General features: G+C 74.0%; 50 protein-coding genes (2 of these 50 running past the window's edge). 24 read left to right on the top strand and 26 right to left on the bottom strand.

The window, feature by feature from the left end:
- On the bottom strand, positions 1-395 hold the start of the coding sequence (locus ACFYYW_RS39500) for an erythromycin esterase family protein (protein ID WP_387657218.1). Its footprint begins 790 nt before the window's first position; the window shows 395 of its 1,185 coding nt (coding positions 1-395); its start codon is at positions 393-395; its stop codon lies off the left edge, out of view.
- Positions 396-472: 77 nt separating this feature from the next.
- Between ACFYYW_RS39500 and ACFYYW_RS39505 the strand changes: the two genes are divergently transcribed.
- Complete coding sequence (locus tag ACFYYW_RS39505) at positions 473-1,177, top strand: TioE family transcriptional regulator (RefSeq protein ID WP_387657221.1); 705 nt, start codon at positions 473-475, stop codon at positions 1,175-1,177.
- Positions 1,178-1,183: 6 nt separating this feature from the next.
- Complete coding sequence (locus ACFYYW_RS39510) at positions 1,184-4,720, top strand: WD40 repeat domain-containing serine/threonine protein kinase (protein ID WP_387657224.1); 3,537 nt, start codon at positions 1,184-1,186, stop codon at positions 4,718-4,720.
- Positions 4,721-4,733: 13 nt separating this feature from the next.
- On the opposite strand, the gene ACFYYW_RS39515 is transcribed toward ACFYYW_RS39510, so the two are convergent.
- From ACFYYW_RS39515 to ACFYYW_RS39530, 4 genes are all read right to left on the bottom strand, one after another.
- On the bottom strand, positions 4,734-6,500 hold the full coding sequence (locus tag ACFYYW_RS39515) for a SpoIIE family protein phosphatase (RefSeq protein ID WP_387657227.1): 1,767 nt from the start codon (positions 6,498-6,500) through the stop codon (positions 4,734-4,736).
- A gap of 99 nt (positions 6,501-6,599) precedes the next feature.
- Positions 6,600-7,694: a winged helix DNA-binding domain-containing protein gene (locus ACFYYW_RS39520; protein ID WP_387657230.1), complete on the bottom strand. Its 1,095-nt coding sequence runs from the start codon at positions 7,692-7,694 to the stop codon at positions 6,600-6,602.
- Positions 7,695-7,954: 260 nt separating this feature from the next.
- Entirely contained in the window at positions 7,955-8,920 is a 966-nt protein-coding gene (locus tag ACFYYW_RS39525; RefSeq protein WP_387657233.1) for an RNA polymerase sigma-70 factor, read from the bottom strand.
- Between the two features lie 110 nt (positions 8,921-9,030).
- On the bottom strand, positions 9,031-9,774 hold the full coding sequence (locus ACFYYW_RS39530; protein WP_387657236.1) for an SDR family NAD(P)-dependent oxidoreductase: 744 nt from the start codon (positions 9,772-9,774) through the stop codon (positions 9,031-9,033).
- Positions 9,775-10,137: 363 nt separating this feature from the next.
- Here ACFYYW_RS39530 and ACFYYW_RS39535 point away from each other — a divergent pair, with 363 nt between their 5' ends.
- On the top strand, positions 10,138-11,373 hold the full coding sequence (locus tag ACFYYW_RS39535; RefSeq protein ID WP_387657239.1) for a hypothetical protein: 1,236 nt from the start codon (positions 10,138-10,140) through the stop codon (positions 11,371-11,373).
- Between the two features lie 59 nt (positions 11,374-11,432).
- Here ACFYYW_RS39535 and ACFYYW_RS39540 read toward each other — a convergent pair whose 3' ends face one another.
- The gene (locus tag ACFYYW_RS39540) at positions 11,433-12,578 is read right to left on the bottom strand and encodes an epoxide hydrolase family protein (protein ID WP_387657241.1); all 1,146 of its coding nucleotides are present in this window, start codon (positions 12,576-12,578) and stop codon (positions 11,433-11,435) included.
- Positions 12,579-12,630: 52 nt separating this feature from the next.
- On the opposite strand from ACFYYW_RS39540, the gene ACFYYW_RS39545 reads away from it, so the two are divergent.
- The gene (locus ACFYYW_RS39545) at positions 12,631-13,596 is read left to right on the top strand and encodes a helix-turn-helix transcriptional regulator (protein ID WP_387657244.1); all 966 of its coding nucleotides are present in this window, start codon (positions 12,631-12,633) and stop codon (positions 13,594-13,596) included.
- A gap of 131 nt (positions 13,597-13,727) precedes the next feature.
- Here the strand turns inward: ACFYYW_RS39545 and ACFYYW_RS39550 are convergent, their stop codons facing one another.
- The gene (locus ACFYYW_RS39550) at positions 13,728-14,606 is read right to left on the bottom strand and encodes an alpha/beta hydrolase family protein (protein ID WP_387657246.1); all 879 of its coding nucleotides are present in this window, start codon (positions 14,604-14,606) and stop codon (positions 13,728-13,730) included.
- Between the two features lie 139 nt (positions 14,607-14,745).
- Between ACFYYW_RS39550 and trpB the strand changes: the two genes are divergently transcribed.
- From trpB to ACFYYW_RS39565, 3 genes are read left to right on the top strand one after another with little or no spacing between them, the layout of a single operon-like run.
- Positions 14,746-15,948 carry a tryptophan synthase subunit beta gene (gene trpB, locus ACFYYW_RS39555; RefSeq protein WP_352326011.1) on the top strand — a complete coding sequence of 401 codons (1,203 nt, stop codon included), beginning with the start codon at positions 14,746-14,748 and terminating at the stop codon, positions 15,946-15,948.
- A complete protein-coding gene (trpA, locus tag ACFYYW_RS39560) occupies positions 15,945-16,742 on the top strand; it encodes a tryptophan synthase subunit alpha (RefSeq protein WP_387657249.1) in 798 nt (265 codons plus the stop codon). The genes trpB and trpA overlap by 4 nt, the downstream gene beginning before the upstream one ends.
- Positions 16,743-16,751: 9 nt before the next feature.
- Positions 16,752-17,507: a GntR family transcriptional regulator gene (locus ACFYYW_RS39565; protein ID WP_352326013.1), complete on the top strand. Its 756-nt coding sequence runs from the start codon at positions 16,752-16,754 to the stop codon at positions 17,505-17,507.
- A 4-nt stretch (positions 17,508-17,511) separates the two neighbouring features.
- On the opposite strand, the gene ACFYYW_RS39570 is transcribed toward ACFYYW_RS39565, so the two are convergent.
- Both ACFYYW_RS39570 and ACFYYW_RS39575 read right to left on the bottom strand, forming a co-directional pair.
- A complete protein-coding gene (locus tag ACFYYW_RS39570) occupies positions 17,512-17,868 on the bottom strand; it encodes an STAS domain-containing protein (RefSeq protein ID WP_387657254.1) in 357 nt (118 codons plus the stop codon).
- Positions 17,847-19,082 carry a GAF domain-containing SpoIIE family protein phosphatase gene (locus tag ACFYYW_RS39575; protein WP_352326016.1) on the bottom strand — a complete coding sequence of 412 codons (1,236 nt, stop codon included), beginning with the start codon at positions 19,080-19,082 and terminating at the stop codon, positions 17,847-17,849. Before ACFYYW_RS39575 ends, ACFYYW_RS39570 begins: the two co-directional genes overlap by 22 nt.
- A gap of 246 nt (positions 19,083-19,328) precedes the next feature.
- Here ACFYYW_RS39575 and ACFYYW_RS39580 point away from each other — a divergent pair, with 246 nt between their 5' ends.
- A complete protein-coding gene (locus ACFYYW_RS39580; protein WP_387657256.1) occupies positions 19,329-23,501 on the top strand; it encodes a SpoIIE family protein phosphatase in 4,173 nt (1,390 codons plus the stop codon).
- Positions 23,498-23,824 (top strand): STAS domain-containing protein, encoded by a 327-nt coding sequence (locus ACFYYW_RS39585; RefSeq protein ID WP_387657259.1) that lies wholly within the window; start codon positions 23,498-23,500, stop codon positions 23,822-23,824. Before ACFYYW_RS39580 ends, ACFYYW_RS39585 begins: the two co-directional genes overlap by 4 nt.
- A 29-nt stretch (positions 23,825-23,853) precedes the next feature.
- On the opposite strand, the gene ACFYYW_RS39590 is transcribed toward ACFYYW_RS39585, so the two are convergent.
- From ACFYYW_RS39590 to ACFYYW_RS39645, 12 genes are all read right to left on the bottom strand, one after another.
- A complete protein-coding gene (locus tag ACFYYW_RS39590; protein ID WP_387657262.1) occupies positions 23,854-24,900 on the bottom strand; it encodes an ABC transporter ATP-binding protein in 1,047 nt (348 codons plus the stop codon).
- On the bottom strand, positions 24,882-25,643 hold the full coding sequence (locus ACFYYW_RS39595; RefSeq protein ID WP_352327750.1) for an ABC transporter permease: 762 nt from the start codon (positions 25,641-25,643) through the stop codon (positions 24,882-24,884). Before ACFYYW_RS39595 ends, ACFYYW_RS39590 begins: the two co-directional genes overlap by 19 nt.
- Positions 25,644-25,729: 86 nt before the next feature.
- A complete protein-coding gene (gene modA, locus ACFYYW_RS39600; protein WP_387657265.1) occupies positions 25,730-26,530 on the bottom strand; it encodes a molybdate ABC transporter substrate-binding protein in 801 nt (266 codons plus the stop codon).
- Positions 26,531-26,540: 10 nt separating this feature from the next.
- Positions 26,541-26,954 (bottom strand): molybdopterin-binding protein, encoded by a 414-nt coding sequence (locus tag ACFYYW_RS39605; RefSeq protein ID WP_387657268.1) that lies wholly within the window; start codon positions 26,952-26,954, stop codon positions 26,541-26,543.
- A gap of 151 nt (positions 26,955-27,105) precedes the next feature.
- A complete protein-coding gene (locus tag ACFYYW_RS39610; protein ID WP_387657270.1) occupies positions 27,106-28,263 on the bottom strand; it encodes a Cmx/CmrA family chloramphenicol efflux MFS transporter in 1,158 nt (385 codons plus the stop codon).
- Between the two features lie 309 nt (positions 28,264-28,572).
- Positions 28,573-30,363, bottom strand: a complete 1,791-nt coding sequence (locus ACFYYW_RS39615; protein WP_387657273.1) for an FtsX-like permease family protein — start codon at positions 30,361-30,363, stop codon at positions 28,573-28,575.
- Positions 30,364-30,368: 5 nt separating this feature from the next.
- A complete protein-coding gene (locus tag ACFYYW_RS39620; protein ID WP_387657276.1) occupies positions 30,369-31,097 on the bottom strand; it encodes an ABC transporter ATP-binding protein in 729 nt (242 codons plus the stop codon).
- Positions 31,094-31,627, bottom strand: coding sequence for a PadR family transcriptional regulator (locus tag ACFYYW_RS39625; RefSeq protein WP_352327744.1), 534 nt, complete (start codon positions 31,625-31,627; stop codon positions 31,094-31,096). Before ACFYYW_RS39625 ends, ACFYYW_RS39620 begins: the two co-directional genes overlap by 4 nt.
- A gap of 60 nt (positions 31,628-31,687) precedes the next feature.
- A complete protein-coding gene (locus ACFYYW_RS39630) occupies positions 31,688-33,445 on the bottom strand; it encodes a hypothetical protein (protein ID WP_387657279.1) in 1,758 nt (585 codons plus the stop codon).
- A complete protein-coding gene (locus ACFYYW_RS39635) occupies positions 33,430-34,185 on the bottom strand; it encodes an ABC transporter ATP-binding protein (RefSeq protein ID WP_387657282.1) in 756 nt (251 codons plus the stop codon). The genes ACFYYW_RS39630 and ACFYYW_RS39635 overlap by 16 nt, the downstream gene beginning before the upstream one ends.
- The gene (locus tag ACFYYW_RS39640) at positions 34,182-34,772 is read right to left on the bottom strand and encodes a TetR/AcrR family transcriptional regulator (RefSeq protein ID WP_387657285.1); all 591 of its coding nucleotides are present in this window, start codon (positions 34,770-34,772) and stop codon (positions 34,182-34,184) included. Before ACFYYW_RS39640 ends, ACFYYW_RS39635 begins: the two co-directional genes overlap by 4 nt.
- A gap of 120 nt (positions 34,773-34,892) precedes the next feature.
- Positions 34,893-35,480 (bottom strand): TetR/AcrR family transcriptional regulator, encoded by a 588-nt coding sequence (locus tag ACFYYW_RS39645; RefSeq protein WP_387657288.1) that lies wholly within the window; start codon positions 35,478-35,480, stop codon positions 34,893-34,895.
- Positions 35,481-35,579: 99 nt separating this feature from the next.
- Between ACFYYW_RS39645 and ACFYYW_RS39650 the strand changes: the two genes are divergently transcribed.
- Complete coding sequence (locus tag ACFYYW_RS39650) at positions 35,580-36,683, top strand: FAD-dependent monooxygenase (RefSeq protein WP_387657290.1); 1,104 nt, start codon at positions 35,580-35,582, stop codon at positions 36,681-36,683.
- 71 nt (positions 36,684-36,754) lie between these two features.
- On the opposite strand, the gene ACFYYW_RS39655 is transcribed toward ACFYYW_RS39650, so the two are convergent.
- Both ACFYYW_RS39655 and ACFYYW_RS39660 read right to left on the bottom strand, forming a co-directional pair.
- Complete coding sequence (locus tag ACFYYW_RS39655; protein ID WP_364415385.1) at positions 36,755-37,969, bottom strand: hypothetical protein; 1,215 nt, start codon at positions 37,967-37,969, stop codon at positions 36,755-36,757.
- A gap of 143 nt (positions 37,970-38,112) precedes the next feature.
- On the bottom strand, positions 38,113-39,753 hold the full coding sequence (locus tag ACFYYW_RS39660; RefSeq protein WP_387657293.1) for a bifunctional metallophosphatase/5'-nucleotidase: 1,641 nt from the start codon (positions 39,751-39,753) through the stop codon (positions 38,113-38,115).
- A 112-nt stretch (positions 39,754-39,865) separates the two neighbouring features.
- On the opposite strand from ACFYYW_RS39660, the gene ACFYYW_RS39665 reads away from it, so the two are divergent.
- From ACFYYW_RS39665 to ACFYYW_RS39705, 9 genes are read left to right on the top strand one after another with little or no spacing between them, the layout of a single operon-like run.
- Complete coding sequence (locus ACFYYW_RS39665) at positions 39,866-40,729, top strand: MurR/RpiR family transcriptional regulator (RefSeq protein WP_364390288.1); 864 nt, start codon at positions 39,866-39,868, stop codon at positions 40,727-40,729.
- A gap of 8 nt (positions 40,730-40,737) precedes the next feature.
- Positions 40,738-41,973, top strand: coding sequence for an ABC transporter substrate-binding protein (locus ACFYYW_RS39670; protein ID WP_387657297.1), 1,236 nt, complete (start codon positions 40,738-40,740; stop codon positions 41,971-41,973).
- Complete coding sequence (locus tag ACFYYW_RS39675) at positions 41,964-42,848, top strand: sugar ABC transporter permease (RefSeq protein ID WP_352325784.1); 885 nt, start codon at positions 41,964-41,966, stop codon at positions 42,846-42,848. Before ACFYYW_RS39670 ends, ACFYYW_RS39675 begins: the two co-directional genes overlap by 10 nt.
- A complete protein-coding gene (locus tag ACFYYW_RS39680; RefSeq protein WP_387657300.1) occupies positions 42,845-43,648 on the top strand; it encodes a carbohydrate ABC transporter permease in 804 nt (267 codons plus the stop codon). The genes ACFYYW_RS39675 and ACFYYW_RS39680 overlap by 4 nt, the downstream gene beginning before the upstream one ends.
- Positions 43,649-43,658: 10 nt before the next feature.
- Positions 43,659-44,405, top strand: coding sequence for a sugar isomerase domain-containing protein (locus tag ACFYYW_RS39685; RefSeq protein WP_387657303.1), 747 nt, complete (start codon positions 43,659-43,661; stop codon positions 44,403-44,405).
- Positions 44,402-45,424 carry a hypothetical protein gene (locus ACFYYW_RS39690; protein ID WP_387657306.1) on the top strand — a complete coding sequence of 341 codons (1,023 nt, stop codon included), beginning with the start codon at positions 44,402-44,404 and terminating at the stop codon, positions 45,422-45,424. The genes ACFYYW_RS39685 and ACFYYW_RS39690 overlap by 4 nt, the downstream gene beginning before the upstream one ends.
- The gene (locus tag ACFYYW_RS39695) at positions 45,424-46,071 is read left to right on the top strand and encodes a BadF/BadG/BcrA/BcrD ATPase family protein (RefSeq protein ID WP_387657308.1); all 648 of its coding nucleotides are present in this window, start codon (positions 45,424-45,426) and stop codon (positions 46,069-46,071) included. The genes ACFYYW_RS39690 and ACFYYW_RS39695 overlap by 1 nt, the downstream gene beginning before the upstream one ends.
- A 9-nt stretch (positions 46,072-46,080) precedes the next feature.
- Positions 46,081-46,401: a hypothetical protein gene (locus tag ACFYYW_RS39700; protein ID WP_387657311.1), complete on the top strand. Its 321-nt coding sequence runs from the start codon at positions 46,081-46,083 to the stop codon at positions 46,399-46,401.
- A 59-nt stretch (positions 46,402-46,460) separates the two neighbouring features.
- On the top strand, positions 46,461-47,321 hold the full coding sequence (locus ACFYYW_RS39705; RefSeq protein WP_387657314.1) for a phosphotransferase family protein: 861 nt from the start codon (positions 46,461-46,463) through the stop codon (positions 47,319-47,321).
- 20 nt (positions 47,322-47,341) lie between these two features.
- On the opposite strand, the gene ACFYYW_RS39710 is transcribed toward ACFYYW_RS39705, so the two are convergent.
- The gene (locus ACFYYW_RS39710) at positions 47,342-47,878 is read right to left on the bottom strand and encodes a helix-turn-helix domain-containing protein (protein ID WP_352325777.1); all 537 of its coding nucleotides are present in this window, start codon (positions 47,876-47,878) and stop codon (positions 47,342-47,344) included.
- Between the two features lie 54 nt (positions 47,879-47,932).
- On the opposite strand from ACFYYW_RS39710, the gene ACFYYW_RS39715 reads away from it, so the two are divergent.
- A complete protein-coding gene (locus ACFYYW_RS39715; protein ID WP_387657317.1) occupies positions 47,933-48,826 on the top strand; it encodes an alpha/beta fold hydrolase in 894 nt (297 codons plus the stop codon).
- A gap of 16 nt (positions 48,827-48,842) precedes the next feature.
- Here the strand turns inward: ACFYYW_RS39715 and ACFYYW_RS39720 are convergent, their stop codons facing one another.
- Positions 48,843-49,442, bottom strand: coding sequence for a TetR/AcrR family transcriptional regulator (locus ACFYYW_RS39720; RefSeq protein ID WP_387657357.1), 600 nt, complete (start codon positions 49,440-49,442; stop codon positions 48,843-48,845).
- Positions 49,443-49,562: 120 nt separating this feature from the next.
- Between ACFYYW_RS39720 and ACFYYW_RS39725 the strand changes: the two genes are divergently transcribed.
- The 4 genes from ACFYYW_RS39725 (at position 49,563) to ACFYYW_RS39740 (ending at position 56,181) form a co-directional block, all read left to right on the top strand.
- A complete protein-coding gene (locus tag ACFYYW_RS39725; protein ID WP_352325774.1) occupies positions 49,563-50,375 on the top strand; it encodes an SDR family NAD(P)-dependent oxidoreductase in 813 nt (270 codons plus the stop codon).
- A 76-nt stretch (positions 50,376-50,451) separates the two neighbouring features.
- Positions 50,452-53,595 (top strand): BTAD domain-containing putative transcriptional regulator, encoded by a 3,144-nt coding sequence (locus tag ACFYYW_RS39730; protein ID WP_387657321.1) that lies wholly within the window; start codon positions 50,452-50,454, stop codon positions 53,593-53,595.
- Positions 53,596-53,638: 43 nt separating this feature from the next.
- Complete coding sequence (ligA, locus tag ACFYYW_RS39735; RefSeq protein ID WP_387657324.1) at positions 53,639-55,714, top strand: NAD-dependent DNA ligase LigA; 2,076 nt, start codon at positions 53,639-53,641, stop codon at positions 55,712-55,714.
- Positions 55,715-55,872: 158 nt separating this feature from the next.
- Entirely contained in the window at positions 55,873-56,181 is a 309-nt protein-coding gene (locus ACFYYW_RS39740; protein ID WP_387657327.1) for a hypothetical protein, read from the top strand.
- A gap of 171 nt (positions 56,182-56,352) precedes the next feature.
- On the opposite strand, the gene ACFYYW_RS39745 is transcribed toward ACFYYW_RS39740, so the two are convergent.
- Positions 56,353-56,640: the end of a ferritin-like protein gene (locus ACFYYW_RS39745; protein ID WP_387657330.1), read on the bottom strand. Its footprint extends 711 nt past the window's final position; 288 of the gene's 999 nt are visible here — the last part of the coding sequence; its start codon lies off the right edge, out of view — the gene reads right to left on this strand; the stop codon is at positions 56,353-56,355.

Here is a 56,640-nt window from a genome sequence, read left to right on the forward strand (position 1 = left end):
ATCTCCACCGGGGCGTCGAAGCCGTCGAAGCGCAGCCGGTCGCCTGGCGCGGACCGCTCGTTGCGGGCTCGCATCCAGCGCAGGAGCTCGCGGTTGGCGGGCGAGGCGCCGAACCCGTGGCTGAAGCCGCGGCTCATCGCCTCGTCGAGGGTGACGTCGCCGCCGGTGACGTACGCGTCGGCGGTCAGGCCGGCCAGGCAGTCGCTCTCGACGGCGATCGACCGGTAGCCCTCGTGCTCGACGAGGTGACGGAAGAGCTCGTTGCGCAGCTCCAGGAAGGCTTCGACGCCATGCGTGGGCTCGCCCAGGCCGAGCACGCGGACGCCGGGGCGCAGCAGCGCGGTGAGGGCGCCGCCGGTGAACGCCTGGACGGCGTCCCGGATCGAGGTCGTCATGCCTTCAACCGTATCGTTGAACTTCTTGTGTAAACTTCTGGCCGATCCACCGGCGGGCAGGGAGGCATACCTTCAACATGCGGCCCATCGATCTGGCGCGCGCGCACGGCCTGTCCACGCAGGCGGTGCGCAACTACGAGGACGCGGAGATCCTGCCGCCGTCCGAGCGTTCCGCGCACGGCTACCGCGTCTACACCCCGCGCCACGCGGCGGCGCTGCGCACGTTCCTGGCGCTGGTCCCCGCCCACGGGCACGCGACCGCGACCGCGATCATGCGGGCCGTGAACGGCGGCGGCCTCGCGGCGGCGCTGCGCCTGATCGACGAGGGCCACGCCCAGCTCGCCGAGGACCGCGGCACGCTGGAGGCCGTCGAACGCGCGCTGCGCGACCTGGCGCCGCCGCGCGAGGCGGAGCCCGGCGTGACGTTCATCGGCCCGCTGGCCCGCCGGCTGCGCATCAAACCGGCGACGTTGCGCAAGTGGGAGCGGGCCGGGCTGACCGTGCCCCGGCGCGACCCGCGTACCGGTTACCGCGTCTACACCGCCGCCGACGTCCGCGACGTGCTGCTGGCCCACCAGCTGCGGCGCGGCGGCTACGGGCTGGCGCAGATCCGGCAGGTGCTGGACCAGGTGCGCGCGGCGGGCGGCATGGAACCCCTGCAGGCGACGTTGCGCGACTGGCACGACCGGCTCACCGCCAAGGGCCTGGCCATGCTCACCGCGGCCGGCGCGCTGGACGCCTACCTGCGCGAGGGGAACTTTGCGACCGGGGAGGGCATCTAACACGCCGTGGAAGCGTCGAACGCCGGAGAACCGCAGCGCATAGGGCAGTACTGGCTGGCCGGACGGCTTGGGTCCGGGGGCCAGGGGGTGGTGTACGACGCCTACGACCCCGACGGCCGCCGGGTCGCGCTCAAGGTCCTGCACATGGCCGACAGCCCGGCCAGCCGCGAGCGGTTCGCCAAGGAGGCGGCCGCGGCCGGGCGCGTGGCGTCGTTCTGCACGGCGCGGGTGCTCGACTGCGACCTGTCGGGCAGCAGGCCGTACATCGTCAGCGAGTACGTGCCGGGCCCCAGCCTGCGCCGGGCGGTCGAGCAGGGGCGCCGGTTCGCCGGGGACGACCTGCACCGGCTGGCCACGGCGATCGCCACCGCCCTGACCGCCGTGCACGACGCGGGCGTCATCCACCGGGACCTGAAGCCGGACAACGTGCTGCTCGGCACCGACGGCCCGCGGGTGATCGACTTCGGGGTCGCGCGCACCCTGGACATGTCGCTGACCAGGACCGGCGAGGTGGCCGGCACGCCCACGTACATGGCGCCCGAGGTGTTCACCGGGCAGCGGGCGGGCGCGCCCGCCGACGTGTTCGCCTGGGGCGCGATCATCGTGTTCGCCGCCACGGGCGAGGACCCGTTCCGCGCCGACAACCTCGGCGGGGTCATGCACCGGGTGTTGTCGAGCCAGCCCGACCTGAGCGGGCTGCCGCCCCGGCTGGCCTCGCTGGTGTCGGCCGCGCTGGAGAAGGACCCGGCGGCCCGTCCCACCGCCCGCGACCTGCTGCTCGCCCTGGTCAGCGGCAACAGCGCCGACACCCGCGGGCTGCTGACGGCGGGCAGCCGCGCCGCCAGGGGCGTGCACGTGCCCGAGCAGGGCGACCCGGCGCTCGGCACGATCGCCGAGGACGCCTACGGCGCGCTCGCGCCCGAGGAGCGCGAGCTGGCCGCCGAGGTGTTCCTGCGCCTGGTGACGGTCACCGAGGACGGGCACGAGGCCGTGCGCTGGGCGTTGAAGGAGGACCTGCTCGCCGGGCGCTCCGAGGGGGAGACGCGCGCGATCGAGCACATCCTCCAGGTGTTCTCCTACCTGGTGACGCAGAAGAACGAGGCGGTGGCGCTGTCGCGTCCCGCGCTGCTGCGCGCCTGGCCGCGGCTGCGCGTCTGGGTGGACGGCGACCGCGACGGGCTCGCCGTGCTCGGCCAGCTCAGCGACGCCGCCCGCCAGTGGGCCGGCAACGGCCGCAAGGACGGCGACCTGCTCCAGGGCAGCCGCCTCGACCAGGCGCTGACCTGGGCCGCCACCGGCCGCAGGCACATCACGCTGACCCCGCTCGAACGTGACTTCCTGGCCGCGGGCACCGGCCTGGCCAGGCGGCGCGTGCGCCGCCGGCGGCTGACCACGGCCGCGCTGGCCGGGCTGCTGGTGGTGGCGCTGGCCGCGGGCGGCCTCGCCGTGCTGCGCGGCAGGCAGGTGACCGAGCAGAGCAGCCTGGCGGGCCGGCAGCGCGACCAGGCGGTCGGGCGGCAGGCCGCCGCCGAGGCCGACCGGCTGCGGACGAGCGACCCGGTCACGGCGATGCTGCTCAGCGTGGCGGGCTGGCGGCTGGCCCCCACTCCCGGCACCCGGCGGAGCCTGACGACCTCGCTGACGATGCCGGAGAGCGCCGTCTTCCGCGACCCCGGCGCCAAGGGCGTCTCGGCGTCGGCGTCGGCGGCCGGCGGGCGCGTGCGGGCCATCGCCGGCGAGGACGGCGTGCGGGTCTACGACGTGCCCTCCGGCCGGCAGACCGCGTTCTGGCGGTGGCCGCGCGGACTGGAGGCGCTGCCGTCAGCGGCGGCGCTCAGCCCCAGCGGGCGCACGCTGGTGGTGGTCAGCAGGGACACGGCCTACGCCTGGGACGCCAGGACGGGCGCCAAGCTGCGCGAGCACCGCATCGGCGAGGGCCCAGGCGTGCACGTCACCTTCGACGGCAACGAGAACCTGGCCGCGGTGATGCGCGAGACCACCCTGGAGTTCCTGTGGGACACCAGGACCGGCGCGTCCTACACCCCGGACCTGGAGTCGGGCGTGGCTCCGGCGATCGCGCCCTCCGGCGCCTACATCGCAGGCGTCGGGCCCAACCAGGGCGGACTCAAGGTGATCCGCCTGCCCGGCCTCACCGTGGACACCCGCCTGCCGAAGGCGTGCGGGCCGGTGGTGGCCTTCACGCCGGACAGCAGGCGGCTGCTGTGCGCGAACGGCGACATCACCGCCTTCGACCTGGCCACCGCCAGGAAGGTGCCCGACTCCGACCGGCCGTTCTGGCAGGAGTCGGCCCTGGACGACACGCTGAACGGCCGGCTGCGGACGAGCCCCGACGGCCGCCGCATGCTGGCCGTCGAGGGCCGGACCCTGCACCTGCTCGACGCGGACGACGGCGACGAGCTGGCCCTCTACCGGGCCGAGGGCGAGCCCGAGGACGTCTGGCTGGAGGCCGACGGCCACACCGTCCGCTACGTGCTCGACAACTCGACCATCACCGCCGACCTGACCTCCCGCCTGCCCTCCACCCGGCTGCCGCAGGGCTACGAGCTGGACGCCTTCAGCCGGGACGGCCGCCTGGCCGCCGCCACCAAGGACTCAGGGCCGGTCCGCGTGTGGGACGGCGTCCGGCTCGGCCTGCCGATGGCCGGCAGCGCGGGCGTCACCGGACAGCTGTTCGACCCGGCGGGCGCCCGGCTGGCCGCCGAGGGCGCGGACTCCTCGGCGGCCCTCTGGGACGTCGCCACCGGCCGCCGGTTGTGGCGCCACGCCGTGCCGCGCACGCAGTTCGTGTTGTCGAAGACGTTCACCCCCGACGGCCGCCGGCTGGTGCTGTCGCTCAAGGAGCAGAGCGAGCGGGACGCCCGCAACGAGCTGGTCGTCCTCGACGCCGGCACCGGCCGCACGCTCGCCCGGCACCATCTGGCCACGGTCACCGAGACCATCGTGGCCACCCGCGACGGCACGGCGGTGGTGACCGCCACCGGCAAGGTCTACGACCTGCGCACCGGCAAGGCCGTCGGCCCCGGCTTCAACCGGTCGGGCCTGGCGATCGCGCTCAGCCCTGCCGCGCAGGTGCTCGCTCTCGGCTCGGCCACGGTCGAGCTGTGGGACGTCGCCACCGGCCGCGAACTGCCGCCCGCGCTGCGCGTGGCCGCCCGGGGGCAGGTCGAGACCGTGCTGTTCAGCCACGACGGCTCGCTGCTCGCGCTGATCGGCAGGTCCATCGGGGAGACGTTCGACGACGTGTACACCGTCCAGGTCTGGGACGTCGGCTCGCGGGAGCGGATCGGCTCCTTCCCCATCGGCATCCTGGACCGGCTGGCCTTCAGCGCCGACGACCAGACCCTGTACGTCTCGGGCAACGCCTCAGGGACGATCATCCGGATCCCGGTGGGCGCCGAGTCCGTGGCCCGCCTGGTGTGCGAGCGCGCGGGCCGCACGATGAGCCCGCAGGAGTGGCAGCGGCACCTGAAGGACGTGCCCTACCGGGACGTCTGCCCCGGCGTGCGGCACGGACGGTCGTGACGGGGGCCGCTCGTCAGATCGCGGGCAGGCCCCGATCGCCGTCCAGCACGCTGCCGCGCAGGTCGTCCGGGGCCGTGACGCGCGGCGGCACGCGCAGCGTCAGCATGGCGACGTCGTCGTCGTTGTCCTCGGGCCGGACCCGCGCCAGCAGCATGTCGCCGAGCGCGTTCAACGGCCGGTGGGTGTGGGAGGCGGCGTACCGGCTCAGGCGGGCCAGGCCCTCGTCCAGGGAATGCCCGGGGGACTCGATCAGCCCGTCGGTGTAGAGCACGAGGGTGGACCCCGGCGGCAGCTCCACGACCGCGTCGGCGCGCTCACCGCGGATGCCGGTGCCCAGCAGCAGGCCCTGCCCCTCGTCCAGGAAGCGGGTGCGGCCGTCGCGCTCGATCAGCAGCGGCGGCGGATGGCCCGCGTTGCTCCAGCACAGCAGCCAGCGGCCGTCGTCGGTGTGCTCCAGCCGGGCCAGGACGACGGTAGCCATGGTGGCCTGCGCCATGCGCACCACCGCGCGGTCGAGCCGGTCGAGGATGGCGCTGGGCCGGTCCTGCTCGGCGCCGGCGTAGGCGCGCAGCATGTTGCAGACCTGGGCCATCCCGGCGGCGGCCTCCAGGTCGTGGCCGACCACGTCGCCGATCACCAGGGCGGTGGCGCCGTCGGGCATGGTGAAGGCGTCGTACCAGTCGCCGCCGACCTGCGAGGCGCGGGGAGCGGGCACGTAGAGGGCGCTCATCTCCAGGCCGGGCACCGACGGCAGGCGCGGCAGCAGGTGGCGCTGCATGGTCTCGGCGACCCGGCGCTGCCGCTCGTACAGGCGGGCGTTGTCCAGGGCGAGGCCGGCGCGCCGGGCGATGTCCTCCACCAGCAGCAGGTCGGCGGTGGTGAACGCGCCGGACCGCTCGGCGCGGCCGAGCGTCAGCGCCCCGACCACGTCGCGCACGCCGCGGATGGGCGCGATGCCCGCCGAGTGCATGCCGGTCCTGCGGAACAGCTCCTGCTGGAAGACCGCGATGCCGGAGTCGGGCGCGCCCTGGTAGGTCTCCGGCCCGGCCAGCGTCGCGGTGACCCCGCGCAACGCCCGCGACAGCGGCATCGGCGACTCCTCGGGGACCGCGGGCATCGGCCCCTCCAGGTCCTCGTGGTGCACCAGGACGCCGTCCTCGTGGTGGACGACGGCGGCGCGGTTCACGCCGCCGTGCTCGGTGAGCAGGTCCACCACCACCCAGTCCGCGAGCAGCGGCACCACCAGGCGGACGAGCTGGCGCAACGTCTCGTCCACGTCGAGGCTGGAGGTGAGCGTCGTGGTGGTCTCGGCCAGCAGGGCCAGCCGGTCGAGCTCGGACATCGACGTCCCGTGCTCCGGCTCCGGGACCTGCGCGCCGGGCTCGTCGGCGTCGTGGAAGAGCACCAGCGCCCCGGTCCTGCCGTCGGCCAGCAGGCAGGGCGTGACCAGCCAGGAGGCCGGCAGCAGGGAGCCGTCGCCGCGGGCCAGCCACTCCCGCTCGCCCTGGGAGGTGCCGCCGGTGATGAGCGGGCGTCGCATCGCGCACCGGCTGCGCGGCAGCGTCTCGCCGCGCGGGCCGCGGTGCAGCAGGTCGTGGGCGTCGGCGCCGAGCAGGTCGGCGGCGGGACGGCGGAGCAGCGCCTCGGTGCGCGGGGCGACCTCGACGATCCGGCCCCGGTCGTCCACGACGTACGCGCCCGCGTGGGTCAGGTCGCTCAGCCCGCGGGGACGTCCGTCCTGCGGCCGGTGCGGCCCGGCGTCGTGCTCGGGCACGTTCATGATGTCGGCTCCTCTCCTGACCACCTCCTACCCGCCGTCCTGTTCGTCACCAGGGACGCCCGCGGTCCTGACAGTATGGCCGAGCTTATGGGGATCTACTCAGTACCCGAGAATCCGGGTGCGGTCGCCGGCGCCGTCGGAGAGGAACGACGCCAGGGCACCCCCTTCCTCGGCGACGGCGGCCCGCTCGGCCGGGGAGAGGCCGCGCAGCGGCGTGACCAGCACGGTGTCGTCCTCGACGGTCCAGGTGGCCGAGACCCGGCCGTCCACCAGGACCATCCGGGCGCCGGCGACCGACAGGCCGCGGTGTTCGCGGTCGATGATCCGGCCGCGGTCGTCGTAGCCGAGGATCGCGTTGTCGAAGGCCGGCAGGAACCGTACGGGGGCGGGCGTGCCGGGGTCGGGGCGCGGCGCGCCGGGCAGGTCCAGCAGCTCGCGGCCGCGCTCGTCCCGGAAGGCGACCAGTTCCTCGCGGACCGCCGCCACGGCCCTGGGCAGGCCCGCCAGGCCGGACCAGGCGCGCAGGTCGGCCGTGGCGGCGGGGCCGTACGCCGCCAGGTAACGCCGTACGAGGGCCTGCCCCACGGGGTCGGCGCCGTCGGCGGACAGCGGGTCCACCTCCCGCCCCAGCCAGGACGACAGCGGCAGGTTGCGCACGCCCGCCCGCGTCCGCCACAACCCGCGCGGCGGGAGCTGCGCCATCGGGACCAGCGCGGCGACCAGCATCTCGCCCAGCGCCCGCGGCCCCGGACCGGGCCAGCGACCGGCCACCGCCCGCGCGAGCTGCGACATCGAGCGCGGCTCGCCGTCGGCCAGCACCGCCCGTCCGGCCGCCGCGAGCTCGTCGAGGTCCACCCCCGCCAGCTCACGGCGGTAGACGCCGAGCACCCGCTGGCGCAACATCGCGTCGTGCCGGGCCCGCCAGGCCAGGACGTCGGCGGCGGTGACCAGGTGGACGGTGCGCCGCATCAGGTGGGTGCGCACCACGTCCCGGCCGGTCAGCAGGCCCGACAGCGTGGCCGGGTCGAAGGCGCGCAGCCGTGACCAGAGCCCGGTGAAGGGCTCCTGCGGCTCCTGCGCCTGAAGGCCGCACAGGTGCGCGACGGCGTCGAGGACCGGCAGGCCGGCGCGGTCGAGCAGCAACTGGCGGGCGAGCGTGGCGCGGTTGAGCGCCCGGGTGCTCAGAACGGTCATCTCCTCTTCCCGTGTCTCAGGATGCTCCTTTTCGTGCGGTGCCCATGCTGGCGGAGGAAGCGGTCAGGTTGTGGCCTCTTCTTACGCCACCATGGGAAACAAGCAGGAGACCTCGGCACGCCTGCTCTCGCTGCCCCAGATGCGCCGCGACCGGCCGGGGGCGCAGGTTCGACGACGGCATCGAGGTCGTCGGCCCCGCCGGGCTCAAGGACGCCTTCGCCCAGCCGGCCCGCCGCTGCACCGCCGCCGCCTGGCACGGCTCACTTCTTCGGGAGGCGGGCGACGTCGGAGACCGGGCCCAGATGGGCGAGCTTGTCCGGGTTGACGACCGAGTGGATGGCCTGGATCACGCCGTCGGCGACGTCCAGCTCGACCACGCCCGCCACGCGTCCCTCGGCGTCGTACATGACCGCGCCGGGGCGGCCGTTGACCCAGGCCGTCCGTACCGTGACGCCGAGCGCGCGGACCCGGCGCAGCCCCGCGACCAGCATCTTGACGACCCGGGGCGCCCCGGCCGCCGGCCTGGCCATCGCCTGCGCCTTGCCGCCGCCGTCCCCGTGCAGGACGACGTCGGGCGCGAGCATGCCGAGCAGCGCGTCGAGGTCGCCGCCGTCGGCCGCGTCGAAGAACCTGCGGGCCAGCTCCTCGCCCGTCGCCCGCCGCGCCTGGGTCGGCACGGTGTCGCGGGACTGCCGCCCGGCGGCGACGCGCTGCCTGGCGCGGGTGAGGATCTGCCGGCAGTTCACCTCGGTCCTGCCGGTGATCCGCGCGACGTCCTGGTAGCCGTACCCGAACACCTCGCGCAGCATGAGCACCGCGCGCTCCACCGGCGACAGGGACTCCAGCAGCACGAGGAACGCCATCGACAACGAGTCGGCCAGCTCGGCGTGCTCGGCCGGACCCGGCTCGCCGGTGTGCGCCACGACCGGCTCGGGCAACCATTCGCCCACGTACGTCTCCCGTCGCACCCGCGCCGAGCGCAGGTGGTCGATGCCCAGCCGCGTCACCGCGGTCGTCAGGTACGCCTTCGGCTCGCTGATCACGGTGCCCGTGTTGCGCGCCCTGGTCAGGCCGAGGAACGCGTCCTGCACGATGTCCTCGGCGTCGCCCACGGAACCGGTCATCCCGTAGGCGATGGAGAACAGCAGCGGCCGGTAACCGGTCACGTCCGGCTCCTCCGCCAGGGGCAGGGGGTCGGTCCCGTCGGCTCCTGTCCCGCGGCTCATCTGCTCGGCCTTTCCGTCCTGGGGTTCTTCTTGCGTACGACGCCCAGCAGGGTAGCCGTGCGGCTGGACCTCGTCGTGACCAGGCGGGCGGGTCCGGTGGCGCACGGAGGTCACCACGCGATCGGGCCGAGGCGGTCGACGAAGACGCCGGTGGGGCCGTCGGGGCCCAGGGTCGCGAGCCGGACGATCGAATCCGTGCCCTCGGTGACCGTCAGCAGGCCGGTGTGACGGTTCATGTCGGTGGCGGCGAACTTGTGGTTGGCGGTCTCGCCGGGGGTGGCGACGTTGAACTTGATGTGCGGGAGCGCATGGGCGTACCGGACGGTGATCATGTTCAGGGCCGCCTTGGAGGAGCTGTAGGCCAGCTCGTGCATCTTCGAGACGGGCTGGTCCGGATCGGTGACGACGGCGAAGGAGCCGCCGCCGCTGGACACCATCACCACCCGCGGGTTCTCTGCGGCCTGGAGCAGGGGCAGAAAGGCGTGGGTGACCCGGACGGGGCCGTAGACGTTGGTGTCGTAGACGGCGTGGATCTCGTCGGCCGTGGCGTCCGCGGGAGGGACGGCGTTTCCCGGCGCGCCGGCGTTGTTGACCAGCACGTCCAGGTGGTCGGTGTGCTCGCGGACGAGCCGCGCGGCCTCGTTCACCGACGCGTCGGAGGTCACGTCCAGGGGGATCATGATCACGTCGATGCCGTCCTCGGCCAGCCGGGCGGCGGCGGCCTGCCCGCGGCCCTCGTCGCGGGAGCCGAGGAAGATCGTCCAGCCGAGTGTGCCGAGGCGGCGGGCGGCTTCGAGGCCGAGGCCCTTGTTAGCTCCGGTGATCAGTGCGGTGGTGCGTTCCGTGTTCGTCATGCGCTCTAAGACGGAACCCCCTTCGGGCGTGTGACAGTTTGTGATCGACGTCACAACGGGCTGGTCCAAGGCCGGGGACACGAACTGTCGGTGCGGCCCGGCATTCTGGCGAGCGGCGGAGACGTGGAGGATGCGACACGCCGGAGACGCTGCGTGTCCGTCTGGCGGGCCGGATGCGGCGCGGCCGGGGTGAGCGCACGATCGGGACGCCCGGTTGATCACGCGGGGAGGGCGCTGACCTGCGGCGACGAGGTCCCGTCCCTCTCGTTGTCGCCGCGATGGCGACTTCGTCCCGACCTTCCATGCTCATGGTCAATTTCTGGATTTGAATTTCCAGAAATTGGAAAATGTTAGGGTGTCGCCGTGACTGCGGAGGTCGGCGTGGTGACGCCTTGCAAGCATTGTGGAGCTCCCATCGAGCAGCGGCCGGGGCGCGGGCGGCCGAAGTCGTACTGTCCGGAGAAGGGGTGCCAGGCGGCGGCCAAACGGGAGCGCGAGCTGCGGCGGGCCACCCCCGGGCTGGAAGGCGCGCTGGCCAGGGCCGAGCAGCTGTACGACCGGATGGAGACCGGGCTGCTCGCGGCCATCGAGCCGCTGGCCAAGGCCCTGTCCGACGAGCTGAGCCCGGCCGGGGTCGAGGCGAAGCTGAGCGCCGTCCAGGCCGAGGCGCACACGCGCGTGGCGATCGCCCGCACCGAACGTGAGCAGGCCTTCGAGCAGGTACGCCTGGCCCGTGAGGCCACCGAGCACGCGCGCCGGCAGACCGCCGAGATGCGAGCCCGGCTGGAGGAGGCCGAGAACGAGCGCGAGACGGCGCTGCAGGACGCCGAACGCGCCCGCGAGCAGGCCCTGGCCGCGTTGCGCGAGGCGGCCAGCACCGAACGGCAGGCGTTGCAGACCGCCGAGAGGGCGGTCCGGCGGGCCGAGCAGGCCGAACGACGGGTGAAGGAGGCTTCGCGCCAGGCGGAGCTGACCGAGCAGACTCGGGATCAGGTCGTCCAGGAGCTGGCCGAGCAGGCGGAGGCGGCCGAGGAACGGGCCGAGGAGGCGCGGGCGCAGGCCGTACAGGCCGGGCTGGAGGCGGACCGGGCGCGGGAGGAGAGAGACCGCGCCCGGGAGGAGGCGGCGGCGGACGGGCGGGCGCGCGAGCTGGCCGAGCGGGCGATGATCGCAGCCACGGCCAGGGAGGAGGCGGCCGCGCAGGAGCGGGAGCGAGCCGTTGAGCGGGCAGAACGCGCCGAACGCGCGGCCGCCGAGGCCGAACGGGACCGGGCGGTCGCGCAACGGGAGGCCGCCCAGGCCGCGGCCGAGGCGGACGACCTGACCCGGAGGCTGGCGTCGGCCGAGGAGGAGGCCGCCGCGGCGCTGGCCAAAGAACGCAGGCAACACGCCCGTGAGAAGGCGCGGGCCGCGGCTGCGGTCGGTGAACGCGACCAGCTGCTGGGGGAGTTGCGGCTGGAGCGCATGCGTCTGGCCGACGTACGGGCCGAACTGGACGCGGCACGCGCCGAGGCCGCGCTGCTACGGGAACGAGCGGTCGCCGCCGAACTCGCACAACGAGCCCCCGCCCCCGAACCACAGGCGACACGGACCGACTGACCCCGGACCGACTGACCCCGGACCGACTGACTACGGGCGACACGGCGCGGGCCGAGGAGTCAGCGCAGGGGGCGGAAGAAGGTCCTGACGTCCTCGACGAGCAGGTCGGGGGCCTCCATGGCGGCGAAGTGGCCGCCGCGGTCGAACTCCGACCAGTGCACGACGTTGTGCTCGCGCTCGGCGATCCGGCGCACCCCGGCGTCCCCGGGGAAGACGGCGACGCCGTGCGGCAGCCCGGAGTACTCGGCCACCGCGCCCCACCCCTTCTGCCCCTCCTTGTAGAGACGGGCGGAGGAGGCGGCGGTCCCGGTGAACCAGTAGACGCTCACGTCGGTGAGCAACTGGTCGAGGTCCACCGCGTCCTCGGGCAGTTCGTGGGCGGGGTCGGTCCACTCCTTGAACTTCTCCACGATCCAGGCCAGCTGCCCGGCGGGGGAATCGTGCAGCCCGAACGCGAGGGTCTGCGGCCGGGTCGCCTGGATGATCGCGTAACCGGCCCGGTCCTGGTCCTGGTACTGGCCGAGGCGGGCGAGCTCGGCCGGGGCGAGCTCGCGGAGCTCGGCCGGGTCGCCGCTGGGGAACCCGAGCGCGCCGTTGACGTGCACGCCCACGACGTTCCTGGGCGCGGCGCGGCCGAGCATCGGCGAGATCACCGAGCCGCTGTCGCCGCCCTGCGCGCCGTACCGGTCGTAGCCGAGGCGGTCCATCAGCTCGGCCCACGCCCGTGCGACGCGCTCCAGGTCCCAGCCGGGCTCGGTGGTGGGGCCGGAGAAGCCGAAGCCGGGGATCGAGGGGGCGACGACGTGGAAGGCGTCGGCCGGGTCGCCGCCGTGGGCGGCCGGGTCGGTGAGCGGGCCGATGACGTTCATGAACTCGGCGACCGAGCCCGGCCAGCCGTGCGTGACGATCAGCGGCAGCGCGCCGGGCTCGGGGGAGCGGACGTGCAGGAAGTGCACGTTCTGCCCGTCGATGGGGGTGGTGAACTGCTCGAAGGCGTTGAGCCGCCGCTCGGCGGCCCGCCAGTCGAACGAGGTGCGCCAGTACTCGGCCAGCTTCTTCGCGTAGCTCACCGGGACGCCGTAGGACCAGCCGACGCCGGGCGCCTCGTCCGGCCAGCGGGTCGCCGCCAGCCGGGCGCGCAGGTCGTCCAGCTGGGCCTGCGGGATGTCGATGCGGTACGGGCGGATGCGCGGGTCGTCGTTCATGTCCATGACTGTAGGAAGGGGCTAGGACAGATTCAGTCCTAGGATGGACGGCATGCTGGAGACGTCGGCGCGATTGTTGCGTCTGTTGTCGTTGTTGCAGACGCCCAGGGAGTGGTCGGGCGCAGAGCTGGCCGAACGGCTCGGCGTCTCGCCCCGCACGGTCCGCCGCGACATCGACCGGCTGCGCGAGCTGGGCTACGTCGTGGACGCCACCCCGGGCACGGCCGGATACCGGCTCGGCGCCGGGGTCGGGGTACCGCCGCTGCTGCTCGACGACGAGGAGGCGGTCGCGGTCGCCATCGGGCTCGGCACGGCGGCGGTCTCCGGCGTGACCGGCATCCAGGAGACCTCGGTGCGGGCGCTGGCCAAGCTCGAACAGGTGCTGCCGGCCCGGCTCCGGCATCGCGTCGGCGACCTGCGTTCGGTGACGGTACCGCTGGCGGGGGCGGCGGAGGCGGTGGACCCGGCCGCGCTCACGGCGATCGCCGCGGCGGTCCGCCGGCGGGAGGGCCTGCGGTTCGACTACCGCTCCCACGACGGCGTCGCGGATCGCCGTGCCGCGGAGCCGTACCGGCTGGTCAACTCGGGTCGCCGCTGGTACCTGGTGGCCTGGGACACCGGCCGGGCGGACTGGCGCACGTTCCGCGTCGACCGGCTGCGGCTGCACAGCCCGAACGGCCCGCGTTTCACGCCCAGGGAGCCGCCCGCCGCCGACCTCGTGCGTTACGTCTCCGAGCGGATCTCCGTCGATCCCTACCGTTACCAGGGGCGGTTCACGGTGCGGGCTCCGGCGGACGTCGTCGCCGCCCGGATGCCGCCGACCATGGCGGTGGTCGAGCCGGTCAGCGACGGCTCCTGCGTCCTGTCCGCCGGGTCGCACTCGCTGGACGAGCTGGCGATGTGGGTCGCGCAGCTCGGCGTGCCGTTCGAGGTGCACGAGCCGCCCGAGCTGGTCCGGCACGTCCGCGCCCTCGCCGCCCGTCTCCTCGACGCCGCCCCCGACGCCGATCCGGCGTAAGGCCCCGATCCGGAGTAAGCGCCGATCCGGAGTAAGCGCCGATCCGGAGTAAGCGCCGATCGGGCGTGAAGCGCCGGATCCGGCGTAAGGCCGCCGATCCGGGGTGAAGCGCCGCACCGGCTCGACCGCGGCTACGACGGCCCGTCGGGCCGGCTGCCGGGCTGACTGTCGGGCGGCCCGTCGGGCTGGCTGTCGGGCTGGCTGTCCCGGTTGTCGGGCTGGGCGAGCCAGGCCACGCACCGGCGCGTCAGCTCAGGGTCCCGGGCCGCGTCCAGGTGGCCCGCTCCGGGATGCACGGTCACCCTGATCCGGCCGGCGTGCCGCGGGTAGACGTGCTCGATCGTCTCGCGGAAGCGCAGCGCGCCCTGGGGCGGCACGTGGCTGTCGTCGGCGCCGCACTCGAAGGCGATGGCCGGTCCGTGGGCGTAGGCGCCGATGTTGGTGAGCGGGTTCAGCCGGTCGAACCACCACTGGGCATGGCGGCCCGCGTGTCCCTGAGGCAGGAGGCGGGCCGGGTCGTCCAGCGCGCACATGCCCGGACGGGTCCAGTCGGCGGTGCCCGCGACGGCCGCCGCTCTGCGTACCCGGTGGTCCAGCCCGGCCAGCGCCACCGCGCAGTCGCCGCCCATCGACACCCCGCCCGCGACCGCGCCGGGTCCCGCGCCGAGCTCCGCGGCCGCCCAGTCCAGGACCCGGACGCACTCCACTGTCGTACGGCCCAGCAGCGGCCACATCTCCTGGCGGAAGTCGCCCAGGACGCGTTCGGCCAGCTGCTCAGGGCTCTCGCCGCCGCGCCGGCCGTGCCGCCACGGGTCGAGGCTGACGGCGACCATGCCCTGCCCGGCCAGGTCGCACATGGCGGGCAGGCAGGCTCGCGTGTCGCCGCCCAGGTGCGGGAGCCACAACGCCACGGTGGCTCCGCCCGCGCCGGCCGGCGGCTCGATCCAGGCCACGGGAACGTCGTCCACCCACGCGTGACGCACGTCCTGGCTCTGCTGCTCAGTGCTCATCACGGTCTCCTCGGCTCGAACGTGCCAGATTCCCCGTTCGGCGCGACGTAGTCGGGCCGGGGGTGGCGCGGCGGGGCGTCGCCATGCCACACTCACTGTTATAGAACTCTCGTAAGAGTTATAGAACGAGGTGAGCAGGATGCGAGAAGCGACGCCACTGCGCGAGCCCGCGCCGGCGGCCGGGCTGATGGGCGAGCCGGGAGCCCGCGGCCGGTTCGGCGGGTACGGCGGCCGGTACGCGCCGGAGTCCCTGGTGGAGGCGTGCCGCGAGGTGGACGAGGCGTTCCGGCAGGCATGGGCGGATCCGGGCTTCCGCGGCGAGCTGACCGAACTGCTCGCGCTGCACGCCGGACGGCCGACCCCGCTGACCCCGGCCCGCCGGCTGTCACAGGAGCTGGGCGTGCGCCTCCTCCTCAAACGCGAGGACCTCACCCACACCGGCTCCCACAAGATCAACAACGTGCTGGGCCAGGCGCTGCTCGCCAGGCGGATGGGACGGCGCAGGCTGATCGCCGAGACGGGAGCGGGCCAGCACGGCGTGGCCACCGCGACCGCCGCCGCGCTGCTCGGGCTGGAGGCGACCGTCTTCATGGGCGAGCGCGACATCGAGCGGCAGAGCCTGAACGTCTTCCGCATGCGCATGCTCGGCGCCGAGGTCGTCCCGGTCACCACGGGCAGCCGCACCCTCAAGGACGCCACCAGCCAGGCCATGCGGCACTGGGTCGGCGTCACCGGCGACACCCACTACTGCGTCGGCTCGGTCATCGGGCCGGACCCCTACCCGTGGATGGTCAGGGAGTTCCAGCGGGTCATCGGTGACGAGGCGCGCGCCCAGTTCGCGGCCGGCCAGCCGACCGGCGTGCCGGACCATGTCGTCGCGTGCGTCGGCGGCGGCTCCAACGCGGCCGGCACGTTCGCCGGCTTCGCCGGCACCACGGCGCGCTTCGTCGGCGTCGAGGCGGAGGGCGGCGCCGGGGCGGCCCGCGGCAGGCTCGGCGTCCTGCACGGCTGCCGCTCGCTGTTCCTCCAGGACGACGACGGCCAGATCGTCGAGGCCCACTCCGTCGCCGCCGGGCTGGACTACCCGGGCGTCGGCCCCGAGCACGCCCACCTGCGCGAACTGGGCCGGGCCCGGTACGTCACGGTGACCGACGAGGAGGCCGTGGCCGCGGCGTTGCGGCTGGCGCGCGCCGAGGGCATCGTCCCGGCGCTCGAATCGGCGCACGCCCTGGCCTGGGTGATCCGCGCGGCCGGCGGCGAGCTGCCCGCCGGATCGACCGTCCTGATGACGCTGTCGGGCCGGGGCGACAAGGACGTCTCCGCCCTGAAGGAGCTGCTGTGACCGACATCCTGACCCCCGGCGCGGTCGAGCGCCACCTGCGGGCCCGCCGGGACGGCGGCCGCGCCCTGCTCATGCCGTACGTCACCGGCGGCATCACGCCCGGCTGGACGCGCTACCTGCGGGCGTTCGCCGCGGCCGGCGCGGACGCCGTCGAGGTCGGCCTGCCCTTCTCCGACCCCACGCTGGACGGCGTCACCGTCCAGCAGGCCAGCCAGGCGGCGCTGGCCCGGGGGGCGAGCACCCGCCGGATCCTCGCCGACCTGGCCGACGTGCGGGACGTGGGCGTGCCGCTGATCGTCAGCACCTACTACAACCTCGTGCTGCACGACGGGCCCGAGGCGTTCTGCGCGGCGCTCCGGCGGGCCGGCGTCGACGGCCTGATCGTGCCCGACCTGCCGGTGCACGAGGCGGACGAGCTGGCGGACGTGGCCGCCGCCGCCGGGATCGACCTGGTCCTGCTGGCCTCACCGGCGACGCCGGAGCCGAGGCTGGCCGAGATCGCGCGCCGCAGCCGCGGATTCGTCTACGCGGTGTCCCTGATGGGCACCACCGGCGAGCGGGCCACGCTGGCGGAATCGGCGGCGGAGCTCACCGCGCGGCTCAGACGCAGCACCGATCGGCCGATCTTGCTAGGATTTGGCATTTCCACGCCTGACCAGGCGCGGGAGGCCGGCCGGCACGCCGACGGAGTGGTGGTCGGCGCCGCGGTCATGCGGCGGGTGCTCGACGGCGCCGGGCCGGACGACCTGCGGGCCTTCGTCGCGACCCTGCGAAAGGCCCTCGACCAGGAGTGACGCACCACGATGACCCCCGACGCCGGGCACGAGGCGAGATACCGCGCCATCGCCGCCGACCTCGCCGCGAAGATCCGGTCGGGCCATTACGCCCCCGGCGAGGCGCTTCCTCCGCAACGGGAGCTGAGCGCCTCCTACGGGGTCACCCTCATGACGCTGCGCCAGGCGTTGCGTGAGCTCAGCGACGAGCACCTGATCGTGCAGCGGCCCGGCAAGGGCACGTACGTGGCTCCGCCGCACCTGGCCTACCAGCTCGGCTCGCTCCGCAGCCTGGCCGACGACCTGCGCGAACAGGGTCACGACGTGCGGACCGTGGTGGCCGGGCGGGCGATGCGCCGGGCCCCCGAGCGGATCGCCGCGGAGCTGCGGCTGCGTCCGGGCGACACGGCCCTGCGGCTGGAGCGGGTGCGCGAGTTCGCCGGGCGGCCGGCCGTCCATCAGGTGTCCTGGGTGCGCAGGCCGGTGGCCGACCAGATCCGCGACCGCGACTTCGCCGCCGTCTCCCTCTACGCGGCGCTCGCCGACGCGGGGGTGGCGGTCGCCCGCGCCTCGGAGGTGGTCGGGCCCGGCCTGCTCGACGCCGCCGCCGCGCGCCGCCTGCACGAGCCCGAGGGCAGCGCCGTGCTGGTCAGCACCCGGATCACCTACACGCCCGACGGCGTTCCCGTCGTGTCCGACCACGCCACCATCCTGGGCACCATGATGGAGATCCGCACCGAACGGGCGGCCACCGGCCTCTCGCTCGCCTGGCGGGCCACCAGCTAGGGCCTCACTGCAGGGCGGCGACGGCCTTGTCGACGCTGTCGTGGAAGGACAGCAGACGGGTCAGCCCCATGATCTTGAACGGGTGCTCGATGTCCGGGCTGAGCCCGGCCAGCGCCAGGCCGGCGCCCGCGTCCTGGGCCCGCTGATGGGCGCTGACCAGCACGGAGATGCCGGTGGAGTCGCAGAACCGCAGCCCCGACATCTCGATCACCAGGCCGTCGCCCGGCGCGAGGCCGAGCTCGTCCAGAGCCTCGTGCAGGCGGGGGGAGGTGTGGTGGTCGAGGTCGCCGGCCACCGCGAGGATGCGGATGCGTCCCGAAGGGGGCTGGGAGGTGATGGTCAGACCGTGGTCGTGCTGCACTGGGGCTCCTCAGAAGAGACGCCCGTCGAGCGGGCGGGGACGGACAGGGCGAGCACCGCGGTGTCGTCCGACACGCCGTCGCCGAGGGTCGTGATCAGTTTGTGCACCGTGGCCAGCAGGCCGTCGGCGCTGGTGGGGGCGGCGGCGGCCAGGTAGGCGGCCAGGCCCTCCTCGTCGAGCCTGGCCCCGGTGCCGGTGCGCGCCTCGGTCAGGCCGTCGGTGTAGAGCAGGAGCGCGTCGCCGGGCCCCAGACGGGTGCTCACCTGGGCGAAGTACGGGTCGCGCAGGATGCCGATGAGCTGCCCGCCCTCGGGATGGACGGCCTCGACCGCGCCCGCGGCGCGCACCACCAGCGAGGGCGGATGCCCGCCGCCGGCCAGGGTGACCTCGAAGCCGCCGTCCACCGGGTCGAGCACCCCGAAGACCGCCGTGCAGTACGGCGGCGGCATGACCTGACCGGCGTGCTCCTGCTGCAGGACCGTGTCCAGGTTGGCCAGCACCGCGCACGGGTCGGGGTCGTAGACGGCGGCGGCGCGCAGGGTGTAGCGGACGAGCGAGGTCAGCACGGCCGCGTCGGCGCCCTTGCCGCAGACGTCCCCGAGGAAGAACGCCCAGCGGTTGCCGTCGAGCGGGAACAGGTCGTAGAAGTCGCCGCCGACCTCGTCCACCGAGACGGGATGGTAGGCGGCGGCCGCGCGCAGGCCCGGCACCTCCGGCAGGGTGTGCGGGACGAGCGTCTGCTGCAGGGTGCGCGCCAGGCGCTCGGCGTCGGCGCGCAGCCCGCGCTCGGTGGCCAGGGTGCGGGAGGCGGCCAGGCGCAGCTCCAGCTCGTCCGTGACCAGGGCGGCCAGGTCCCGCAGAGCGCTGACGTCCTCGTCGGCGGCCTGCCGGGGACGGACGTCCATGACGTTGACGCTGCCCACGCAGCTGCCGTCGGGGACGGTGATCGGGGCCGCCGCGAAGAAGCGCACGCCGGTCCCGCCGGGCGGATCGGCGGCCGTCGCCGGGTCGGCCGTGACGTCCGGGATCACGCACACCTCGCCCCGCGCGAGCACGGCGGAGTACAGGCTCTCCGCGCAGCCGCCGGGGAACGGGCCGTGGGCGGCCATCCGGCGCACCCCCTCGTCGCCGGCGAACGTCACGGTCGCCATGGGGGCGTGGAACATGCGCGCCGCCAGCGAGGCCACCCGGTCGAGCGTCGCCTGGCCCGGCACGGCGGGGAGTTCGTGCCGCTGGAGGGCCGCCCCGCGGTGCGTGTCATCGGCGGTGCTGACGTCCGGCTCCTTCCGCTCGCTCCGCCGGCACAGGCGCCGAGCAGGGGCGGAGGGCCGACCCCCGGAGTCATTTGCCCTATTCTACCTACGGTCGAGGTGATATCTGACCTGCTGGTCCACGGCCGCGGCGGCATCACCGGCGCGAGGCGGGGTAGACGCGCCCGCAGCGAACAAGGGGGAAGCCGGATGACACACGACGACCACGGTGAGCGGCGGCCGGCGGCGGCCGGTGCCGGGATCTTCACCGTGGACGACGAGGTCGGCCGCGACCTGGCCGCCGTCGACTGGGAGGCCACCCCGCTCGGCCCTCCGGAGCACTGGCCGCAGAGCCTCCAGACGGCGGTCAGCATCCTGCTGTCGTCCCGGTTCTCCATGTGGATGGCGTGGGGGCCGGAGCTGACGTTCTTCTGCAACGCCGCCTACCGCCGCGACACGCTGGGCCAGAAGTACCCGTGGGCGCTGGGCCGGCCGGCCCGCGAGGTGTGGGCGGAGATCTGGGACGACATCAGCCCGCGGATCGACGCCGTCCTGTCCACCGGGAAGGCGACCTGGGACGAGGCGCTGCTGCTGTTCCTGGAGCGGGCCGGCTACCCGGAGGAGACGTACCACACCTTCTCCTACAGCCCGCTGCGCGACGACCACGGCTCGGTGGTCGGCATGCTCTGCGTGGTCAGCGAGGAGACCGAGCGGGTCATCGGCGAACGCCGCATGGCCACCCTGCGCGATCTCGGCTCCGACCCCAGCGTGGTCCGCACCGAGCAGGAGATGCTCGCCTTCGCCTGCCGCCAGCTCGGCCGCAACCTCCAGGACCTGCCCTTCACCCTGACCTACCTGTTCGACGGCGACGGCCGCGCGCGGCTGGCCGGCTCGACCGGGCTGCCCGCCGGGCACTCGGCCGCCCCGGCCGTCCTCCCGCCCGGCGACCCGGACGCGATCTGGCCGGTCCAGGCCCCGGCCCGCGGCGAGCCGGCGCTGGTGGCGCTCGACGCGGCCCCGTACGCCGGGCTGCCGCCGGGGGACTGGCCGGAGCCGCCCACGCACGCGCTGGTGATGCCGCTGCTGCAGCAGGGAGGCATGCCGTACGGGTTCCTGGTGGCCGCGCTCAACCGCTACCGCGCCCTGGACGACGGATACCGCGGGTTCGTCGAGCTGGCCGCGGGGCACGTCGCCACCGGCATCTCCTCGGCCCGCAGCTACCAGGCCCAGCAGCGGCGGGCCGAGGAGCTGGCCGAGCTCGACCGGGCGAAGACCGTCTTCTTCTCCAACATCAGCCACGAGTTCCGCACGCCGCTCACCCTGATCATGGGCCCGGTGCAGGAGCTGCGGAACACGCTGGCCGGGGCCGCCCCCGAGGTGCGCCAGGACCTGGAGGTCGTGCACCGCAACGCCCTGCGCCTGGGCCGGCTCGTCAACACGCTGCTCGACTTCTCCCGGATCGAGGCCGGCCGCATGCAGGCCCGCTACGAGCCGGTCGACCTGGCGGCGGTGACCGCCGACCTGGCCAGCGTCTTCCGCTCGGCGGTTGACAAGGCCGGCCTGTCCTTCGAGGTGGACTGCCCGCCGCTGGACGAACCGGTCTACATCGACCGGACCATGTGGGAGAAGGTCGTGCTCAACCTGCTGAGCAACGCGCTGAAGTTCACCTTCGACGGCTCGATCGCCGTCCAGGTGGGCGTGCGCGACGGGCAGGCCGTGGTGACCGTCTCCGACACGGGCATCGGCGTCCCGGCCGAGGAGCTGCCGCGCCTGTTCGAACGGTTCCACCGGATCGAGAGCGCCCGCTCGCGCTCCAACGAGGGCAGCGGCATCGGGCTGGCCCTCGTCCAGGAGCTCGTCGGCCTGCACGGCGGCACGATCACGGCCGAGAGCGCCGAGGACAAGGGCACGACCTTCACCATCCGGCTGCCCTTCGGCGCCGACCACCTCCCGGCCGGGAGCCTGGTGCCGGCCCGCCCGGCGGAGCCGGTCTCGTCCGGCGCCGAGCCGTTCGTCCAGGAGGCGCTGCGCTGGCTGCCCGAGGACGACGTCACCGGCGCGGGCACGTCCTCGGACGTCTCGGCGGACGGCGGCGGCGCGCCGGGGCCGAGCGGCGGCCCGCCGGCCCGGGTGCTGATCGCCGACGACAACCGGGACATGCGCGAGTACCTGGCCCGGCTGCTCAAGGGCGCCGGCTACCACGTCACCGCCGTCGGCGACGGTCTCCAGGCGCTGGACGCCGTGCACGCCGAGGAGCCCGACCTCGTGGTCAGCGACGTGATGATGCCGCGCCTGGACGGCCTGGCCCTGGTCGCGGCCCTGCGGGCCGACCCGCGTACCGCCGGCGTGCCGGTGCTGCTGCTGTCGGCGCGCGCGGGGCAGGAGGCCTCGATCGAGGGCCTGGCGGCGGGCGCCGACGACTACCTGGTCAAGCCGTTCTCCGCGGCCGAGCTGCTGGCACGGGCACGGGCCAACGTGGAGCTGGCGCGGCTGCGCAACCATCACGCCCGCTGGCGCAACGCCATGATCGACTCCTTGCAGGAGGCGTTCTTCGTGACCGACGAGGACGGCGCGGTGATCGAGATCAACTCGGCGTTCACCGACATCCTCGGCTACGGCCCCGACGGCCTGCCCTACCGCCCCCGGCACCCCTGGTGGCCGGACGAGCGGCGCGACCCGCAGGCCCACGCCCTGGTCGCCGAGGCGTTCGGCCGGCTCGTCGGCGAGGGCAGGGGCAGCGCGGTCATCCCCGTCAAACACCGCGACGGGCACCAGGTGTGGGTCGCGGTCACGTTCAACTCGGTCACCGACCCCGACACCCGGCGGCGCCGCGTCGTGGGCACCCTGCGGGACGTGACCGCCGAGCACTACCTCGTGCAGCGCGAGAGCGCGCTCGCCGCGCTCGGCCTGCGGGTCTCGCAGGCCGACAACCTGAACGACGCCCTGGCCGGCGGCCTTGACGCCCTCCAGGAGGTCTGGCACGCCCGCCAGGTGGCAGCCGTCGTCTGGGACGAGGACGGCTCGCGCGGCGTGGTCACCGCGCCGTCCGGCCCGGCGTGGCAGGACCTGCCGGAACAGGTGCGGGCCAGGCTCACGGACCTGCGCGAGCAGCCGCCCCTGCGGGCCGTCGCCGCCGAGACGGACGGGGCCGGCATCACCCTGGACCATCCCGAGGGCCTGCTCGCCGTCTGGATCGACCTGGGCCAGAACCGGCCGTTCACCCAGGAGGACCAGACCCTGCTGGCGCTGCTGGCCGGCCATCTGGGCCAGGCCCTGCACCGGGTGCACCAGCTCGACCAGCAGCGGGAGGCGGCCGTGGCGCTCCAGCGCGCCATCCTCGGCCCGTCCCGGCTGCCCAGCGGCTTCGCCGTGCGCTACGAGCCGGCCAGCCGGCCGCTGGAGGTCGGCGGCGACTGGTACGACATCGTGCCGCTGTCCGACCAGCGCATCGGGATCGTCGTCGGCGACTGCGTGGGGCGCGGGCTGGAGGCGGCGGCCGTCATGGGACAGCTGCGCAGCGCGTGCCGGGCCCTGCTGCTCCAGGACGCCGGGCCCGCCCAGGTGTTCACCGCGCTCGACCGGTTCGCCGCGCTCATCCCGGGCGCCAAGTGCACCACTGTCTTCTGCGGCGTCCTGGACACCGCCACCGGCGACCTCGTCTACTCCAGCGCCGGCCATCCCCCCGGCATCCTGGCCCACGCCGACGGCAGCACCGAGCTGCTGGAGGGCGGCCGCTCGACCCCGCTGGCCGTACGGTCGGCCCGCGGGCGCACCGAGGCCAGGTGCACCATGCCGCCCCGGTCCACCCTGCTGCTCTACACCGACGGGCTGGTCGAGCGGCGGCGGCGTCCGCTGACCGCGGGCATCGGCGAGGCCAGCACCGCCGTCCAGGTCGGGCGGTCCACCCCGATCGAGGAGCTGGCCGGCGACGTCATGTCGTCCCTCACCCCGGACGGCGGCTTCAACGACGACGTCGCGCTGCTGCTCTACCGCCAGCCCGCCCCGCTGGAGGTGGACTTCCCGGCCGAGTCGAGCCAGCTCGCCCCCGTGCGCTCGGCGCTGCGGGAGTGGCTGGACCGCTGCCAGCTCACCCCGTTGCTGGCGCAGAACGTGCTCGTGGCGGCGGGGGAGGCGTGCGCCAACGCGATCGAGCACGGCCACCGCAACGCCCCCGGCCGGACGATCCGCCTGCGGGCCGTCGCGACCCCCGGCGACCTGCGGCTCACCGTCGCCGACACCGGCCGCTGGAAGCCGCCTGAGCCGGAGGCGAACCCGCACCGGGGCCGGGGCGTGGCGCTCATGCGGGCCCTGATGAACGAGGTCACCATCGAACCCGGCGCGGCCGGAACCACCGTCGACATGCAAGCGAGGATCAGCTCATGACCACCCCTCTGACCCTTGCTGCCTCGACGCGGCCGGACGGCACCCGGGTCCTGGCCGCCGCCGGCGAGATCGACATGAGCAACGCCGGGGCCCTGGAGGAGGCGCTGGCCGAAACTGGCGACAGCATGGTGCTGGTCGACCTGAGCGAGGTGGAGTACCTGGACAGCGCGGGCCTGACCGTGCTGTTCACGCACGCCGCGCGGATCCGGCTCGTCGCCAACCCGGTGCTCGAACCCGTCCTGACGATCGCCGGCTTCGCCGACGTCGCCGCCATCCAGGAGATCACGTACGTCGACCCGTCCCAGGACGGCCACCACTCCTGAAACGGCAAGGACCTTCGGCTCGCCGGCGTTCAGGCCGGGTAAGCGTGCGTCTCGGTGGCCTTGACCGAGGCCCAGATCCGCTGGCCGGGGGTCAGGTCGAGGTCGGCGACGGCGGCGGGGGTGATGTCGGCGAAGGCCGTCAGGGGGCCGTCGAGGTGCACGCGCACGTTGTCGCCGTGCCGTTCGATGCCCTCGATCCGGGCGTGCCACAGGTTGCGCGGGCTGCCGTCGGGGCGGCTGCGGTACAACGCCACGGCGGCGGGCGGGAAGGCCACGAACGCCGGCCCGTCGAGCTCCTCCGACGTGTGCAGCAGCACCTCGCCGACCCTGACCCGCACGCCCTCGGCCACGCCGCGATAGAGGTTGAGCCCGACCAGGCGGGCCACGTAGTCGGTGCGCGGATGGCGGGCGACCTCGGCCGGCGGGCCCTCCTGCACGACCGTGCCGTGCTCGATGACGATCAGCCGGTCGGCCAGCACCATCGCGTCGAGCGGGTCGTGGGTGACCAGCACGGTCGCGCCCGCGAAGTCGGCCAGGTGACGGCGCAGCTGGGAGCGGATCTCCAGCCGGGTGTGGGCGTCGAGCGCGGCCAGCGGCTCGTCCAGCAGCAGCAGCTCGGGCCGTACGGCCAGCGCGCGGGCGAGGGCGACCCGCTGCGCCTGCCCGCCGGACAGCCGCCGCGGCCTGGCGGCGGCGTGGGCGGCGAGCCCGACCCGCTCCAGCAGGGCGGCGGCCGTCCGGCGGGCCTCGGCCTTGGGCACGCCCTGGCAGCGCGGCCCGAAGGCGACGTTGTCGAGCGCCGACAGATGCGGGAAGAGCAGGTAGTCCTGGAAGACCATGCCGATCGGGCGGCCCTCGGCGGGCAGCGTGTGCAGCGGCGCGCCGCGCAGGCTGATGTGCCCGCCGGTCATCGGGGTGAGCCCGGCCAGGGCGCGCAGGGCGGTGGTCTTGCCGGCGCCGTTGGGGCCGAGCAGCGCCACCACCTCGCCTGGGGCGACCCGCAGACAGACGTCGAGGGTGAAGGCCGGCCGGGTGACCACCAGCCGGGCGTCGAGGGTCACGGCGCGCTCACCCACCGGTCGCGCAGGCTGGCCAGGATGACCACCGAGACGGCCAGCAGCACCAGGCTGAGCACGATCGCCGCCTCCGGCTCGGTCTCCAGCGCCAGGTAGACCGCCAGCGGCATCGTGCGGGTGGTGCCGGGGAAGTTGCCGGCGAACGTGATCGTCGCCCCGAACTCGCCCAGCGCCCGCGCCCAGCACAACACGGCCCCGGCCACCACGCCCGGCATCACCATGGGCAGCGTCACCCGGCGGAACACCGTCCAGCGGGAGGCGCCGAGCGTCGCGGCGGCCTCCTCGAAGCGCTGGTCGGCGCCGCGCAGCGCGCCCTCCACGCTGATCACCAGGAAGGGCATCGCGACGAACGCCTCGGCGACGATCACCCCGGCCGTCGTGAACGGCAGCGTGACGCCGAAGGCGGACTCCAGCCACTGCCCGGCCAGGCCGCGCCGCCCCAGCACCAGCAGCAGCGCCACGCCGCCGACCACCGGCGGCAACACCAGCGGCACGGTGACCAGCGCGCGCACCAGCCGCCGCCCCGGGAACGACACCCGGGCCAGCAGCCAGGCCAGCGGCACGCCGAGCAGCAGGCAGAAGACCGTGGCGACGGTGGCGCACAGCAGCGACAACCGCAGCGCCTCCAGCACGTGCGGCTCGGCCAGCCGCCGGAGCAGCGTGGACCAGGGGGCCCGGATCAGCAGCCCGGCCAGCGGCAGCACCAGGAACGCCAGCCCCGCCAGCGCAGGCACGACCAGCATCCACGGCGCCCGCCCGGAGATCTCACGGCCCGCGGCCGGACGCCCGGCGGGCGGGTCCGCCGGGCCCGGACGCCGGAGGCGGGCGGTCACGGGGCCTCGAAACCGGCCCTGGCCAGGACGCCCTTGCCCTGCTGGGACAGCACCAGGTCGACGAACTGCTTGGCCAGGGCGCCGGCCGGGGCCTTGGTCAGGGCCGCGATCGGGTAGTCGTTGACCGCCTGGGCGGCCTCGGGGAAGTCGATGCCGGTCACCTTGCCGCCGGAGGCGATCACGTCGGTCCGGTAGACCAGCGCGGCGTCCACCTCGCCCAGTTGCACCTTGGTGAGCGTGGCCTTGACGTCCTGCTCCAGGGTCACCGGCGTGACCTTGAGGCCGGCCGCGCCGAGCGCCTTGACCGCGGCGGCCCCGCACGGCACCTGCTCGGCGCAGAGCGCCACCTTCACCGCGGGGTCGGCCAGGTCCTTCAGCTCGTCGACCTTGGCCGGGTTGGCGGCGGGCACCGCGATCTGCAGCCTGTTGCGGACGAACGTGGCCGGGGCGCCCGCGAGGGAGGCGTCGGTGACCGTCTTCATGGTGGCCGGGCTGGCGGCGGCGAACACGTCGGCCGGGGCGCCCTGGACGATCTGCTGGGCCAGGGTGGCGCTGGAGCCGAAGTTGAACCTGACCGTCGTTCCCGGATGGGCGCTCTCGAAGCTCTTGCCGAGCTCGGTGAACGTGCCGGTCAGCGAGGCCGCCGCGAACACCGTCACCTGCCCGGCGGCCCCGCCGGCCGACGCGGCGGGAGCGGACGGGGCGGACGTGGCCGGCGTGCCCGAGCCGCAGCCGGCCAGGCCGGCCAGCGCGAACGCGACGGGCAGGGCGATCGTCGAAAGACGCCTGAACACCAAGGGGGGCTCCTCACACCTGACTGGCCACGCGCTCGTGACCGGGGACCTCCACGACGACGTTGGTGGACTTGATCACGGCGACCGCCACCACCCCCGCCTGCAGGCCCAGCTCGTCGGCCGCCTGCCGGCTCATCAGCGACACCACGCGGAACGGCCCGGCGGCGATCTCCACCTGGGCCATCACCGCGTCGCGGATCACCTCGGTCACGATCCCGCGGAAGCGGTTGCGCGCCGAGGAGCGGCCGCCCTCGCCGTCGGACTCGATCTGCGCACGGGCGAAGGCCGCCAGGTCGGCGCCGTCGACCCGCCGGTGGCCGTGCTCGTCGCGCTCGGCCGCCAGCCGGCCCGCGTCGACCCACCGCCGAACGGTGTCGGAGCTGACCCCGAGCAGCGCCGCGGCCTCGCTGATCCGGAACGTCGTCACAAGCCCTCACCCTACCTTCCGCATATGCGACCCTGAAGCCCGGTCAGGCTATGCAACAGCGACACGATCGGCGGGCATGTCGTCGCATTCACGAGAGCAGGCCCGGCGACCGCGTCTGGTCACTGCCGCCGGACCATCTTCCCGTCCCCGGTCAGCGCGGCGTGACGCTCGCCGGCGACCTGTGGACGACGGCCGCCACAGCGAGCGCCACGACCACCAGCAGGGCGCTGACCCACAGCGCCGACCGGTAGCCCAGCCCGGCGGCGATGGCCGCGCCGCCGATCGCCGGGCCCGCGGTGGCGCCCACGTTGAGCGCCGCCGTGGCGAAGGAGCCGCCGAGCGAGGGCGCCGCGGCGGCGGCGTACAGGACGCGGGCGATCAGGGTCGAGCCGACCGCGAAGGACAGCGCGCCCTGGACGAAGACCAGCACGAACGCCGCGGCCGGCACGTCCGCCGCGACCGCGAACAGCGCCCATCCGGCGGGCAGCGCGAGCCCGCCCGCGACCAGGACCAGCGCCGGCCGCGCGTCCGACAGCCGGCCCGCGGCGGTCACCCCCGCGAACGACCCCAGCCCGAACAGCGCGAGCAGCACCGGCACCCACCCGTCGGAGACGCCGCTCACCTCGGTGACCAGCGGCGACAGGTAGGTGAAGGTGCAGAAGGTGGCGGCGTTGACCAGCGCGCCCAGCGCCAGCGCGACCAGCAGGCGCGGCTCGCGCAACGCCCGCAGCTCCTGCCGGGCCCGCGGACGGGTGCTCTCCTGCCCGCCGGCCGGCACCGACCGCACGACGGCGAGCACGGCCGGCAGCGACACCAGCGCCACCGCCCAGAACGCCGACCGCCAGCCGAACGCCTGGCCGAGCACGGCGCCCGCGGGCACCCCGGCGACGCACGCCAGCGTGATCCCGCCGAGCAGGACGGACGTGGCCCGGCCCTTGGCGTCGGGGGCGGCCATGCCGGCCGCCGTCGCCAGGCCGACGGCGAGGAATCCGGCGTTGGCCAGCGCACCGAGGACGCGGGTGACCAGCAGCACGGCGAAGTCGGTGGTGAGCGCGCCCGCCACGTGCACGAGCACGAAGGCGAGGAGGAAGACGAGCAGCGCCTGCCGGCGGGGCCAGCGAAGGCTGAGCAGCGCCATGAGCGGCGCCCCGACGACCATGCCCGCGGCGAACGCGGACGTCAGCGCGCCCGCGGCCGGGACGGACACGCCCAGGTCGGCGGCGATGGCCGGAACCAGCCCGGACAGCATGAACTCCGACGTTCCCTGGGCGAACACGGCCAGCCCGAGAACGTAGATGGCGAAAGGCACGAGCGGTACTCCAAAGACAGCACGAAGGAACGCGGCGCGCCGGCGGCACAGCGAGGCGCGGGCGCTACCGCGAGGAGGAAAGGTCCGGGTTCGACGCCACGACGGTGGCGGAACAGCCGGGAGGAACCGGTCCGTACGAAGGTGATCGGATGCCGGAAGGACGCGCGGTCTCAGGGACGGCGCGGCCGCAGGACATCACGAGAAGCCACCGACGATCGGTGGCTAGCGTCTTGACGCCTCGGGACCGGACACGCGCCACACCCTAGCCGCAGATCATGCAAGCCGTCCACCGGGTTCCCGCGCGGCCGGTCACGCGGTCTCGGCGCTGAGTGCCTGGGCCACGGGCCGGCGGGCCGCCAGCCGGGCGGGCAGGGCGACGAACGCCGCGGTCGTCAGGAGGGTGGCCAGCGCGGCGCCGGCCAGCCACGACAAGGGGGCCTGCACCGAGTTGCCGGCCGCGAAGAGCGAGAGCAGGCCGAGGCCGAGGGGGACGCCGACGACGGCGCCGGGCAGGCTGGGCAGCAGCTGGGCGCTGGACAGGCCCGCGGCGACCTGCCCGGGGGTGGCGCCGAGCGTGCGGGCGACGGCCATGGTGGCACGCGCCTCCATGGCGGTGGTCCAGGTGAGCGTGACGGTGTTCACGACGGCGAGGACGACCAGCAGGACGGTGACGGCGAGCATCAGCCGGCGGTCGTGCTCGCCGCGCAGGTTGGGCAGCACGGAGGAGCCGTCCAGGCCGTAGCCCCGCTCCGGCTGGACGTGGAGGGTCACCAGGGCGACCATCGCGATCACCGTGGTGGCGGTGGAGCAGGCCTGGAGCACCGCCCGGCCGGGCCGGCGGGCGGTCAGCCGCAGCCCGAGCAGGAGCGGCGTGGGCAGCAGCGCCGACAGGGCGGTGATCCAGGGCCGGTGACGGGGCGGGCGCGCGGTCGCCGACAGCGCGGTGACGGTGGCCGTGCGCATGGCGCGCAGCGTGGGACGCAGCGTGGACAGCACCGCGACCACCACGGCGAGGACGGTCGCGGTGATCACGACGGAGCCGCCGAGCTCGGCCGCGTCGCCGATCCGGCTGGCCGTGGGGGCGGCCAGGGCGGGCGCGGTCAGGCGGGCGATCGCCAGCCCCAGGGCGTCGCCGGCCAGCGCGAGCGCCAGGTACTCGGTGAGCAGGACGGTGGCGATCAGCCCGGGGGTGGCGCCGACGGCCTTGAGCAGCCCGGCCCGGCGCGTCTGAGCGGCGGCGCGCCCGGCGGCCAGGGCCGCGACCCCGGTGATGGCCAGGAAGCTGAGCAGCCAGCTCCCGACCACCAGGATCGGCCGGCTGTCCTTGAGGATGACGGTGTCCTGCTCGGCCGTGAACTGCCAGGAGTGGAAGTTGACCGGCAGCTCCGGGTCGCGGTGCGCGTCGCGGAACGCCTCGGTGGCGGCGGGGTCGCGCAGCTTGAGGTCGATGGCCGTGGTGACCGGCAGGCGCCGGGCGGCGGCCAGCGTGCGGGCGTCCGCGCTGGTCAGCCAGGCCAGGCCGGCGTAGTCGCTGGGGCCGCCGCCCGGCCCGATCTGCGCCGCCCAGGGGTAGACGGAGGTGGCCGCGGTGACGGCGATCCCGACGACGGGGTACGGCCGGCCGGCGATGGTGACGCGGTCGCCGACCCCGACGTCCAGGGCGGTGGCGAAGCCGCGTTCGAGGACGGTTCCGCCGGGCCGTACCCACCGGCCCGAGGTCACCAGCGGCCGGTTGACCGGGCCCGGCCGCTCGGCGAAGCCGTGCACCACCACCTGGGACGACGTCGAGCCGCGCGCGGTGAGGTCGGCGTAGAGGATCCGGTAGGGGCCGTGGTGGGCGACCACGGCGGGGGCGTCGGCCAGCGAGGCCAGGGCGGAGGTCGCCGCGCGGCCCGAGCCGCCGGACAGCGCCACCACGTCCGGCCCGGCGGTGGCCGCGCGGGTCTGTTCGTACAGGGACCGGCCGGCGTCGCCCAGGGACAGGCCCAGCGCCATCGTCGCGGTGGCCACGGTCACCGCGAGCAGCAACATCGCGGCCTGGACGCGGTGCCGCCGCACGTCGGCCAGGACCAGCCGGGTGACGAGCACGACGGTGCCCATGACGTTCAGTCCTCCAGCCCGATCAGGCCGCCCAGCCCTCGCGGGCGGGCGGCGGCCAGGTGGGTGTCGTCGACGAACATGCCGTCGCGCATCGAGACCAGCCGGTCGGCGGTGGCCGCCCCCCGCTCGTCGTGCGTGACGATCACGAGGGTCTGCCCGGCGGAACGCAGCTCGCCGAAGATCCTCAGCACGTCGAGGGTGGCGGCGCTGTCGAGGTTGCCGGTGGGCTCGTCGGCCAGCACCACCAGCGGCTCGTTGACCAGCGCGCGGGCGACGGCGACGCGCTGGCGCTGGCCGCCGGACAGTTGCGAGGGCAGGTGCCGGGCGCGGGCGGCGAGGCCGACCCGGTCCAGCAGCGCGTCCGCGCGCCGCCTGGCCTGGCGGCGCGAGCGGCCGGCCAGCAGCGCGGGCAGCTCGACGTTCTCGGCCGCCGACAACTCCTCCACCAGGTGGAACGCCTGGAAGACGAACCCGATCGACCGGCGTCGCAGGCGGGCCAGGGCTCGCTCGCTCAGCGTGTCGACGCGCCGGCCGGCCAGCCACACCTCTCCGCCGGTGGGCCGCTCCAGGCCGCCCAGCAGGTGCAGCAGGGTGGACTTCCCGCAGCCGCTCGGGCCGGTCACCGCCAGCGTCTGCCCCTGGGGGACCTCCAGGTCGACCTCGTCCACCGCGCGGACCCGGCTCTGCCCGTGGCCGTGCGTCTTCAGCAGGCCGCGGGCCCGTAACACGTTCATGCGCCCTCGTCTTCGTCTTCGGCCCGGGACCAGGTGCGTTCGCAGGCGTCCAGCCAGCGCAGGTCGGCCCGCAACCGGAGCACGACCCCCTCCAGCAGCAGGCCGGCGGGTGATCCGGGCGGTTCGTCCAGCGCCGCCTGCTGGACCTCGCGCAGGCGGCGCAGCAGCTCGCGGCGCTGCGCCGCCACCAGCTCGACCGGGTCGGCCAGCCGGGCCGCGGCGGCGGCGGCGAGTTTGAGATGGAACTCGGCCAGGTCCGGTTTCGGCCAGCCGACCTCGGCGAGCCAGGCGGCCACCCGGCGCTGGCCGTCGGGGGTCAGCGCGTAGACCTTGCGGTCGGGCCGCTCGGGGAGGCCGTCGGCCCGTTCGCAGGCGACCAGCCCGGCCTTCTCCAGCCTGGCCAGGGTCACGTAGATCTGGCCGGGGTTCATCGACCCGCCCAGCGGGCCGAGGTGGTGCCGCAGGCGGGCGCGCAGGTCGTAGCCGTGCGACGGCTCCTTGGCGAGCATCGCCAGCACCGCGTCCTGCACGGCCCCACCCCCCTAACGGTTAGCCAATAGATAGCGGTTAGCCGTAGGGGGTGTCAAAACCTACTCGGACGGTCGCGGCCTGATCATCCACAGGCCCAGGCCGTACATCGCCAGGCCGAGCAGGATGAACCCGGCGGCGACCGGGTAACGCAGCCCGGCCGGCAGGTAGGTGGCCAGGAACCAGGAGTGGCGCAGCATGTCGTTGGAGACGAAGACGGCCGCGAGGATGCCCTGCGGCACCAGCGGGATCGCGCCGAGGCCGAAGCACCACCAGGTGATCATGCGCTGCGTCGTGGACAGCCGGTCGAAGCGGGAGGCCACGGCGGGCCGCTGCCTGCGGCCGGTGCGCATCAGGTCCAGCAGCTCGGGGCCCTGCGCGCGCAGGCGGCGTTCGGCGAGCAGGCCGAGACCCCAGACGCACAGCGCCCCCGTCAGGACGCCGACGGCGACCCCGGCCCAGCCGTACCGGAGAGCGGCCAGCGCCGCGGGCAGCCCGGTGAGGGCCACCAGGGCGAGGGTCAGGTAGGCCAGCCCGGTCAGGCCGCTGTCGTCCTCGCTGGTGCGCAGCGGGTTGCCGGCGCGGCGGTGGGGGTCGGTGCCGGGCACCAGCCCGTACACCGAGATCAGTGGCACCAGCCCGGCCGCGCCGCCCAGCAGGGCCGCCAGCAGCGCCAGGGCAAGTGGCCACGGTCCGCCGGCGAGCGCGGCGCCCGCCACGGTCAGCACGACCGCCACCGGCGTCTGCGCCGCCAGCCACGCCAGTTGCCGGCCGCGCACGTCGCTCGCGCCGGGGGTCATCAGGGTCAGCCAGAGCGCGGTGCCGTCGGCGCCGTACTGGTTGGCGGCCATGGCCGCGGCCATCACGACGAAGATCGGGCCCGCGTAGGGCAGCATGCCGTTCCAGCCGACGACCAGCGGGAGGGCCGCGAAGCAGACGGCGTAGGACAGCGCGAACGTGAGCTGATGGCTGCGTACCAGGTCACGTGACCAGGTGCGCAGCTCCTTGGCGACGATCGCGCCGTTGGCGGTGGCGGCCGTCATCGGCCGCCGGGTGCGCCCGGACCGCTGCGTCGCCCCCGCGCGCCGGCCCAGCAGCACCGCCCACGCGCCGAGCAGCAGCACGGCCAGGAGCGCCAGGGCGGCCAGCGCCCACCAGTCGCCCTGGACGGCCAGCAGCCCCCACCCGGAGGGCAGATACCGGACGAACGACGGCATGCCGATCTGGCCGAAGGCCACGAAGAAGATCCAGATCTGGCCGAGCGCCGCCAGGATCGCGCCGTTGAGCACGCCGGAGGCGACCGCGCCCGCCCGGGACCGAAGCGCCTGCCCGACCAGCGCCACCGCGAGCTTCGACAACAGCACGAACACGGCCAGCTGCAACACCATCGCGGGCACGGCCACCAGGGCGTTGACCGGCCCGAGGCGGGCGCCCGCGATCGGCAGGCCGAGCAGCGCGGTCAGGCTGACCAGCGGCGCGACGCCGACGAAGGCCGCCACCAGCAGCCCGGACGCCAGGCGGCGCGGCGGCAGGCCGAGCATCGTGAAGTACTCCGGCCGCAGCGTCTCGTCGCCGCCGCCCATGAAGACGGGGCCGAGCATCCAGCCCAGCAGCCAGACCGCGTAGGCGGCGGCCAGCAGCTCGGGCTCGGCGGCGGCCAGGTAGATCGTCCCGGCGGCGAGCAGCGCGCCCAGCGCGGCGCCCGTGCCCGCGGTCTGGGCCCGGGTGCCCCGGAAGGCGTGGCGCAGGAGCGCGACCTTCATCCGGGCCATGGTGGTCACGGTGCCGGGGGTGCTCGGCGGGGTCACTGCGACAGCCACGACAGCTCCTTCACGCCGGTGTCGTCGTTGCCGACCAGGGCGACGAAGGTGTCCTCCAGCGAGCGGCCGCCGCGCACCTCGTCGAGGGTGCCGGCCGCGGCCACCGTGCCCTTGTCGATCACCGCCACCCGGTCGCAGAGCTGCTCCACCAGCGCCATGACGTGGCTGGAGAGCACGATCGAGCCGCCGTTCGCGACGAACCCGCGCAGGATCCGCTTGATCGTGGCGGCCGAGACCGGGTCGACCGCCTCGAACGGCTCGTCCAGGACGAGCAGCCGGGGCGCGTGCAGCAGCGCGGTGGCCAGCCCGATCTTCTTGCGCATGCCGGTGGAGTACTCGATGACCAGCGTCGTGCCGGCGCCGTCCAGTTCCAGCACGGCCAGCAGCTCGTCGGCGCGCCGGGCCACCTCGTCCTTGGGCAGGCCGCGCAGCAGGCCGAGGTAGGTGAGCACTTCGCGGCCGGTCAGCCGCTCGGGCATGGCCATGCCGTCGGGCAGCACCCCGACCAGGGTCTTGGCCCGCTCCGGAGCCGACCAGACGTCCTGGCCGAAGATCGTGGCGCCGCCCGCGTCGGGGCGCAGCAGGCCGACGGCCATGGACAGGGTGGTGGTCTTGCCGGCGCCGTTCTGGCCGACGAGCCCGAAGAACGACCCCTGGGGGACGGTGAGGTGGATCGCGTCGACGGCGACCTTGTCACCGAATCTCTTGGTCAGCCCGTTGATCTCGAGCGCCGGCGTCATGGAATCCTCCTGGTGGCGAGGGTGAAGATGGTGGCCAGCTCGGCGGCGAGGGCGCTGAGGTCGTAGTCGGGGTCCTTCAGCACGTAGCTCGGCACGGCGTCGATGGCGCCGCGGATCGCGATCGCCATCGGCCGCAGCTCGAACTGCCGGAACTCGCCGGTCTGCTGGCCCCACGCCAGCAGCTTCTCGATGTCGGCGATGGCGGTGCCCTGCTGGGCCGCGTAGGGGCCGTCGTGGTCGTGGGTGATGATCTCGACCAGTGCCAGCAGGGGTTTGCGGTGCACCCGCATGAACTCGAGGTTGGTCTCGAAGTAGACGCGCAGCCCGTCGGTGGCGGTGGCCTGCGCCAGGATGCGCGGCACCATCAGGTCGGTGGCGAGCTTGACCGCGTGCCCGACGACCGCCTCGATCAGCTCGTCCTTGCTGCCGAAGTAGTAGGCGATCAGGCCCGGCGTGATGCCGGCGAGCTTGGCGATCTTCGCCATCGACGCCTGCCGGTAACCGACCGTCGCCAGGGCCTCGACGGCGCACTCGATGATCTGGGCCCGCCGGTTCTCCTCGACGAACGTCCGCTCTCCTGATGGCACGTTCAAGATATTAAACGGTCATTCAAAGCTTGGCAAAGGTCGCCTTGACCTGCTGAGGAGGTCGGCCTGGCTACCGCCTGGCGCCCACGACCGGGGCCGCCCGGGGGATCGTCGTTTCGCTCACCTGACCAGCCCGAACCGGGTGGTGATGGCCCGCAGCCCCTCGACCACGTCGGCGGCCGAGGGCGCGGCCTGCGGGTCGTTGAGCCACTGGGCCATCACCCCCAGCAGCAGCGCGAGCTGCACCGAGCCGACGGCGCGCACCTCGCCGTCGCCGATCTCCTCCTCAGGCACCCCGGTGAGCTGGGCGGCCATGCCGCGCCGCCCCTCGCGCTGACCAGCCACGAGCTGTTCGCGCAGCTCCGGCGAGTGCTCCGCCTGGACCAGCGCCTCCAGGTTGGCCAGCCACAGCGTGCGGTGCTCGTTGACCGAGCCGACCAGTTGCTCCCACAGCGCCTCGAAGCTCTCGGCGGGCGACCTGCCGGGATCGTGGAGGGCGGCCAGCGCCGCGCCGACCTGCTCTCCCCATTCGCCCATGGCCTCGACCAGGGCCGCGTTGAGCAGCGCCTCGCGCGAGCCGAAGTGGTAGCCGATGGCGGCCATGCTCACGCCCGACGCCGTGGCGATGTCGCGGACGGTGGTGCGCCCCCAGCCCTTCTCCTCCAGGCAGCGCCGCGCCCCGGCCAGCAGGTCTTCGCGATTTCCCATGGCCGGAAGCCTAGCACGTACGCATCAGACGACCGTCTTGCGCATTCGCCCAAATCTGCGTACGGTGGGGAGCGTTCACCGACGAAAGAGGACATCCCGATGCGAATCCTGATCTCCGGCGGCAGCGTCGCCGGCCCCGCCCTCGCCTACTGGCTGAACCGTCACGGCCACCAGGTCACCCTCGTCGAGCGCGCCCCGGCCCCGCGCGGCGGCGGCGCGGCCATCGACTTCCGCGGCTCGGCCCTGGACGTGCTGGAGCGCATGGGCCTGCTGGCCCAGATGCGCCGGCACGCGACCACGATGACCTCCATGACGCTGGTCGACGAGGCCGGCGACGCGTTGGCCGTGCTGCCCGCCACCGCGATCTCCGGCGAGCTGGAGGTGCTCAAGTCCGACGTCACGAAGGTGCTGTACGAGGCCACCCGCGACACCGTCGAGTACCTGTTCGACGACACCGTCACCGCCCTCGACCAGGACCCGGCGGAGGTGCGGGTGCGGTTCGAGAAGGCCGCGCCGCGCACGTTCGACCTGGTGGTCGGCGCCGACGGGATGCACTCCAAGGTGCGCGCGCTCGCCTTCGGCCCCGAGTCGCGCTACGTGCGCGGCCTCGGCATCTACGGCGCGCTGTTCACCACCGGCAACATCCTGGACCTGCGGGACGCGGGCCTGATGCACAACACCCCCGGCCGCAGCGCCATGGCCTTCACCGCCCACGGCAACACCGAACTGCGGGTCGGCCTGTCGTTCGCCGCCGACGACCTGGTCTACGACCGGCGCGACCGCGCCCAGCAGGAACGCCTGGTGGCCGAGCACTACGCGGGAGCGGGCTGGCAGGTGCCCCGGCTGCTGGCGGCCATGCGGGAGGCCGAGGAGTTCTTCTTCGACTCCTCCGGCCAGGTCGTGATGGACACCTGGACCAACGGCCGGGTCACGCTGCTGGGCGACGCGGCCTACTGCGCGGCGCCGACCTCCGGCCGCGGCACCTCGCAAGCCCTGATCGGCGCGTACGTGCTGGCCGGGGAGCTGGCCGAGGCGCCCGACCACGCCACGGGCCTGGCCGCCTACGAGCACCGGATGCGCGACTACGTCGAGCGCAACCAGCGGCACGGCCGGGCCGCGGCCCGCTGGTTCTTCGGCACGCCGGACGAGCCCATGCCGGACGAGGCCGACGACGCGGTCCCGCTCAAGGAGTACGCGCTCTGAGGTCGTGGCCGAAGACCCACGGCGGCTCGGAGCCGCCGAGCCGGGAGATCGGCGGCGGGCTCGTCCGCGATTCAGCCGGTCTTGCGGATGGCCAGGCCGTGGTCGCCGCCGGCGGCGATGAACGTGAGCCCCGGCCCCCACGCGTTCGGCCTCGGCGGCATCGGCACCGGGACGCCGGTGCCCGTCTGGCCGGAGTTGTACTGCCCCCAGCCGTACGCCTCGCCGCCGCCGGTCAGGGCCAGGCCGAAGGCGCACCCGGCGGCGACGTCCTTGACGTCCGACAGGCCCGGGACGAGCTGCGGCTGCTTGACGAGCGCGCCGGTGAAGGCCACCTGGGCCTCGGTGTTGTCGCCCCAGCCCCACACGTTGCCCGACCCGTCCACCAGGTAGCTGTGCCGGCAGCCCGCGGCCACCGCGCGCACCTGGCCGTACCTGCCGACGACGTGCACCGGGCTGTAGGACGCGGTGACGGAGGTGGTGCCGTTGCCGAGCTGGCCGGAGTTGTTGGCGCCCCAGGCCAGCAGCGTGCCGTCGGAGCGGACGGCCAGCGAGTGGGAGAACCCGGCGGCGATGTCGTAGACCGGCCCGCTCTCGCCGCCCAGGCCGGGCAGCACGGTGGGGCTCGCCTTCGCCGCGTTCGTCCCGTCGCCGAGCTGGCCGCGCGAGTTGTCCCCCCAGACCAGCACGCTGAAGTCGTTCCGCAGCGCCATGCTGTGGAACCAGCCGGCCTCGATGTGGGTGATGCCGCGCAGCTCGCCGACCGGCTGCGGGGTGGCGTACGAGCCGCCGAACGCGCCCAGCCCGAGCTGCCCGTCGTTGTTGACGCCCCACGCCCAGACGTGGCCGTCGCCGGTGCGGGCCAGGCTGAACCCCCAGCCCGCCGCGACCTCCACGACCCCGGTCAGGCCCTGGACCTTGACCGGGACGTTGCTGTCGGTGTGACCGCCGTCGCCGAGCTGGCCGTTGTTGTTCTGCCCCCAGGCCCAGACCGAGCCGTCGGCCGCGATGGCCAGGGAGTGGGTGAGGCTGCCGGCGACCTCGGTGAAGCCCTGCTCCTCGGCGCGTACCTTGACGGGGAGCTGCTGGTCGGCGTACCCGCCGTCGCCGAGCTGCCCGAAACCGCCCTTGCCCCAGGCGATGGCGTGCGTGGCGGGCGGCGCCGCCTGTGCTGTCGCCTGTGCTGTCGCCTGGGCCGGCACGGCTGCCGTGAGCGCGGCGGCCGCCACGGCCGCCACCAGGACGGCCCGCGATCGTCTGCCGAGCCTCCTCGGGATGGAGAGCTGCATCTGACCTCCTCATGGTCCGGGCGCCGTCGGACGACGACGCCTCAGACCATGGGCGTTCCGCGGCGTTCCATCCCGTTCCATCCGCAGGCCGCCCGCGCCGGCAGTTGCGCCCGCCGGGAGCGGGGGAGGCGGGACGGAGGCGGTCAGTTCACCCGGGTGACCCGGTTCAGGGCCGGGGCGGGCAGCGGGCTCCTGGCCCGGATGTAGGACTCGAACGCCTCGATGTCGCGGACCTTCTCCACCCGCTCGGTGCCCTCGGTCAGCACCGAGAAGCCGTCGCCGCCGGTCGCGATGAAGGAGTTGGCGGTCAGGCGGTACTTCGCGGCGGGGTCGACGACGACGCCGTTGAGCTTGATGCTCGCCGGGTCGATCCGGTCGCAGGCGGGCCTGGCGTTGTCGTAGGTGTAGGTGAGTCCCTGGGAGACGCCGAGCACGCGCGCGGTGCCCTGGCCGCACCACTGCTGCTCCAGCAGCCGTTCGAGCTGGGCGCCGGTGAGCGTCATGGTGACGAGCATGTTGCCGAACGGCTGGACGCGCAGCGCCTTGCCGTGCGTCACCAGGTTCGACATCTCGTTGCCGGTGGGGTTGACGATCAGGTCGCCGCCGATGCCGCCGCCGTAGGGCGGCTGGACGGCGATCTGGGCGCCGCCGTTCTCGGCGGCGGAGGTGGCGAACAGGCGGGCGTCGGCCAGGGCGTGGCCGACGGTGGACTCGCCGGCGGCGTTGCGCTGGGCGGTCAGGTCGCGGGCGAGCAGGCCGACCGGCCGGTCGAGCAGCTTCTGCGCCTGCTCGTCGGTCCGGCGGCGCAGGGCGGCGATGCGGGCGTCGGGCTTGATGTCGTGGGTGACGGTGATGTTCTCGGCCTTGGCGGAGGTCGGGTTGCCGGTCGCCCGGTCGACGGTCAGGACGACCTTGGTGAGCTCGCGCGTGTGGGCGGAGGTCTGCGTGACCGGGATGCCGTTGACCAGGCAGTTGTACGGGTTGTGGGTGTGCCCGGAGATCACGGCGTCGACCTCGGGGTCGAACCGCTGCACGATGTCCTTGATAGGCCCGGCCAGGTTGTTGCACTCGTTGGGCAGGCCGCCGCCGGTCTGCCCGCCGCCCTGGTGGATCAGGACGACGATCGTGCGCACGCCCTTGGCCTTGAGCTCGGCGGTGTAGGTGTTGACCGCCTCGGCCTCGTCGCGGCCCTCCAGCGGCTTGGTCGGGCCGGGGGCCTCGTTGAGCGCGTTCTTGTAGTCGACGCCGATGATGCCGACCTTGACGCCCTTGACCTCCTTGACGATGTAGGGCGTCAGCGCGGGCCTGCCGGTGGTGGTGTCGACGATGTTGGCGCCCAGGTAGGGGAACGCGTCGCCCTTGAAGCCGGGCAGCGCGCATCCGTCGATCGGGTGGCAGCCGCCGTTCTCCATCCGGCGGAACTCGGCGATGCCCTCGTCGAACTCGTGGTTGCCGACGCTGGAGGCGTCCAGGCGCATCATGTTCAGCGCCTGGATGCCCGGCTCGTCGTGCAGGGCGGTGGCGTTCATGGTGCTGGAGGAGTAGTTGTCGCCGGCCGAGAGCCGCAGCGTGCCGTCGGGGTTGTCGCGCTGGAGCCGGTCCATGTGGGCGGCCAGGTACTCGGCCCCGCCGGCCTCGACCGGCCCGGACGGCGTCATGGCGAAGCTGGTCGGGAAGCCGGAGTGGAAGTCGTTGAAGGCCAGTAACTGGATGTCCACGGCGTCGGCGCGGGCGGGCAGCAGGCTGGTGCTGCCGAGCACCAGCGCCATGAGGAGGTTGCGCATGGCCACGAAAGTGACATAGTCCCATCGAGTCACACAAGAGGGAAATTTTCTAACATTGGACGTCGAATGTGAACTATTGACATACCTTGCGGGAAGCGGGAGGGTTCCTCCCATGTCACCGATCCTGGCCAGAATCCGAGGGATCGAGCCCACCCTCACGGCCACCCACCGGCGCATCGCCGAGACGATCCTCGCCGAGCCCGCCACCGTGGCCGCCTCGACCATCGGGGAGCTGGCGGAGCGGTGCGGCACCTCGCTCACCACCGTCACCCGCTTCTGCCGGCAGCTCGGCCTGGCCGGTTACCCCGAGCTCAGACTGGCGCTCGCCGCCGAACTGGGCCGCAACGACGCCGCCCCGCGCGAGCAGGGCCTGATCGCCTTCTCCCCGGACGACCCCGCGAGCCTGGTGCTGCGCAGCCTGCTGGCCAGCGACCTGCGCGCCATGGAGGAGACGGCCGCCCAGCTCGACCTCCAGGCCGTGGACCGGGCCGCCGAGGCCCTGGTACGGGCCCGGTTCATCGACTTCTTCGCGGTCGCCGGCAGCGCGGGCGTGGCCATGGACCTGCACCTGCGCCTGCACGCCATCGGCCGCCCCGGCGCGTTGTGGACCGACGTGCACAGCGCCGTCTGCAGCGCCAACGCGCGCAACCGCGACGACGTGGCGCTCGGCATCTCCCACTCGGGCACCACGGCCGAAGTGGTCGAGCCGCTGGCCATCGCCAAGCGACGCGGCGCCACCACCGTCGCGGTCACCAACTTCCCCCGCAGCCCGCTGGCCGAGGTGGCCGACATCGTGCTGACCACCGCCGCGCAGGACACCCCCTTCCGCGCCGGCGGCGTGGCCGCCCGCCACACCCAGATGCTCGTCCTGGACTGCCTCTACATCGGCGTCGTCCAGCGCACCCACGAGACCAGCGATCAGTTGCTCACCGCGGCCACCGACGCGGTCAGCAAGCACCGCCTGCCCCCACGCTAGGAGTCCCCATGCGCCTTGCCGCCGCCGCTGTCGCCTTGGCGATGGCGGTCACCGCCTGTGCCCCTTCCGCCACGACGAGTGCCGATTCCGGCAAGATCACCCTCTCGGTCTGGGGCTGGGGTCCCGAGGCGAACTACGACAAGATGTTCGCCGAGTACGAGAAGCTCCACCCCGGCATCGACGTCGACGCCCGCTCGTTCACCACGGCCACCGAGTACGACACCATCCTGTCCACCGGCCTGGCCGGCGACAGCGGCCCCGACCTGGCCTGGCTGCGCGCCGGCGCCAACCTCCAGCCGCTGGTCGAGGCCGGCCGGCTGCTCCCGCTCGACACCAAGGACGTGCCCGGCCTGGCCGCCTACGACGAGAAGGTCCTGCGCTACGCCAAGGGCGACAAGGACGGCAAGGTCTACGGCGTGCCGTTCGCCGTCCAGACCCTCCAGGTGATCTACAACAAGAAGATCTTCGCCGACAACGGCCTCACCCCGCCGAAGACGTACGCCGACATGATCTCCGCGGCCGAGAAGCTCAAGGCCAAGGGCATCGTGCCGTTCGCCTTCGGCGGCAAGGACGACTGGATGCTGCCGATCGTGGCCGGCATCTTCGGCACCGCCCACTGGGGCGGCGACGCGTTCATCGCCGACGTCAAGGCCAAGCGCAAGAAGTTCGCCGACCCCCGCTTCGTGGAGGGCATCGACCAGCTCAACAAGCTCAAGCCGTACTTCCCCGACGACGTGGCCGGCGTCTCCTACACCGACGCGCAGATCCTGTTCTCCTCCGGCAAGGCGGCCATGTTCCCCGGCGGCCTGTGGGAGCTGAACTTCTTCGGCGAGCACGCCAAGGGCGTCGACCTGGGCGTCTTCACCCCGCCCGCGCCCGAGGGGGAGGGCGTCATGCCCGGCTTCACCGACGGCTCGTACGGCGTCAACGTCAAGACCAGGCACAAGGCCGAGGCGCTGAAGTTCGCCGCGTGGCTGGCCTCCAAGGACTACGGCCAGCTCTACACCGACACCCTGCGCATCTTCTCCGCCGTGCCCGGCGTCACCCCCAAGGACCCGCTGCTCAACGAGGTCTCCGCCACCTTCGCCCAGCACGGCGGCACCTACTTCATGAACGAGTTCGCCTACGGCAACCCGACCTCGGCCACCGTGTTCTCCAAGGCGTTGCAGGAGATGCTGCTGGGCCGCATCAGCGCCGAGGAGGCCGCCGAGCAGCTCGACAAGAGCGTGGCCACATGGCTCTAGCCGCCCGGCGGGGATCGTCGTACGTGTTCCTGGTCCCCGCCTTCCTCCTGTACTCGGCGTTCGTGGTCTATCCGCTGTTCACCGGGCTGACCTACAGCTTCTTCTCCTGGAAGGGCACCCTGCGCGACCAGCCGGCCGGGCTGGACAACTACGCGCACCTGCTGTCGGGCGCCTTCCTGGACCAGCTCCTGCCGGCGCTCGGGCACAACTTCCTGCTGTTCGCCGGCACCATGCTGGTGCAGAACACGCTGGGCCTGGCCTTCGCGCTGGCGCTGTTCCGCGTACGGCGCGGCAAGCGGGCCCTGCAGACCATGTTCGCGCTGCCGTACCTGGTCAACCCGCTGGTCATCGGCTACCTGTGGACCCTGCTGCTCAGCCCGGCCTTCGGCCCGGTCAACGCGCTGCTCAAGCCGATGGGCCTGGCGATGCCGTGGCTGGGCGACCCCGGCACCGCGCTGCCGACCGTCATCCTGATCACCAGCTGGCAGTGGGTGGGCTTCCCGATGCTGCTGTTCAGCGCCGCGCTCGGCGGCATCCCACAGGAGTACGCCGAGGCCGCCAGGACCGACGGCGCCGGCTCCTGGCAGGTGTTCTGGCGCGTCACGCTGCCGCTGCTCAAGCCGGCCATGGCCACCGTGACCATCCTCAGCTTCATCGGCAGCATGGGCACCTTCGCCCTGGTCTACGCCCTGGGCGGCTCCAACGGCGCCCCCGCGGGCGCGACCGACGTGCTCGGCCTGCTGTTCTACCGGACCGCCTTCGCCTCGGGCGACGTCAACGCGCTGGGCACGTCCTCGGCGCTGGCGGTCTTCATGTTCACCTTCATCTTCGGCTCGACGCTGCTGCTGGAACGGGTCCTGAGGAGGAAGCCGTGAAGGCCGTGGCGATCCGGGTCCTGCTGTGGGGCTACGCCGTCTTCTCCATGTCGCCGCTGCTGGTCATGCTGCTCAGCTCGCTCCGGCCGACCAGCGAGATCTTCGACCAGCCGCTCGGCTGGCCCAGCGGGCTCGGCAACTACGCCAGGGCCTGGACCGACGCCTCCTTCTCCACGTACGTGGTGAACTCGGCGATCGTCGTGGTCTGCTCGGTGCTGCTGGGCGCGGTGGTGTCGTTGCTGGCGGCGTACCCGCTGGGGCGCCGGGAGTTCCGGGGGCGCGGGCTGTTCGCCGCCTACTTCGTCTCGGGCATGACGCTGCCCGCCCACCTGGGTGTGCTGCCGCTGTTCTACCTGCTGGAGAGCATGGGCCTGGTGGACTCGCTGGCCGGGCTGGTGCTGGTCTACGCGGCCGGGTCGGTGCCGTTCAACGTGTTCGTGCTGACCGCGTTCTTCCGCCAGCTCCCGCACGAGCTCGACGAGGCCGCCGCCCTGGACGGCGCGGGACCGTTCGCGACCTTCTGGCACGTGCTGCTGCCGCTGGTACGGCCCGCGCTGGCGACCGTGGTGGTCTTCCAGTTCGTGCCGATCTGGAATGACTTCTTCTACCCCCTGGTCCTGATGCGGGATGAGAGCAAGCTGACCCTGCCGGTCGGCCTCACCCACTTCTTCGGCCAGTTCCAGAACGACTGGGGCACGCTCTTCGCCGGCCTGGTGATGACGACGATCCCCCTGGTCGTGCTCTTCATCCTGGCCACGCGCCAGATCGTCGCCGGGCTCACCGCCGGCATGAACCGTTGAGGACAGTTTGATGGATCTTGTGATGGCCTTCGCCGACGAGACGCGCTCGCGGCTGGACCGGCTGATGGCCGAGCAGCTGCCCGCCATCAGGCGCGCGGGCTCGCTGGTCGCGGCGACCGTGCGCGCCGGAGGCGTCCTGCACGCCTACGGCACGGGACACTCCGAGGCGGTGGCGCTGGAGGTGGCGGGGCGCGCGGGCGGGCTGATCCCGACCAACCGGCTCACCCTGCGCGACCCGGTGGTGCTGGGCTCGGCCGATCCCGGCGCGTTCGACCCGCTGGCCGAGCGCGACCCGCGCACCGCCCACCAGGTGCTGGCCCTGCACACGGTGGAGGACTCCGACGCGTTCGTGATCGCCTCCAACTCCGGCGGCAACGGCTCGACCGTGGAGATGGCCCGGCTGGTCAAGGAGCGCGGCCTGCCGCTCGTCGCGATCACCTCGCTGGCCCACTCGACCGCCATCACCTCGCGGCATCCGTCGGGGGAGCGGCTGTTCGAGCTGGCCGACATCGTGATCGACAACCTGGCCCCGTACGGGGACGCCGTCCTGACGACCGGGCACGGCCCGGTCTGCGGCATCTCCTCGATCACCTCGGCGCTGATCGTGCAGCTCATGGTGGCCGTGGCGATCGGCGAGCTGCAGGCGGACGGCACGGTCCCGCCGGTCTACCTGTCGGCCAACATCCCCGGCTCCGACGCGCACAACGACGCCCTGGTGGCCCGCTACGCCGGCCGCATCAGGACGGGCGCGCTGTGACTCTGACGATCGCCGCCTTCTGGCCGCCCCCGCCCCACGAGACGACGGCCGCCCGCTACCACGAGATCGCCGAGGCCGGGATCGACCTGGTCATCACCGGCAACTACCTGAACGACCGGGTCATCCTGCGGCACGCCCTGGCCCGCGCCGAGGAGGCCGGGCTCGGCGTGCTGGTCGCCTCCGACTCGCGGGTGGAGGTGCTCATGCGCGACCTGGACGTGGACCCGGCGCCGCTGATCGCCCAGGTCGTCGAGGACTACCGCCCGTTCCGCTCCTTCCGCGGCCTCAGCCTCATGGACGAGCCGACGGCCGGGCAGTTCCCGCGGCTGGCGGCCGGGGTCGCCGCCGCGCGGGCGGCCGGCGCGTTCGCCTACGCCAACCTGCTGCCGAGCCACGCCACCGGCCCCTACGACGCGTACGTGGGGGAGTTCGCCCGGGTCGTCCGGCCGGACGTGTTGTCGTTCGACCGGTACCCGTTCCTGGCCGGCGGGTTCGACGAGGGCTACCTCGCCGACCTGGCCACCGTGCGCGAGCACGCCCGCAGGGCCGGGCTGCCGGCCTGGATGTACGTCCAGACGCTGGCCTACGACGGCCACCGCGAGCCGTCGGCCGCCGAGCTGGCCTGGCAGGTCAACACCGCCCTGGCCTACGGGTACACCGGCATCCAGTACTTCACCTACTGGACGCCCGACCCGGCGCGCGGCGAGGGCTTCCAGCCGGCGCTCATCGGCGGCGACGGCGTGCCGACCGAGCGCTACGGCGTCGTGCGCGACCTCAACACCCGCTGGCTGCGCCCGGTGGCGGCCGAGCTGACCGGCTGGACGTCGGCCGAGCACGCCGGCGACGTCCTGATCGGCCACTACGGCGAGCGGCGGCTGGTCTGCAACGCCCGCTTCGACCGGCCGGCGGAGGTGACGCTCGACGGGATCACGCAGGCGTTCGACCCGGCGACCGGCTCGTACCAGGCGTGCGGCGCCGCCGTCACGCTCGCGCCCGGCGCGGCGCGGCTGGTCCGGTGATGCTCTTCGCCGGGGTGGACGCCGGCGGCACCACCACCCGCGCCGCCGTGCACGCGGCGGACGGCACCAGGCTCGGGCACGGCGCCGCCGGCCCCGGCAACCCGGCCGCGCACGGCCCTGAGGCGGCCCGCCTGGCGATCGGGCAGGCCCTGCGCCGCGCCCTCGACGGCGTGGACCCCTCGCTGGTGGCCGCCTCGGTGGCGGGCGTCGCGGGCGGCGACGACGCCTTCGCCGCGACGCTGGGCCGGACGTGGGCCGAGTGCGGCATCGCCGCGCCGCCGCGCATGGTCGGCGACGTGGAGGTCGCCTACGCAGCCGGGACCGCCGCGCCGTCCGGCACGCTGCTGCTGGCCGGGACGGGCGCCGCGGCGGCCCGCTTCTCCGGCCGGACGGTGACCGCGGTGGCCGACGGGCTCGGCTGGCTGCTCGGCGACGAGGGTGGCGGGTTCTGGATCGGCCGGGCGGGGGTGCGCGCGGCCGTCCGCGCCCTGGACCGCCCCGGCGACTGCTTGGATCACGGGGGCCGCCACCAGGGCCGCATGGGCCCTGGGCTGCCGTACGGGCCGCTGGTGGATCTGGTGAGCGCGCACTTCGGGGTGACGGGCGGGCCGCGGCGGCGGGCGGACCGCATCGTCCGGCTGGCCTAGGCCGACCGGATGCTCGTGGCCGCCGCCGCGCCGCTGGTGTCGCGGGCGGCCGAAGCCGGGGACGAGCGCGCGGCGGGCATCGTCGCCGAGGCCGCCCGGCGGCTGACCGCGACGGCGGCCCGGCTGTCCGGCGACGGGCCGCTGGTGCTGGCGGGCGGCGTGCTGACCGCGGACGGCCCGGTGCGCGCCGCCGTGCTGGCCCGGCTGGCCGGGCGGCGGGTGACGACCGCCCGCGACGCGACGGCCGGGGCGTGCTGGCTGGCCGCCCTCGACCGGCTGGGCGACCGGGCCGCCCACGAACGCTTCACCGCCCTCGCGCCGCCCGGCTAGTACGGTGACCAGGGCAGCGGGTATCGCGCCCGTGTCGCGGAAAGGACGGTTCGTCTCTCATGCAGGTCCCGCAGATGGATCGTGCTCTGCTGAGCCGGCTGCTGCCGGGCGTCGCGGCGGAGGAGCTCACCGTTCGCCAAGGGCAGTTCCACCAGGTGGTGATCGGCCCGGATCGGGTCGTGTGCCTGCCGCGCACCGAGGCCGCGGCCGCCCGGCTGCCGCAGCGGGCCGCTGTCCTGCGCCTGCTCGCCGGGTTCGGCCTCGGCTTCCGCACGCCCCGGCCGTTGCCGCAGGCCGGCGATCCCGGCACGGACGAGCCGCGGTTCCTGGTCCTCAGCCGCGTTCCCGGAGCCCCGCTGGAGGCCGGCGAACTCGAAGACCCGCAGGTGGCCGAGGCCGCGGCGGCGCAGTACGTCACGCTGCTGCGCGAGCTGGCCAGGATCGGGGCCGAGGACGACGTGCGGGCGGCGCTGCCGGCGCCACGGGATCGATGGCGGCGGTTCACGGCGGGCGTGCGCGCCGAGCTGTTCGGGCTCATGTCCGAGCGCGGGCGTCGGCGAGCCGAGCGGGAGCTCGCCGCGCTCGACGGCCTTCCCCACATCACCGACGCCGTGGTGCACGGCGACCTCGGCGCGGAGAACGTCCTGTGGGAGCACGACGACGGGCTGCCGGTGCTCAGCGGGGTGATCGACTGGGACGAGGTGACGATCGGCGATCCCGCCGAGGACCTCGCGGCCGTCGAGGCCGGCTACGGCAGGCCCTTCCTGGATCGGGTGCTCGCGCTGAGAGGCCGGCCGGACGGCGCGATGGCGACCCGCATCTCCGTGATCCGCGCGTCCTTCGCCCTGCAGCAGGCTCTGTCCGCGCATCGCGACGGCGACGAGGAACAACTGGCGGACGGCCTGACCGGCTACCGCTGACCTCCTCCGGGGGAACGGGCTCAGGCGGACGGCTCCTCGGCCGGGAACAGGATCGGGCTGATCAGGTGGCGGGTGCGCTCGGGCGTGGGCGGGTTGGCGATCCTGGGCAGGAGCGCGGCACGCAGGTCGGCGATCAGCGCGGCGCGTTCGTCGGGGCTCAGCCAGATGGCGTGCTGCCGGTAGCCGACCAGGTCGGCGGCCGGATCGGCCTGGTCGCGGTCGAGGTAGGCGCCGAACTCGGCCAGTAGCGCCGCCATGGCCACGGCGAACGCGCGGCGGTGGTCGTCGCGCGAGGCCGAGGCGGCGGTGTCGGCGTCGATGGCCGCCCGCGCCGGGCGTAGCCGGTAGCGGCGCTCGACGGCCCCGCGTACGCGCTGCTCGCCCTCCACGTCGAGCAGGCCGCCCTCGGCCAGCAGGCCGACGTGCCGGTAGACGGTGGCCTTGGAGACGTCGGGCAGCAGGTCGCACAGGTCGGAGGTGGTGAGCGTGCGGCCGCCCGCCATGGCGTGCACGATGCGCAGCCGTACGGGGTGCAGAAGCAGATCCACCGTGTCCATGGACGTACGATCTCACACCTGCTACCTTTCTCAAACCTGAGAAAGGACGGACCCATGACCGACCACGCCCTGGACGCACCGCCGCTGGGCCGCCTGTACGATGTCGCCGACCGCCGGATCATGCTGCACCGCTCGGGCGCCGGCGGCCCGCCCGTGGTGTTCCTGCCCGGCGCCGGAGCCGTCGGCCTGGACTACCTCAACGTGCACGACCGCGCCGCCGAGCTGACGACCAGCGTGCTCTACGACCGCGCGGGCACCGGCTGGAGCGAGCCGGCCGAGCTGCCCCGCACCGCGGCCGAGGTGACCGACGAACTGCGCGCGGCGCTGCGGGCGGCGGAGGTGCGCGGCCCGTACGTGCTGGCGGGACACTCCCTGGGCGGCGCGTACGCCCGCCACTACGCCCGCCGCTTCCCCGGCGACGTCGCGGCGCTGCTGCTGCTCGACCCCTTCCACGAGGACATGGCCGCCCGCGCGCCCCGGCAGGCGCGCGAGATGCTCGACCGGATGCGCGAGCAGGCGCTCCCGGAGGCGACCCCGGAGCAGCTCGACGCCGCCCGCCCGGCCGTCGAGCGGCTGCTGGCCGCCTGGCCGGACGGCGTGCGCGAGGCCCTGGTCGACCACCACCTCACCACCTGGCGCACCGGCTGGTTGGAGGGCCGCAACCTCTACGACGAGGTCTCCGCGGAGTTCAGGGCCGCGCCGCCGGCCCCCGACGTGCCGGTGATCGTGCTGTCGGCCATGGGGGCGGACGCCACCCAGTCCCAGCTGTGGCCGGAGGACGTGCTGCGGGAGATCAACGCCGGCAAGCTCGCCCTGCACGCCGAGCTGGCCGCCTCCTTCCCGCGCGGCGAGCACCGGGTGCTGGACGACGCCGGGCACGGCTGGCTGCACGAGGAGCGGCGCGACGCCGTGCTCCAGGCGCTGGCTGACCTGCTGCGGGCCCTGTGAGATCCAGGGCCCCGGCTCAGGGGCGCAGCGCCTTGAGCGCCAGGTCGACCAGCGCGTCGGCGTACTGCGGGGTGAGCGGGCCGGTGCGCAGCAGCCAGCGCTGGTAGAGGGGGGCGTAGAGCAGTTCGAGCGCGAGGTCGAGATCGGCGTCGGGGGCGAGCTGGCCGGCCTGCTGGGCGCTGCGCAGGCGGGCCTTCTTGGCCTCGTCGACCGGGCCGGCCAGCTTCTCGCGGTATTGGGCGGCCAGCTCGGGGTCGGCGACGATCTCCAGGTTGAGTGCCCGGATCGGCGCCTCGAAGGCGGGGTCGGCGAACTCCGCCACGGTGGCCCGCATGACGGTCTTCAGGTCGGCCTCGATGTCGCCCGTGTCGGGGAGCGTCACCCCTTGGTCCTGGCCGCCTTCGCTCAGCGCGAGGAAGGAGTCGACGACCACGGCCCCCTTGGACCGCCACCACCGGTAGATCGTCTGCTTGCCGACGCCGGCCCGCGCGGCGATGGCCTCGACGGAGACCTTGGCGTAACCCACCTCGGACACCAGTTCCCTGGCGGCCTGGAGGATCGCCTGCCGGGAGCGTTCGCTGCGGCGCGCGGGATCGGGCTGCTTCACGCCGGCCATCATAGCGCACCAACGAGACGAGACGGTCCGTCTTGACAAGTGGCCCGGTCTTGCTGGCACACTGAGGGACCTGCGGCGAGACGGACCGTCTCGTCTTGGAGATGAAGGAGGCGAGAGCGCATGCGCGTATGGTTCGTCACGGGTGCGTCCCGAGGGCTGGGCCGGGCGTTCACCGAAGCGGCCCTGGACCGGGGCGACCGGGTCGTGGCCGCCGCCCGCGACGTCGGCCCGCTGGCCGAGCTGGAGGCCCGGCACCCGGGCTCGCTCGTCCGGCTGCCGCTCGACGTCTCCGACCGCGCCGCGGTGCTGGAGGGCGTGGACCAGGCGGCGGCCGCCTTCGGCCGGCTCGACGTCGTGGTCAACAACGCCGGCGGCATGCTGTTCGGCATGCTGGAGGAGGCCACGGAGGAGCAGATCAGGGCGCACTTCGACGTCAACCTGTTCGGCGCGATCTGGGTCACCCAGGCGGTGGCGCCGTACCTGCGGGCCCAGGGGTCGGGGCACATCCTCCAGGTCACCTCGATGGGCGCGGGCGGCGGCATGGCCTCGGTCGGCCTGTACGCGGCGGGCAAGTCGGCGCTCGACTCGATCACCCAGGCGCTGGCCATGGAGCTGGCGCCGTTCGGCGTCAAGGTCACCAACCTGCAGATGGGCGGCTACGACACCGGCCTGTTCACGCTGGGCACCACGGCCACCGAGCCCGACCCGGTCTACGACGGGCTGCGGGCCGAGCTGGCCGCCATGTGGGGCGAGGACGCCGGCCCTCCGCCGAGCAACGCCGCGCCCGTCGTCATGGAGCTCGTGGACCTGCCCGAGCCGCCGCGCCGGCTGATCGTCGGCAGCCGCTCGTACGACCTCGTCCAGCAGATGGACGAGGCCCGCACCGCGGAGTACCGCGCCTGGGAACACCTCAGCCGCAAGGCCGCCGGCTGACCTCGGGGGACGGGTTCCAGGGGGCGGACGGGCGGGGATGGGCCGGGCGTTGTCCTGGTTCCGGCACAATTGCGGTGTGCGAGTCGGATTGCTGGGGCCCTTCGAGGTCCGGAACGCCCAAGGGGCCGTGGTCGAGGTTCCCGGTGTCCGGCTGCGCGCGCTGCTGGCCGCCCTCGCCCTGGAGCCCGGCCGGATCGTCACGCGCGCGCGGCTGATCGACTGGATCTGGGGGGAGCGGCCGCCCGCCGACGAGGTCAACGCCCTGCAGGCGCTGGTGTCCAGGCTGCGCAGAGTGCTGCCCGACGGCGTGATCGAGGCCGAGGCCGGCGGCTACCGGCTGGCCGTGCCGCGCGAGGCCGTGGACGTGTGCCGCTTCGAGCAGCTGATCGTCCAGGCCCGCGCCGCCGCGCCCGCCGCCCGCGCCGACCTGCTGCGCAGCGCCCTGGAACTGTGGCGCGGCGCCCCCATGGCCGACATCGCGATGCAGGACAGCGACACCTTCGACGCCGTGGTCACCCGGCTCGACGACCTCCACGTCGCCGCGCTCGGCGACCGCATCGACGCCGACCTGCGGCTCGGCCGGGGCGCGGAGCTGGTCACCGAGCTGACCGGGCTGGTGGCGGCGTACCCGCTGCGCGAGGGGTTCGTGGCGGCGCTGATGCGGGCGCTGGCCGAGGCGGGCCGCGGGAACGAGGCGCTGGCCCTCTACCAGCGCACCCGCGAGCGGCTGGCCGACGAGCTGGGCGCCGACCCGTCGGCCGAGCTGTCGGAGCTGCACACCGCGCTGCTGCGCGGCGAGGTGGGGGAGCGGACGGACAACCGCAGGACCAACCTGCGCGCCGAGCTGACGAGCTTCGTCGGCCGGCAGGACGACGTCTCCGCGGTCGCCGACCTGGCCACCAGGTACCGCCTGGTCACCCTGACGGGCGCGGGCGGCTCCGGCAAGACACGGCTGGCCACCGAGACCGCCCGCACGATGCTCCCCGAGCTGCCCGACGGCGCCTGGCTGGTCGAGCTGGCCCCGGTCCGGGCCGGCGGCGAGCTGGCGCAGGCCGCCCTGACCACGATCGGCCTGCGCGACCAGGGCATGCTCGGCGGCGGGCGCGGCGGCGACCCGATGGACCGGCTCATCACCGCCATCCGCGACCGCTCGATCCTGCTCATCCTGGACAACTGCGAGCACGTCATCGAGGCCGCCGCGGCGTTCGCGGACCGGCTCCTGGGCGAGTGCCGCGGCCTGCGCGTGCTGGCCACGAGCCGCGAGCCGCTCGGCATCACCGGCGAGGTGTTGTGGCAGGTCGAGCCGCTCACGCTGCCCGCCGAGGGCTCCTCGCCGGCCGAGAGCGGGGCCTCGCCCGCGGTGCGGCTGCTGCGCGACCGCGCGGACCTGGTGCGCAAGGACATCGCCTCCGACGCCCCCACCCTCGCGGCCATGGCGCGGATCTGCCGGGCGCTCGACGGCAACCCGCTGGCGATCGAGCTGGCCGCGGCCCGGCTGCGCACGATGTCGGTCGACCAGCTCGCCCGCCGTCTCGACGACCGGTTCCGCCTGCTGACCAGCGGCAGCCGTACGGCGCTCGCCCGGCACCGGACGCTGCGCGCGGTCGTCGACTGGAGCTGGGACCTGCTGAGCGAGGCCGAGCGCGGCGTGCTGCGCCGGTTGTCGGTGTTCTCCGGCGGGGCGAGCCTGGAGGCGGCCGAACGCGTGTGCGGCGACGAGGCATCCGCCGGTGAGCTGGTCTTCGACGTGCTGACCGCGCTGACCGAGAAGTCGCTGCTGCTGGCCGATGACGAGGGCGCCCCGCGCTACCGCATGCTCAACACCATCAGGGAGTACGCGGCCCAGCGGCTGGCCGAGGCCGGGGAGTCCGAGGCGGCGCGGCGGGCGCACCTGGCCCACTTCACCGAGCTGGCCGAGACCGCCGACCCGCACCTGCGCCGGGCCGAGCAGCTGGAGTGGCTGGCCGTGCTCGACGCCGAGCACGACAACATCATCACGGCCCTGCGCGGGGCGATCGCCGAGGGGTGGGCGTACGAGGCGATGCGGCTGGTCGGGGCGGCCGGCTACTACTGGTTCCTCAGCGGCCACCGGGCCGAGGGCGCCGAGCTGAGCATCGCCGCCTCCGGGCTGGAGGGCGAGGTGCCCGACGAGGTGCGGGCGATGGCGTACCTCATGGTGACCATGTTCGTGACGTCCGGCGTGGGCGGCGACCAGTTCCAGGCCCGCGAATGGATCCAGGAGGCGCACCGGCTGGCCCGCAGCAGCGGGTCCCGCAAGCCGCTGCTCGGGTTCGCCGCGCTGCTGGAGCGCACGCTGCAGGGCCCGGCGGCGTTCCTGCCCGCGTTCGAGCCGCTGATCGCCGACGCCGACCCCTGGGTGCGGGCGCAGGGCAGGCTGGCCGGCGGCCGGTTCCGGCTCACGCTCGGCGGCGACGAGACCGACGTCGATCTCGACGCCGAGACCGCGCTCGCCGAGTTCCGCGTGCTGGGCGACCGCATGGGCATCTCCCTGGCGCTGACCTTCCTGGCCGATCGGCTCGCCATGCGGGGCGAGTTCGCCCGTGCCTGTGAGTACTACGAAGAGGGCGCCGTGGCGCAGACCGAGGTGGGCGCGACCGAGGACGTCGTGGGCGTGTGGGCCCGGCTGGCTCAGCTGCACTGGCTGCTCGGCGACGAGCGGGCCAGCGCCGCGGCCATGGCCGAGGCCCAGCGGCACGCCGACGGGATCGTCTGGCCGGACTCCCTCGCCGAGCTGGCGCTGGGGCAGGCGAAGCTGGCGCGCTGGCGCGGCGAGGCGGACCAGGCGCGCGAGCACCTGGCCACCGTTCAGGCGGTGCTGTCCAACGATGAGATGGTCGGCTCGGTCCGCTCCACGATCATGGACCTGTACGGCTACCTCGCCGACGACGTCGAGCAGGCCCGCGCCTACCGGCGCAGGGCGTTCGACGCGGCCGTGGAGAACATGTTCCCGCCGACCATCGCCGAGGCGCTGGTCGGGATCGCCGACGTCGCGCTGCGCGAGGGCCAGGACGAGCAGGCCGTGCGGCTGATCGCGGCCAGCGAGGCGGTGCGCGGCACGCCGGACCGCTCGCTGCCGGACGCCGCCCGCATCGCCGATCAGGCGCGCGAGCGCCTCGGCGAGACCGCGTTCGCCGCGGCGGACCTCGACGGCCGCCGCCGTGATTTCCGGGAGCTGGCCGAGCTCACCCTCGCCCGCTGAACCACGGTTCGGAATTGTCGGTTGCGGACGGCATTGTTATGGCATGACCGAGACGCCCCCTTTCACCGTCCTCGCTGATGACACGGCCTACGCCGAGGCCGTTCAGCTCGCCGTGGACTCCTCCGCCGCCTACTACGCCGACGGCACCTCCACCCTCGACGACGACGCCTACGACCGGCTGGTGCGCGGCATCCAGGCGTACGAGGAGGCCCATCCCGAGCAGGTGCTGCCGACCTCGCCGACGGGCAAGGTCGCGGGCGGCGCGGTCGTGGGGGACGTGCCGCACACCGTGCCGATGCTCAGCCTGGACAACGCGTTCGGCGCCGAGCAGCTCGCCGACTGGGCCGCCTCGGTCGAGCGCAGGCTGGGCCGTCCGGTCACCGCGTGGAGCGTCGAGCCCAAGCTCGACGGCCTGGCCATCTCGGCCCGCTACCGCGGCGGCCGGCTGGCCCAGCTCGTCACCCGGGGCGACGGCACCGCGGGCGAGGACGTCTCGCACGCCATCGGCACCATCGTCGGCCTGCCCGAGCGGCTGGCCGAACCGGTCACGGTGGAGCTGCGCGGCGAGGTCATGATGACGACGTCGCAGTTCGAGGAGGCGTGCGCCAAGCGTTCGGCGCACGACGGCACCACGTTCGCCAACCCGCGCAGCGCCGCCGCCGGCACGCTGCGCGCCCAGGACCGGCCGTACGTGTGCGAGCTGACGTTCTTCGGCTACGGCGCGCTGCCCGCGCCCGGCGACGACTCCGAGCTGGCGGTTCGGCTGCGCGAGCTGCCGCACAGCCAGGTCATGGAGTGGGTGGCCGGTCAGGGCGTGCAGACCACGGCCGCCACCGCGGTCGCCGGGATCGTCACCGACACGCTGGAGCGGGTGCAGGAGCGCGTCGGCGAGATCGCCGCGGCCCGCGCGGGGCTGCCGTTCGGCATCGACGGCATCGTGATCAAGTGCGACCTGGCCGCCGACCAGGCCGAGGCCGGGTTCAGCTCGCGCGCGCCGCGCTGGGCGACCGCCTACAAGCTGCCCGCCACCGAGAAGATCACCAAGCTGGTCGGGGTGGAGTGGAACACCGGCCGCACCGGGATCATCGCCCCGCGCGCCGTGCTGGAGCCGGTCGAGCTCGACGGCAGCGTCGTCACCTACGCCACCCTGCACAACGTCGCCGACATCACCCGGCGCGGCCTGATGCTCGGCGACAGCGTGGTGGTCTACAAGGCGGGCGACGTGATCCCGCGCGTGGAGTCGCCGGTGGTGCACCTGCGCACCGGCGAGGAGCAGCCGATCCCGATCCCGCAGGTCTGCCCGTCCTGCGGCGACGCCATCGACAGCTCGCAGGAACGGTGGCGGTGCGTGCGCGGGCGGGCCTGCCGGGCGATCGCCTCCATCGTCTACGCCGCCGGACGCGACCAGCTCGACATCGAGGGCCTGGCCGAGAACCGCATCAAGCAGCTGCTGGACGCCGGTCTGATCGCCGACTTCGCCGACCTGTTCTTCCTGACCCGCGAGCAGCTGCTCAGCCTGGAGCGCATGGGCGAGACCAGCACCGACAACCTGCTGGCCGCCTTCGAACAGGCCAAGGGCCGGCCGCTCAGCCGGGTGTTCGCGGCGCTCGGCGTCCGCGGCACCGGACGGTCGATGAGCCGCCGCATCGCCCGCCACTTCGGCTCGATGGAGGCCATCCGGGCCGCCGACGCCGAGGCGATCCAGGCGGTCGAGGGCATCGGCCCGGAGAAGGCGCCGGTCGTGGTGGCCGAGCTGATCGAGGTCGGGCCGCTGATCGACAAGCTGGTCCGGGCGGGCGTGAACCTGGCCGAGCCGGGCTGGACGCCCCCCGCCGAGCCCGGCTCCCCGGAGACCGGCGGCGCGTCCGGGCTGCCGCTGGCCGGGATGTCGGTCGTGGTGACCGGCGCGATGAGCGGCACGCTGGAGGCGTTGAGCCGCAACGAGATGAACGAGCTGATCGAGCGGGCCGGCGGGAAGGCGTCCTCCAGCGTCTCGGCCAAGACGTCGCTGCTGGTGGCCGGGGAGAAGGCCGGTTCCAAGCGGGCCAAGGCCGAGAGCCTGGGTGTGCGGATCGTGCCGCCGGAGGAGTTCGCCGAGCTCGTCGGCTCTTTTCTGTAGCTTCGGGGGCCGTTCTGTGGGGGCGAGCGGCTGGCAATATGTGACGACTACGGACAGTGGCCCTTTGCTTACACCTTGCGATTTACTGTAAGTGCCGTGGGGAAGACCTGGGACCGCCAAGATCTTCCCGCCGCCTTCGGAGAAGACCAGGAGTACGCATGAAGTCCCGTCTCGCGTTCGCGGCTCTCGCCACCGCGGCCGTCACCGTCAGCCCGCTGGCCGCCACCGCCCCGGCCCTGGCCGCCACCGGGGAGGTGGTGGTCTTCACCAACGCACTCCAGCCCCTGTTCGTGTACACCAACCCCAACGGCTGCCACAACCTGCCCGCCGACCCCCACCAGATCAACAACCAGACCGACTCCGAGGTCCGCCTGTACGCCTTCCCGGGATGCATCGGCCCGGTCGCGTGGATCCTCAGGCCGGGTTACGGCGTCAACACCGCACCCATCGGCAGCTTCTCCGCCTGACACGAACCAGCAACAGCCCTCGCACCCCGGCAATGCGAGGGCTGCCGCATGCCCCTGAGCCGGAGGGACGCGGCTGCGTCATCGGAGGTGGCTGCCAAGGGCTGGCGTATTCGGCATGCCGGACACATCTTTCTCGCAGTGCTGCGTTTGTGTGCCGCCTCTGGGCGAGCGTTATTGCGACGGGTCCAGCCAGGTGAAGTCCGGGCGGATGCCGCGTCCGATGAGGTCCTGGCCCGTTGAGCTCAGATCGAACATCGCCGACAGGTCCGGTTCGGTGCCCGGCGTCGTCCAGCAGGCTTCCAGGCTGGTCAGCAGGCCGCTCAGAACGCGCCGGAACTCCAGCGACAGCTCCGGCTCGGCCGTCGAGGGCAGGAAGTCCTGCACGTCCGGCAGGGTGATCGGCGCGCCACTGAAGCTCCACACCCCGTCGACCTTGACCAGCCGCTTCTGGACGAACAG

Origin of the sequence: Nonomuraea sp. NPDC001831, from assembly GCF_042892035.1 — a bacterium.
In the GTDB taxonomy this organism is placed as follows: domain Bacteria; phylum Actinomycetota; class Actinomycetes; order Streptosporangiales; family Streptosporangiaceae; genus Nonomuraea.

What these genes read in the sequence shown, in the direction of transcription:
- ACFYYW_RS39520 (WP_387657230.1), bottom strand. Translation starts at nt 7,694, where the DNA reads ATGACCGTTCTGAGCACCCGGGCGCTCAACCGCGCCACGCTCGCCCGC.
- ACFYYW_RS39580 (WP_387657256.1), top strand. Translation starts at nt 19,329, where the DNA reads ATGACACACGACGACCACGGTGAGCGGCGGCCGGCGGCGGCCGGTGCC.
- ACFYYW_RS39585 (WP_387657259.1), top strand. Translation starts at nt 23,498, where the DNA reads ATGACCACCCCTCTGACCCTTGCTGCCTCGACGCGGCCGGACGGCACC.
- ACFYYW_RS39665 (WP_364390288.1), top strand. Translation starts at nt 39,866, where the DNA reads ATGTCACCGATCCTGGCCAGAATCCGAGGGATCGAGCCCACCCTCACG.
- ACFYYW_RS39515 (WP_387657227.1), bottom strand. Translation starts at nt 6,500, where the DNA reads ATGAACGTGCCCGAGCACGACGCCGGGCCGCACCGGCCGCAGGACGGA.
- ACFYYW_RS39705 (WP_387657314.1), top strand. Translation starts at nt 46,461, where the DNA reads ATGCAGGTCCCGCAGATGGATCGTGCTCTGCTGAGCCGGCTGCTGCCG.
- trpB (WP_352326011.1), top strand. Translation starts at nt 14,746, where the DNA reads ATGCGAGAAGCGACGCCACTGCGCGAGCCCGCGCCGGCGGCCGGGCTG.
- ACFYYW_RS39650 (WP_387657290.1), top strand. Translation starts at nt 35,580, where the DNA reads ATGCGAATCCTGATCTCCGGCGGCAGCGTCGCCGGCCCCGCCCTCGCC.
- ACFYYW_RS39620 (WP_387657276.1), bottom strand. Translation starts at nt 31,097, where the DNA reads ATGAACGTGTTACGGGCCCGCGGCCTGCTGAAGACGCACGGCCACGGG.
- ACFYYW_RS39595 (WP_352327750.1), bottom strand. Translation starts at nt 25,643, where the DNA reads ATGCTGGTCGTGCCTGCGCTGGCGGGGCTGGCGTTCCTGGTGCTGCCG.
- ACFYYW_RS39635 (WP_387657282.1), bottom strand. Translation starts at nt 34,185, where the DNA reads ATGACGCCGGCGCTCGAGATCAACGGGCTGACCAAGAGATTCGGTGAC.
- ACFYYW_RS39545 (WP_387657244.1), top strand. Translation starts at nt 12,631, where the DNA reads ATGCTGGAGACGTCGGCGCGATTGTTGCGTCTGTTGTCGTTGTTGCAG.
- ACFYYW_RS39740 (WP_387657327.1), top strand. Translation starts at nt 55,873, where the DNA reads ATGAAGTCCCGTCTCGCGTTCGCGGCTCTCGCCACCGCGGCCGTCACC.
- ACFYYW_RS39565 (WP_352326013.1), top strand. Translation starts at nt 16,752, where the DNA reads ATGACCCCCGACGCCGGGCACGAGGCGAGATACCGCGCCATCGCCGCC.
- ACFYYW_RS39530 (WP_387657236.1), bottom strand. Translation starts at nt 9,774, where the DNA reads ATGACGAACACGGAACGCACCACCGCACTGATCACCGGAGCTAACAAG.
- ACFYYW_RS39725 (WP_352325774.1), top strand. Translation starts at nt 49,563, where the DNA reads ATGCGCGTATGGTTCGTCACGGGTGCGTCCCGAGGGCTGGGCCGGGCG.
- ACFYYW_RS39655 (WP_364415385.1), bottom strand. Translation starts at nt 37,969, where the DNA reads ATGCAGCTCTCCATCCCGAGGAGGCTCGGCAGACGATCGCGGGCCGTC.
- ACFYYW_RS39550 (WP_387657246.1), bottom strand. Translation starts at nt 14,606, where the DNA reads ATGAGCACTGAGCAGCAGAGCCAGGACGTGCGTCACGCGTGGGTGGAC.
- ACFYYW_RS39675 (WP_352325784.1), top strand. Translation starts at nt 41,964, where the DNA reads ATGGCTCTAGCCGCCCGGCGGGGATCGTCGTACGTGTTCCTGGTCCCC.
- ACFYYW_RS39715 (WP_387657317.1), top strand. Translation starts at nt 47,933, where the DNA reads ATGACCGACCACGCCCTGGACGCACCGCCGCTGGGCCGCCTGTACGAT.
- ligA (WP_387657324.1), top strand. Translation starts at nt 53,639, where the DNA reads ATGACCGAGACGCCCCCTTTCACCGTCCTCGCTGATGACACGGCCTAC.
- ACFYYW_RS39720 (WP_387657357.1), bottom strand. Translation starts at nt 49,442, where the DNA reads ATGGCCGGCGTGAAGCAGCCCGATCCCGCGCGCCGCAGCGAACGCTCC.
- ACFYYW_RS39645 (WP_387657288.1), bottom strand. Translation starts at nt 35,480, where the DNA reads ATGGGAAATCGCGAAGACCTGCTGGCCGGGGCGCGGCGCTGCCTGGAG.
- ACFYYW_RS39700 (WP_387657311.1), top strand. Translation starts at nt 46,081, where the DNA reads ATGCTCGTGGCCGCCGCCGCGCCGCTGGTGTCGCGGGCGGCCGAAGCC.
- ACFYYW_RS39695 (WP_387657308.1), top strand. Translation starts at nt 45,424, where the DNA reads ATGCTCTTCGCCGGGGTGGACGCCGGCGGCACCACCACCCGCGCCGCC.
- ACFYYW_RS39685 (WP_387657303.1), top strand. Translation starts at nt 43,659, where the DNA reads ATGGATCTTGTGATGGCCTTCGCCGACGAGACGCGCTCGCGGCTGGAC.
- ACFYYW_RS39670 (WP_387657297.1), top strand. Translation starts at nt 40,738, where the DNA reads ATGCGCCTTGCCGCCGCCGCTGTCGCCTTGGCGATGGCGGTCACCGCC.
- ACFYYW_RS39525 (WP_387657233.1), bottom strand. Translation starts at nt 8,920, where the DNA reads ATGAGCCGCGGGACAGGAGCCGACGGGACCGACCCCCTGCCCCTGGCG.
- ACFYYW_RS39660 (WP_387657293.1), bottom strand. Translation starts at nt 39,753, where the DNA reads ATGCGCAACCTCCTCATGGCGCTGGTGCTCGGCAGCACCAGCCTGCTG.
- ACFYYW_RS39540 (WP_387657241.1), bottom strand. Translation starts at nt 12,578, where the DNA reads ATGAACGACGACCCGCGCATCCGCCCGTACCGCATCGACATCCCGCAG.
- ACFYYW_RS39615 (WP_387657273.1), bottom strand. Translation starts at nt 30,363, where the DNA reads ATGGGCACCGTCGTGCTCGTCACCCGGCTGGTCCTGGCCGACGTGCGG.
- ACFYYW_RS39505 (WP_387657221.1), top strand. Translation starts at nt 473, where the DNA reads ATGCGGCCCATCGATCTGGCGCGCGCGCACGGCCTGTCCACGCAGGCG.
- ACFYYW_RS39710 (WP_352325777.1), bottom strand. Translation starts at nt 47,878, where the DNA reads ATGGACACGGTGGATCTGCTTCTGCACCCCGTACGGCTGCGCATCGTG.